Source organism: Janthinobacterium sp. LS2A (assembly GCF_036543145.1).
Classification (GTDB): domain Bacteria; phylum Pseudomonadota; class Gammaproteobacteria; order Burkholderiales; family Burkholderiaceae_D; genus Janthinobacterium; species Janthinobacterium aestuarii.
On the sequence record NZ_JAZHPB010000004.1, the window covers coordinates 455,185 to 511,893 of the forward strand.

A 56,709-nucleotide genomic window follows, 5' to 3' on the forward strand; every position below is an offset into this window, starting at 1 on the left:
CGGCCTGGAAGCGACCATCCGCCTGCCGGCCCAGTAAGCGACGTCAGCTTTACCCGGCCAGCAGTGCGCTGGGCACGCGCGGCGAGGACATCAGGTCGCGGAAGGCGGTCCAGTGTGCTGCGCGCGTCGCGCCCTGGCGCTCGACATAGGCTTTCGCCATGTCCTGGCCCAGGTTGTAATTGATGACGTACGCACCCATGGCATCATAGAACTGCAGGCGCTGCGCGGATTTCTCGGCCGGGTACAGGCGGACGTTGACCAGCCATTCCAGCGCTTCTTCGCGGCTCAGGCTGCCTTCAAGGTATTGGCGCGCGATGTCGTTGTCGGCATAGCCGAGTTTGGCCAGCAGCGCGTTGAGTTGCGCATAGCGGGGCGCCAGCGCCGGGTCGAGGCCGGCCAGCGGGTACAGCACCTGTTGTTCGAAAGCCAGCCGTTCTTCATCCGTAAAACTCAGTTCGATGCCGTAATTGGCTGTGCCTTCGGCGATCAACGATTGCGGCGAATACAGCGGATAGATGCAGTACTCCATCCAGCCCTTGCCTCGCACCAGGTCGCGCTCGAGCAGCACGTTGTAGACGTGGTGGCCCGGATACGCTTCGTGGCAGCCGAGATCGACGGCGCGATCGATGTACACGGGCAAGTCCGTATTGATCTGGATCACGCTCTGGTAGTTGCCCTTGTACCAGTTGTAGCCGCTCCACGGCTTGTCGGTGACAAATTCCAATATGAAATCTTCGCCCTCGGGCAGGGCGATGTAGCGCAAGGTGCGTTCGCGGCCCGAGCGGATGGCCGCATCCATGACGGCGTGCAGCTTGTCGGCGGGAATGATGAGCTGTGCGCGCAAGGCGTTGACCCTGTCGCTGACCGTGCCGTCGCCAGGCAGCAGCGCGTCGATCTGCGCCACCAGTGTTGCATAGTATGCGCGGCTGTGATGGGGCGAGACGGCGTCGTACAGGCGCGCGCTTTCCGTATCGAAATCAAGGCGCGATCCCTGCAGCATCTCCGCGCGTGCCATGACGGCTTGCAGCTGCTTGCGCAGGTTGAGGGCGCGCAGGCAGGGGGCGTCGGCCAGCAGGGCCAGCGCCTTGTCCGTCGCGGCCTTTATGTCGCTTAAACCCAGTTGCTGTTCCACCGCTTCCTGTTGCCACGCGGGTGGGCCGTAATAGGCGTCCACATACGAGGCATCATGCTGGCCCATGGCCAGAACCAGTTTGACGTAGCGTTCGGCCACGCCGGCGAGAGTAGGAGAGTTGCTGTCGTTGTTCGTCATGGTGGCCTGGTTTTTGCGGTTGGGCAGGTGCTTATTGTATAGCGCAACAGGCTGGAGCGAGGCACGGATACGGAGCACGGACGGGCGGCCTCATTTCCCTATAACAATTAGAAAAATGCATCTTGATATAGCTCAGTGAACCCGGCGTTCGTGGCCTGAGCGTGCGGTTTTGGTAGCAAGATGGCGTGGTCCTCTTTTTTTCGCATACACGTGATTTTCACCTTGATCTTTCTTCGTTTATGGACGAATATGATGTACGAGATCCGGCACTACCTGACGTCATCGGGCAGGGATTTATATACGGAATGGCTGAAGCGGCAGCGCGACAATACGGCCAGGGTGGCCATCGCACGACGCGTGCTGCGTATGATGCCCGGTAATTTTGGCGACCATAAATTTTGCCACGACGGCGTGTGGGAATTGCGCATCGATGTGGGCGCCGGTTATCGTATTTACTATGCCATCGACGAGGGCCAGATTATTTTATTGCTGTGTGGTGGCGACAAGCGCACGCAGTCGAAAGACATCGAATACGCCTGTGCCTGCTGGCACGACTGGAAGGAGAGAGGACATGAAAGAGGACGTGAAACAGGTCATGAACAAACCACCAAGAGACCGCTCGCATGATGAAGCGATGGCCGAACTGTACCGCGACGATCCCGCCTTCGCACTTGAACTGATCAACAATATCCTCGTCGATGGCGACCATGGCGAACTGCTGGCCGTGCTGCGCCAGCTGACGCGCGCCTTTGGCGGCGTGCCCGCCGTGGCGCAGGCGGCCAAGCTCAACCCTACCCAGCTGTACCGCACCCTGTCGCCCGATGGCAATCCCTCCCTGAGTACCTTGACGGCCATCCTCGATGCCATGGGCTTGCGCCTGGCCGTGGAACCCAGGCAGCCCGAACGTCCATTTTCCGCACCGGCTGCCTGAGTCCCTGCCTTGGGTTTAAAACTCCACTGGCCGTGCCTCGCGCATCGCTTGCGTCATGGCCAGGCCGATGCGCGTCGCTTCCGTCGCGTCGTGCAAGGTCAGCGACAAGGTGCGCCGGCCCAGTGCCGCATCCGTAAACTCCTGCGCCTCGATCAAGAAGGCGTCGGCGAAGCGGGCATAGAAGTCCGGCGTGCACTCATTGCGCACGCCATGCGCATCTGAAATTTCCACCCTGTTCAGACGTGGATTGCTGCCCACGGCCAGGCGGCCGCCCGTGCCGAACACTTCCGTCAGGGTTTCATGGCCATGCGCCATGGTGCGCGAGGCCATGAAGCTGGCCATGCTGCCATCGGAAAATTCGACCGTTGCCAGCCCGTTGTCGACGTCGCCGAACGCCTGCAAGCCCGTGTGGATGGCGTTGGTGCCGCTCGCATACACGCGCTTGGGTGCGGGGTTGCCCAGCAGCCAGCGCGCCAGGTCGATATCGTGCACGCTGCAATCGAGAAAGATGCCGCCGCTGGTGGGGGCGAAGCGCATGAAGGCGCCGCTGGGGTCGTTCTGGTCGCAGGTTTGCGAACGCACTAGATACGGCTTGCCGATGAGGCCCTGGGCGATCTTTTGCTGCGCGTCATGGTAGCTGGCGTCAAAACGGCGCACGAAACCGATCATGATCGTCAACTGCGGGTGGCGCGCCGCTTCCGCTTCCACCTTCAGGCAGTCGGCCAGGTCCAGCGACAGCGGTTTTTCGCAAAAAACGTGCTTGCCGGCACGCAGGGCGGCGATGATCTGGTCCGCATGCAGCGAGGTGGGCGTGACGAGGAAGACGGCGTCCAGGCCCGGGTGGGCCAGCAGGGCGTCGTAATCGGCATAGCCGGTAGTGATGCCGAGCTGGCTGGCGGCCCAGTCCAGTTCGGCTGGCACGGGGCTGCAGGCGGCCACGACTTCGGCATTCGGCACGCGCTGCGCCAGGTTGATGGCGTGGCGCTGGCCCAGCCGGCCCAGGCCGACGATGCCGACTTTTAATGTTGGGGATGACATGGTGTCTCCAGATTTTTTATTGTTGTTTATAAAGTTACGACGCCAGGGTCACGACACGACCCTCGCGCCACGACAGGGTGGCCGCCTCGGCCAGTTCCAGCGCCTTCAAGCCATCGTGGACGGTCGTGCGCAGCGGCGTGCCGTGGGTGAGGGCGTCAAAGAAGTGCGCCATTTCCTGCGCGTAGGCCACGCGATAACGTTCCAGGAAGAAATCTTCCGGCCTGTCGACGCTGACGTTCACCGAACCATAGGCCGTCACTTCCGTCGGCTTGTGGTTGCCCGCCTGCAGCATGCCGGCGCTGCCCAGCACCTCAAAACGCTGGTCATAGCCGTAGGCAGCGCGGCGCGAGGCATTGATCTGGCACAAGCGTCCCTTGGCCGTGCGGATGGTGACGACGGCCGTGTCCAGGTCGCCCGCTACACCGATGGCCGGATCGACGAGGCAACTGCCCGTGGCGTGCACGCTGACGGCTTCATCGTCGAGTATCCAGCGGAAGATGTCGAAATCGTGGATCAGCATATCCTTGAAGATGCCGCCCGAGACCTTGATGTAGCTGACCGGTGGCGGACCCGGGTCGCGGCTGGTGACGATGAGTAACTCCGGCGTGCCGATCTCGCCCGCTTCAATGCGTGTCTTGACGGCATTGAAAGTGGGATCGTAGCGGCGCTGGAAACCCAGCATGCACAGCACCTTGGCTTCCTTGACGGCGGCGGCGCAGGCGCGCGCCCGGTCGATGGTCAGGTCGACGGGTTTTTCGCAAAAGATGGCCTTGCCGGCGGCGGCCGAGCGCAGGATCAGGTCCGCGTGCGTGTCCGTGCTCGAGGCAATGACGACGGCCTTGATGGCCGGGTCGGCCAATGCCGCCTCAACCGTGGCGCTGCTGCCGCCATGCAGGCCGGCCAGCGCGGCGGCCGCTTCCTGGTTGACGTCAACCACGTACTTGAACTGCACGCCGGGTTGGGCAGCCAGGTTGGCCGCGTGGATTTTGCCGATGCGTCCGGCGCCGAACAACGCTACTTCAATCATCATGTTCTCCTGGGGTGTGGATTTCTTCGATGTCGAGCTCTAATTTGTAGGCCAGCGCGATGAACAGCGCCTGGCACAGGCAGATGGTGCTGGTCAGCGAGCGGAAGGCGAAGGCGCTGCCCTCGGTGACGGTGAGCAGCGCGTCGGCGGCCCGCGCGAGCGGGGCCAGCTTGCTGTCGGTAATCACAAGGACCTTGGCGCCTTTGTCTTGCGCCGCCTTGATGCACTGCTGGGTTTCCTTGCCGTAAGGCGAGAAACTGATGGCGATCGCCACATCGCGTTCGCGCACGCTGCGCATCTGTTCGCGGTGCATGCCGCCCAGTCCGCTAATCAGGTGCACGCGCTTGTCCGTGTGTTCGAGCGCATAGGCGATGTAGGAGGCGATCGGAAAGGACCGGCGCACGCCGATCACATAGATATTTTCCGCTTTCAGCAGCAGGTTGACGGCCGCTTCCAGCTGCGCGTCGTCGAGTCCGGCCGCCAGGTCGTCGAGACCGGCGCGGCTGGCGCCGACGAATTCGCGCGTCAGGTCGCCTGCGCTCAGGGCGGCGTCGCGCGTGGAGATCAGCTTGCGGATGCGCTGCTGGTAGTCGGGCGTGGCGCCGGCCTGGTCCGTATAAGCCTGGCGGAACACGTCTTGCATTTCGGAAAAGCCCGTGTAGCCAAAGCGCTGCGCGAAACGCACGATGGCGGACGGCTGCACGTCGCAGGCGGCGGCGATGTCGCTGATGCGTTCGAGCATCAGGCTGGCCCGGTGCTTTTCAATGTACTGGGCGATGACTTTCAACTGGCGCGACAGGTTGTCGTACTCGGCGGCAATGTGCTGCATCAGTTGTTCGATGGGGGCGGTGGCTGCCATGATTTTTTCCTTGGTGTACTTGCTGGGCCGCTGTCTCCGTGCGGCTGGTTCTGGCGAGAATTATAGGAGGGAATCTTGAAAATAGAAACGAATTTCTATTTAAATTTATTTTGAAAATTTTATTGCATTTGTCTTTTTTGTGGCCTAAGCTGTGCGCAGTGCATCGGTTCGTGTGCCGCAAGGCCAGGCCGGTGACACCCTTCATAAAAGCTCGCAACTATAAAAATTAATCCGTCTAGGAGACATTCATGCATAGCAATAAAAGCAAGGGTTTGATGAAGTGCCTGGCCATCGCCAGCCTGGGCCTGAGCCTGGGTTTGAGCACGGGCGCCAGCCATGCTGCCGGCGAGAAATTCGTCATGGTCAGCCACGCGCCGGACTCCGATTCCTGGTGGAACACCATCAAGAACGCCATCAAGCAAGCCGGTGAAGACTTCAACGTGTCCGTCGACTACCGCAATCCGCCCAATGGCGACCTGGCCGACATGGCGCGCCTGATCGAGCAGTCGGCCGCGCGCAACTATGATGGCTTGATCGCCGACATCGCCGACTTCAGCGTGCTGCAAAAACCGCTGGGTACGGTAGTGGCCAAGAAAATCATGCTCGTGACCATCAATTCGGGCACCATCGCGCAAAGCGAACAGTTGAAAGCCATCATGCACGTGGGCCAGCCCGAATATGACGCGGGCCTGGGCGCCGGCAAGCGCGCCAAGGAAGCGGGCATCAAGTCGTTCGTGTGCGTGAATCACTATGCGATGAATGCGTCGTCGTTCGAACGCTGCCGCGGTTTTGCCGATGCGCTCGGCGTCGACTTCAAATCGTCCACGCTCGACACCAATGGCGTCGACCCTGGCGTCATCGAAAGCAAGGTCAGCGCTTATCTGCGCAGCAATCCGAAGACCCAGGCCGTGCTGGCGCTGGGACCGGATTCGGCGCCGGCCGCCATGCGCGCCGTCGAGAAGCTGGGCTTGAAAGGCAAGATGTACTTCGCCAGCTTCGACTTGTCGGAAGAAATCGCCAAGGGCATCAAGGATGGCAGCATCCAGTTCGCCATCGACCAGCAGCCCTATCTGCAAGGCTACATTCCTGTCGCCGTGATGGCCATCATGAAACAGCAAAAGATCACTGACCTGGCCAAGGTCAAGGAGATCCTGATCGCCAATCCGAAATACCAGGCACGCCTGGCGGAATACGGCCTGACCCCGATCTACGGCCCACGCCATATCAGCTCCGGCCCCGGTTTCGTGACCAAGGAAAACATTTCCAAGGTCGAAAAATACGCGGGCCAATACCGCTAATCCACACAGTCGCCACCGGGTTTGCCCAGCGCCGCACCGCTACCTGCGGGCGGCGAATGGGAGGAGCACGCCTGGCGCCAGCGATGCTGGCAGGAAAGTAATTGAAATTGGTAACAAGTATCACTGAAAGGACATCGTATGACTGCGCTCAAAACCAGCCTGGCTAGCCCCGGCATGAATCCTCCTCCGCCTCCCGGCGCCGCCAGCAAGCCAGTTGCCGCCGCCGACGAGCGCGTGGGCACGACCAGCTGGGTCAAACGGTTTTTTGGCCGCCCCGAGTTCGCCTCGATTTCCGGCGCGGTGCTCGTGTTTGCCTTCTTCGTCATCACGGCCGGCGATTCCGGCATGTTCAACCTCGATGGCGTCGTCAACTGGATGCAAGTGGCGTCCTACCTGGGCATCATCGCCATCGGTGCCTGCCTGCTGATGATCGCCGGTGAATTCGACCTGTCGATCGGCTCCATGATCGGCTTTGCCGGCATGATGATCGCCATCCCGACCATCTATTTCCACTGGCCACTGTGGGCCGCCATTATTTTCGCCTTCGCCGGTTCCATGGCGCTGGGCTGGCTCAACGGCTACATCGTCATCAAGACGCGCCTGCCATCGTTCATCGTTACCCTGGCATTCCTGTTCATCCTGCGCGGCCTGACCTTGGCCCTGTCGATCATGTTCGCCAACCGCACCATCGTCAGCGGCGTGGGCGACCTGGCGGCGCAGGACTGGCTGGCCAGCCTGCTGTTCCACGGCAATGTGGCCACTGGCCTGTTCCAGTGGATGGGCGCGCATGGCTGGATCGCCGTGCTCGACGACGGCTCGCCGCTGGTGAAAGGCATTCCGAAAGTCATCGCCTGGTGGCTGGTGCTGGCTGCCGGTGCCGCGTTCGTGTTGTCGCGTACCCGCTTCGGCAACTGGATGTTCGCCGTGGGCGGCGACGCCAACGCGGCCAAGAATGTAGGCGTGCCGGTGCGTAAAGTGAAAATTTCACTGTTCGTCTTCACGGCCTTCTGCGCCTGCCTGTTTGCCACCTTGCAAGTATGCGACGTGGGGTCGGCCGCCGCCGACCGCGGCATGCAAAAGGAATTCGAAGCCATCATCGCGGCCGTCATCGGCGGCGCCTTGCTGACGGGCGGCTACGGTTCCGTCGTCGGCGCCTGCTTCGGCGCGCTGATCTTCGGTGTGGTGCAGATCGGCATCACTTATACCAACATCAATTCGGACTGGTTCCGCGTGTTCCTCGGCGTGATGCTGCTGATCGCGGTGCTGTTCAATAACTTTGTACGCTCACGCGTCACGGAAGCGAGATAAATCATGAGCGAGCATATTCTTGCCCTGGAAAATGTCAGCAAGCGCTTCGGCTCCGTGCTGGCCCTGCAAAACATCACCATGCGGCTGAAGGAAGGCGAAGTGCATTGTTTGCTGGGCGACAACGGCGCCGGCAAGTCGACGTTGATCAAGACCCTGGCCGGCGTGCACAAGCCCACCGATGGCCAATACCTGGTCGATGGCAAGCCCGTCGTCTTCAATTCGCCCAGCGAAGCGCTGGACATGGGCGTGGCCACCGTCTACCAGGATCTGGCGCTGGTGCCGCTGCTGTCCGTGGCGCGCAATTTCTTCATGGGGCGCGAGCCGATGAAAAAGCTGCTGGGACTGGTGCCCGTGATGGATATCGACTATGCGGCCGAGACGGCGCGCGACAAGCTGGCCGAGATGGGCATCATGGTGCGTGACCCGCACCAGGCCATCGGCACCATGTCCGGCGGCGAAAAGCAGTGCCTGGCCATTGCCCGTGCCATCCACTTCGGCGCCAGGGTGCTGATCCTCGACGAGCCGACGGCAGCCCTGGGCGTGAAGCAATCGTTCAATGTGTTGAAACTGATTTACAAGGCGCGCGAGCGGGGCATTTCCGTGATCTTTATCACGCACAATGTGCACCATGCGTATCCGGTCGGCGACTCGTTCACGTTGTTGAACCGGGGCAAGTCGCTGGGCACCTTCACCAAAGATACGGTGAGCAAGGAAGCCTTGCTGGACATGATGGCGGGCGGCGCGGAAATGCAAACGCTGATGAGTGAACTCGACGGTGTCACGATTTAAGGATAGCCATGAATAATTCCACACAATTTGCCCAGGGCCGGGCGCTGGACGTGATCTGCCTGGGCCGCCTGGCCGTGGACCTGTACGCGCAGCAGATCGGCAGCACTCTGGAAGACGCGACCAGTTTCGCCAAGTACCTGGGCGGCTCGTCGGCGAATATCGCCTTCGGCACGGCCCGGCTGGGCTTGAAGTCCGCCATGCTGTCGAAAGTGGGCGATGACCACATGGGCCGTTTCCTCACCGACACCCTGTCGAAAGAGGGCTGCGACGTCAGCCACGTGGGCATCGACCGCGACCGCCTCACGGCTTTAGTCATGCTGGGCATCAAGGACAAGAACACGTTTCCCCTGATTTTCTACCGCGAAAATTGCGCCGACATGGCCATCGACGCATCGTCGGTGGATGCGGCTTTCATTGCGTCGAGCAAAGCGCTGTTGATCACCGGCACGCATTTCTCCACGGCTGCCATGCACGCCGTCAGCACGCAGGCGCTCACATTGGCCCGCGCCAACAAGGTGCGTACCGTGCTCGACATCGATTACCGGCCCGTGCTGTGGGGTTTGTCGGGCAAGGCCGATGGCGAAACGCGTTTCGTTTCGAACGAAGGCGTGACCAAACATCTGCAAAGCATCCTGCCGCAATTCGACCTGATCGTCGGCACGGAAGAAGAATTCATGATCGCCGGCGGCGGCGCGGATATCATGGCCAGTTTGCGCGCCGTGCGGGCCGCCACCCTGGCCACCCTCGTTGTCAAGCGGGGCCCTCTGGGCAGCGCCGTCATCGACAATGTGGTGCCGCACAGCCTCGATGATGCATATAACTACCGTGGCGTGCGCGTGGAAGTGCTCAATGTACTGGGCGCGGGCGACGCGTTTCTGTCGGGCTTCCTGAAAGGCTGGCTGCGCGGCGAGGATTACGAAGCGTGCTGCCGCTACGCGAATGGCTGCGGCGCCCTCGTCGTGTCGCGCCACGGCTGCGCGCCGGCCATGCCGTCACCCGTCGAGCTCGACTATTTCCTCGCCAATGCGGCCAAGCTGACGCAGCCGGATCAGGACGCCACCTTGTCGCGCCTGCACCGCACGACGGTGGCGCGCAAGGAATGGAGCGAGCTGTGCGTGTTTGCCTTTGACCACCGTACGCAATTCTTTGAGCTGGCGCAACAGACTGGCGCGCCCGAGTCCGCCATTGCGGCCTTGAAGCAATTGATGGTGCAAGCCGTGGCGCAGACGGAAACGGCCTTGCAGCTGGCCGGCAAGACGGGCGTGCTGATCGATGGCCGCTATGGCGTCGATGCGCTCAACGATGCGACGGGACGTGGCTGGTGGATAGGCCGTCCCGTGGAATTGCCTGGCTCTAATCCGCTGCAATTCGACTGGGGCCGTTCCATCGGCTCGCACCTGCTCAGCTGGCCCAAGGAACACGTGATCAAATGCCTGGTGCAATTGCACCCGGACGATGCCGTGGAAAACCGGCTGGAACAGGAAGCGCAAATCAAGGCCCTGTACGATGCGGCGCAAGTGAGCGGTCACGAACTGTTGCTCGAAGTCATACCGTCGGAAGCGTTGCCGCACGGTGACGACACGGTCCTGCGCGCCGTCAAGCGTTTGTACAACCTGGGCATTTACCCGGAATGGTGGAAGCTGGAAAGCATGTCAGCCCAGCAATGGCAAGCCATCGATGTCCTCGTGCACGAGCGCGATCCGTACTGCCGTGGCGTCGTCCTGCTGGGTTTGAACGCGCCGATCGCCGCCCTGGCCGCCAGTTTTGAGCAAGCCAGTGCCAGCACGACGTGCCGCGGCTTCATGGTGGGCCGCACCATCTTCCAGGAACCGAGCCGCCGCTGGCTGGCGGGCGAACTCGACGATGCAGGCCTGATCGCCGCCGTGCGCGCCAACTTCGAGCAGCTCATTGCCCTGTGGCAGCGTACACGCAACCGTCTGGAGCGTGCAGCATGAGCACGATTCGTTTGACCATGGCCCAAGCCCTGGTGCGCTACCTGGCCGCCTTGCGGGTGGAGGGGGGCGAACCTCTGTTCGGCGGCGCTTTTGCCATCTTTGGCCACGGCAACGTGGCGGGACTGGGCGAGGCGCTGTACCAGTACCGCGACAGCTTCCCGACCTACCGCGCTCATAACGAACAGGCGATGGCGCACTCTGCCATCGCCTATGCGAAAGCCCACATGCGCCGGCGCATGATGGCCGTGACCAGTTCCATCGGCCCGGGCGCGACCAACTTGCTGACGGCCGCCGCGCTGGCCCACGTGAACCGCTTGCCCGTGCTCTTGCTGCCCGGCGACGTCTTCGTCTCGCGCGCGCCGGATCCGGTACTGCAGCAGCTGGAAGATGGCACGGATGGCAGCGTGTCGGTGAACGATGCGTTCAAGCCGCTGTCGCGCTATTTCGACCGCATCGTGTATCCGGAACAGCTACTGACGGCCTTGCCGCGCGCCATTGCCGCCTTGACGGACCCGGCCGCTTGCGGTCCCGTCACCTTGTCTTTGCCGCAAGACGTGCAGACGATGGCGTATGACTATCCCGTGGATTTCTTTGAACCGCGCATCGTGCGTTTCCGCTCTTTGCCGCCTGTCGAGCAGGAACTGGAGGAGGCGGCAGCGTTGTTGAAAAACGCGAAGCAGCCGCTGATTGTGGCCGGTGGCGGCGTGCTGTATGGCCAGGCCAGCGCCGCCTTGCAGGCGTTTGCCGAGCGCCATGGCATTCCCGTGGCGGAAACCCAGGCCGGTAAAAGTTCTTTGCCATGGAGCCATCCGCTGCAACTGGGCGCCATCGGCGTGACGGGCTCGCCTGCGGCCAACAGCCTGGCGGCGGACGCGGACGTGGTGCTGGCCATCGGCACGCGCCTGCAGGATTTCACGACGGGTTCGAACTCCCTGTTTGCGCAGGCGCAACTGGTCAGCCTGAACGTTAACAGTTTTGATGTGTTGAAACGCCGTGGCCTGGGCTTGCAGGCGGACGCGACACTCGGCTTGCAAGGCCTGTCGCGGCTGCTGGGCAGCTGGAATAGCGCGGGACAATGGATGGACCGGGCGCAGCAGGCAGGGAACGCATGGCGCGAGACGGTCAAAAGCATCACGGGCCGGCGCGACGTGGCCGGCTTGCCGTACGACGGCGAAGTCATCGGCGCCGTGCAACGTTCTTCAGCGGACTCGACCAGCAACGATATCGTCGTCTGCGCGGCGGGCACCTTGCCGGCCGAGCTGCATAAACTGTGGCGGACAAGCACGCCGGGCGGCTACCACATGGAGTACGGCTACTCGTGCATGGGTTACGAGATCGCAGGTGGCCTCGGCGTCAAGATGGCCAAGCCCGATGCAGAGGTCATCGTCATGGTGGGCGACGGCAGCTATCTGATGATGAATTCGGAAATCGCCACCTCCGTCATGCTCGATAAAAAACTCATCATTGTCGTGCTCGACAACCGCGGTTATGGTTGCATCAACCGCCTGCAGCAGGCGTGCGGCAACCCTTCGTTCAACAATATGTTGCCCGACAGCGCACCGCGGATCGACTTTGCCCTGCATGCGCAATCGCTGGGTGCGCTGTCCGAACACGTGGGGTCGATTGCCGAACTGGAGCAAGCCATGCTGCGCGCTCGCGCCGCGCCACGCACCTATCTGATTTGCATCGATACGGACGACACGCGCACGACAGAAGAGGGCGGTTGCTGGTGGGAAGTGGCCGTGCCCGAGGTCTCCACGCAGCCAGCCGTGCAAGCTGCGCGCGCCCGTTATGAACTTGACCGCCAAGGACAACAACAATGAACGCATCAACATGGAATGTGAAGATCGGCATCAACCCGATCTCGTGGATGAACGACGATTTACCGAGCCTGGGCGGTGAAACGCCTTTGGAAACGGCGTTGAAAGAGGGCGCCGAGATCGGCTACGTGGGTTTTGAATTGGGCAACAAGTTTCCCAAGGATGCCCCAGCGCTGAACGCGGTGCTGGGCAAATACAATCTCGCCTGTGTTTCCGGCTGGTATTCGGGACGGCTGGCGCACCGCTCGGTCGAAGACGAAATCGCTGCCGTAGCATCGCATTTACGGCTGCTGGCCGACAGCGGCGCCACCGTTATGGTCTACGGCGAAGTGGCCGACGCGATCCAGGGCGAAGCGCGCCCGCTGTATAAACGCCCGCGTTTCCAGTCGCAGCAGCAATGGCAGGACTACGCCAACAAATTGACGGCCTTTGCCGCCCATTTGCTCGCGCATGGCGTACGCCTCGCGTATCACCATCACATGGGTGCTTACGTGGAAACGCCGGCCGACGTGGACCAGTTGATGGCCTTGACGGGATCGGAAGTCGGCTTGCTGTTCGACACGGGCCACATCACGTTTGCCGGCGGCGATGCGCTGGCGGTGCTGAACAAACACATCGATCGCATCTGCCACGTGCATTGCAAGGACGTGCGCCCCAACGTCGTGAAACTGGCGCGCAATGGCCACTGGAGTTTCTTGCAGGCCGTCATCAATGGCGCCTTTAGCGTGCCGGGCGACGGCAGCATCGACTTTCCGGCCATCCTGACGCGTTTATATCTGCACGGCTACGAAGGCTGGCTCGTGGTGGAAGCGGAGCAGGATCCGGCCGTGGCCCCCAGCTACGAATACGCGAAGATGGGCCACGATTACCTGGCCAAGCTCGTCGAGGCCATCCCGCGCCTGGGCCGGGAGGCGGCATGAGCCCGCTATTAGTCAAAGCGAACAAGGCCGGCGGCAAGATCGTCGAGGTGACGCCCGAGTCGGCCGGCTGGACGCATGTCGGGTTCGCCGCGCACCGCCTTCAGGCGGGCGAGTCCTTGCAACTGGAGACGGGCAAGCGCGAGCTGTGCATCGTCGTGCTGACGGGTACGGTCACCGTACAGGCCGGTGAACAGCAGTGGCGCGAGATCGGTCACCGCCAAAGCGTCTTTGAGGACCGCTCGCCGTACGCCGTGTATGTCCCGCTGGATACAACGGTCAACATCACGGCAGTGAGCAATGCCGAGGTCGGACTTTGCAGCGCGCCCGCCACCACCCACCGTCCGGCGCGCCTGATCGACCCCGCCACCATGACGCGCTCCGTGCGCGGCAAGGGCGCGAATACCCGCTATGTGTGCGACATCCTGCCGCAAACGGCCGAGGCCGATGGCTTGCTGGTAGTGGAAGTGGTCACGCCGTCCGGCCACTCGTCGAGCTATCCGCCGCATAAACACGACAGCGACAATGTGCCGCTGGAAAGCTCACTGGAAGAAACGTATTACCACCGCCTCAATCCCGAGCAGGGCTTTGCCTACCAACGGGTCTACACGGACGACCGTTCCATCGATGAAGCCATGGCCGTGGAAAACCACGACGTGGTGATGGTGCCGCGCGGCTACCACCCCGTGACCGTGCCGTATGGCTACGACGGCTATTACCTGAACGTGATGGCCGGCCCGAAACGCGTGTGGCACTTTAAAAATGACCCGGCCCATGACTGGCTGATGACGAAATAACCAAGGACAAAAGATGACGACCCCGATGATTGGCCACTTTATTGGTGGCAACCCGATGGCTTCGCGCTCAGAGCGCACGAGCGATGTGTTCAATCCCGCCACGGGCGCCGTGACGGCCAGGGTGGCGCTGGCCACGCCGTCCGAACTGAACGCGGCCGTGGCGGCAGCCCATGCGGCGTTTCCCGCCTGGTCGCAAACCTCGCCGCTGCGCCGCGCCCGGGTCATGTTCAAGTTCAAGGAATTGCTGGAAGAGCACTCCGACCAACTGGCCGCCCTGATCACGGCGGAGCACGGCAAAGTGTTTACGGATGCCAAAGGGGAAGTGACGCGCGGCATCGAAGTGGTGGAGTTTGCCTGCGGCATCCCGCAAATGATGAAGGGAGAATACTCGGAACAGGTGGCCGGCGGCATCGATGCGTGGTCGATCCGCCAGGCGCTCGGTGTGTGCGTCGGCATCACGCCATTCAACTTTCCCGTGATGGTGCCCATGTGGATGTTCCCGATGGCGATTGCCTGCGGCAATACGTTCGTGCTGAAACCGTCGGAGCGCGATCCGTCGGCCAGCCTGCTGCTGGCGCAACTGTTGACGGACGCGGGCTTGCCCGATGGCGTCTTCAATGTGGTGCAGGGTGACAAGGAAGCCGTGGATGGGTTATTGCACCACCCGGACGTGCGCGCCGTCAGTTTCGTCGGTTCCACGCCGATTGCCGAATATATCTATGCGACCGGCTGTGCGCAGGGCAAGCGCGTGCAGGCCCTGGGTGGCGCGAAGAATCACATGGTCGTCATGCCCGACGCGGACATCCCGCAGACGGTCGACGCGCTGATGGGTGCGGCGTTTGGCTCGGCCGGCGAGCGCTGCATGGCCATTTCCGTCGTCGTGGCGGTGGGCAATGTCGCGGACCAGCTGGTCGAAGCCTTGGTGCCGCGTATTGCCGCCCTGAAAACCACGCAGGGCATGGATCTGTCGGCCGAGATGGGCCCCGTCGTCACGCAAGTACACAAGGACAAGATCGCCGGCTACATCGCCAACGGTGTGGAAGAGGGCGCCAAGCTGGTGGCCGACGGGCGCGGTTTCGTGCTGCCCGGCCACGAGCAAGGGTTCTTCCTCGGCGGCAGCCTGTTCGACCATGTCACGCCGGACATGACGATCTACAAGGAAGAAATCTTCGGGCCCGTGCTGTGCATCGTGCGCGTGCCGGACTTTACGACGGCGCTGGACCTGGTCAACGCGCATGAGTACGGCAATGGCACGGCCATCTACACGCGCGACGGCAACACGGCGCGCGAATACACGCACAGGGTGCAGGTGGGGATGGTCGGGGTGAACGTGCCGATTCCCGTGCCGATGGCCTTCCACAGCTTCGGCGGCTGGAAGCGTAGCCTGTTCGGCGACCACCACGCGCATGGCCCGGAATCCGTACGCTTCTACACGAAACAGAAGGCCGTGACCCAACGCTGGCCCGCATCGACGGCGGCCGGCGCCGAGTTTGCCATGCCGACCCTGAAGTAAAGTACCGTGTAAACCCGGCTGGTTCGCTTCTTGCTTACTGCAATGGTTGTGTTTAGCCATTGCAGATCGTTCCCATGACGTCCAGCCGTACCCAGCCTTTGCGCATCGTTGTCGTCAACACCATTGTCGAGCACGGCGTGCACGAGAACGCGGCCTTGGCTGCCCAGGTGCAGCGCGGCAATGCCTTGCGCATCGGCTTGCTGGAATCGGGCTTCGACATCGTCGCCTCGCTGCCAGCCGACCTCTACCTCCCCGAGCGAATCGCGCAACTGCAGCCTGACCTCATCATCATCGATGCCGAATCGGACGCGCGCGACGTGCTCGAGCACATCGTCATCGCCACGCGCGACGAGCGCCGCCCCATCGTCCTGTTTACCGAAGACGGCGCCACGGCCAGCATCGATGCGGCCATGGCGGCCGGCGTATCCGCGTATATCGTGGCCGGCTTGCATGCCGAGCGCATCTTGCCCGTGCTCAATGTGGCCCTGGCGCGCTTTCGCCAGGAAGAAAAACTGCGCGCCGAATTGCTCGACACGCGGCACAAGCTGCTCGAGCGCAAGGTGATCGAACGGGCCAAGGGCCTGTTGATGACGCATCATGGCTTGACGGAAGACCAGGCTTACCAGCGCTTGCGCAGCATGGCCATGAACAAGAAACTCAAACTGGCGGACATTGCCCAACGCATCCTCGACGTGGAGGACTTGCTGGGATGAAGCGCGCATTTCCTGACACATGCTGGTGCAGTGCACCATTCCGGTGCATTTTCACCTGCCTGGGACCGGGCATGCACAGGCACGGTCCTTGCTGCTGGATGGCTATGGCCTTGCCCATGTCGGCGCGGCAAAACAGTACTTATCAGCAAGGAATGGTATGACACAGCAAGCGGGCACGAGTGCCCACGCGATGCGCTCCATGCATCCGGAAAAACAGACGATACGCATCGGCTACCTGCCGCTGACCGATTGCGCCTCGCTGGTGATGGCGTCAAAACTGGGCCTCGACGAAAAATACGGCATCAAGATTGAACTGAGCCGTGAGATGTCGTGGGCCGGCGTGCGCGACAAATTGAACAACGGCGAACTCGACGCTGCCCACGTGCTGTACGGTCTCGTGTATGGCGTGCAGATGGGCATCGGCGGGCAACAGCACGACATGGCCGTGCTGATGAACCTCAACCACAGCGGCCAGGCCGTGACCCTATCGGCGGCGCTGGCGCGCGAAGGTGCCCACGATGGACCATCGCTGGCGCGGCACATGCGCGGCGCGGCGCGGCCATTTGCGTTTGCGCATACTTTCCCGACCGGCAACCACGCGATGCTGCTGCAATACTGGCTGGCCGCGCACGGTATCGATCCGCTGCGCGACGCGCGCGTGATGACGGTGCCGCCGTCGCAAATGGTGGCCGCCTTGCGCGCGGGCCAGATGGATGGCTTTTGCGCCGGCGAACCGTGGGGCTACAAGGCCATCGTCGATGGCGTGGGCGTGACGGCCACCACCAGCGGCGCAATCTGGCCCGACCATCCGGGCAAGGTGCTGGGCACCAGCGCCGCATTTGCGCAGCAGCATCCGAACAGCTGCCGCGCCCTGATTGCCGCCGTGCTCGAGGCGGGGCGCTGGATCGATGCCAGCGACACCAACCGGCTGGCCATGGCGGCCACCCTGGCCGAGCCCGCTTATCTGCATACGCCGCAGGAAACCCTGGCGCCGCGTATCCTTGGCCATTACCAGGATGGCCTGGGCAAGACCTGGGACGAGGCGCACGGCTTGAAGTTTTACGGCGATGGCGCCGTCAATTTCCCGTATTTGTCGGACGGCATGTGGTTCATGACCCAGCACCGGCGCTGGGGCTTGCTGCGTGACGAACCCGATTACCTGGCCGTGGCGCGCCAGGTCAACCGCATCGACCTGTACCGCCAAGCGGCGGAAATGACGGCTACACCCGTACCAAAATCCCCGATGCGCAGCTCGACCCTGTGCGACGGCGTCGTGTGGGACGGCAGCGCGCCGGAAGCGTACGCGGCATCGTTTGCCATCGGCCACTTTTTTTGATTGGAGAGTTCATCATGGCGCAATGTGGTAGCGTGACCTTGGTCGGTGCCGGTCCCGGCGACCCGGACCTGCTGACCCTCAAGGCCGTGAAGGCCATCGCACGGGCCGACGTGGTGCTGATCGACGATCTCGTCAACCCGGCCATCCTCGCGCATGCGGCACATGGCGTGCGCGTGGTCGAAGTGGGCAAGCGGGGCGGCTGCGCGTCCACGCCGCAAGCGTTCATCGAGCGCCTGATGCTGGCCGAAGCGCGCGCGGGGCTGCATGTGGTGCGCCTGAAGGGGGGCGACCCGTATCTGTTCGGACGGGGCGGCGAAGAGCGTGCCTACCTGCGCAGCCACGGCGTGGCCGTCGAAGTGATCCCGGGCATCAGCAGCGGCCTGGCCGCGCCATCGTCCATTGGCGTGCCCCTCACGCACCGCGGCTGGAGTCAGGGCGCCATCTTCGTCACGGGCCACGGCAAGGATGCCGCGTCAGAGCCGAACTGGGAGGCCCTGGCGCAAAGCGGCTTGACGCTCGTCATCTACATGGGCGTGGCCAGGGTGGCCGCCATCCAGGCCGGCTTGCTGGCCGGCGGCATGGCGCCCGGCACGCCCGTGGCCGTGGTGCAATCGGCCAGCCTGGCCGCCCAGCGCCAGTTGCTGAGCACTTTGCAACACTTGCCGGACGACCTGCTGGCCAGCGGCCTGGGCAGTCCCAGCATCATCGTCGTGGGCGACGTGGTGCGCTGCGCCGATGCCTGGGATGACCATGGCGTCGGCGCCTTGCTGGCCGGGGCACTGCGGGAAGCTTAAGCACCCGGTGTTTCCAGTGCAACCATCGTACGCGCTTTTTTTCTTCCACAAGCGCGTCGGGCATGAGCTTTGATAGTATCCTCGTACTTGCTGGGCGGCCGCAGCGCCGTCCATTCGAGGAAACCGGAATAAGCGATCGACAATGCACACTTTGAGCAAGGGCGGGGCGGGATCAGGTATCAGGATATGGGCGGGTGGCCTGCTGCTGGCCCTGGCGGTGGGCGGCGCCTTGTATGCGGGCGCGGCGCGCACGGTCAATGACGACGCCGAACAGCGTTTCGACAATCTCACGCATAGTGCTCAGCACAGCCTGATCACGCGCGTAAAAAGCTATTCCGACCTGCTGCGTGGCCTCGAAGCCCTGTTCCGCACCAGCGAGCACCTGACGCGGCGCCAGTTCCACGATTACGTGGCCGGCCTCGATATCGTGCGCCAGTTCCCGGCCATCGAATCGGTCAACTACGCGGCGGCCGTGCCATCGGCGCAGCGCGCCGCCTTCATCGAGTCCGTGCGCAAAGACACCAGCCTGGCGCCGCGCGGCTATCCTGCCTTCACCATCCGGCCTGCGGGGGAGCGGCCGGAATACACGGTGCTCACCTACCTGGAACCCGATTCCCTGCTGGCCGAACGCATGGGCGTCGATATCGGCGCCAATCCGCTGGTGGCGCAATCGCTGGCGCAAGCGCGCGACAGCGGCAAGGTCAGTGCGTCGGGGCAGGTGATCATGATCAAAGGGCCGCCCGCGCACGTGGGCCTGGGCATGCGCCTGCCCGTGTACCGCAATGGCATGCCGCAGGGCAGCGTGGCCGAGCGCCGCGCCGCCTACCAGGGTTCCGTCGGCATCGGCTTTGGCGTGGCGCGGCTGGTGCACAGCGCGCTCGAACGCAGCGCCCTGGAACCGCTGCACCTGACCCTGTACAGCGCGGCCGGTCCTTTGCCGGCCAGCGGGGCCCTGTCCATCACGCCGCAGGACCGCCTGCTGTTCAACGATGACGGCGACCTGGCGGCGCCGCCGCAACCGGGCGGCGATGCCGGTTATTTCGACCGGGTGCTGCCCGTCGCCTACCAGGGGGGGCTGTGGAAAGCCCATTTCCGCGTGCGCAAGGCGGAGCTGTACAGCCCCTTCGACCGCTACTTTCCATGGCTGGCGCTGGGCGTCGGCGTGGCCGGCACCCTGCTCATCTATGGCTACATCTTTACCTTGTACCGCTCGCGCCGCAACGCGGTGGCGCAGCGCACCCTGCTCGATACGGTGCTCGATAGCGTCGATGCCTACGTCTACATGAAGGATGCCGACCTGCGCTACCGCTACGTGAATGCGCGCACGGCCACCATCCTGGGCCGTCCGGTGGAGCAGCTGATCGGCCGCCAGGATGGCGAGTTGATGCTGGGCGATGCGGCCGCCGCCGCGCAGCTGACCGAGCGCCAGGTGTTCGACAGCGGCGCCAAGTTCGTCGGCGAGGAACGCTTCGTCGATGCGCAAGGGCAGGTGCATCACCTGTGGAGCGTGAAGGTGCCGCTGGGCTTGCCCGGTCCCGTCACGGGCCTGATCGGCCTGTCCACCGACGTGACGGAGCTGCACCGCCTGAAAGAGCAGGCCGACGCGGCCAGCCAGGCCAAGAGCGACTTCCTGTCGAACATGAGCCATGAAATCCGCACGCCGATGAACAGCATCATCGGCATGGCGCACCTGGCCCTCAAATCGGTGGCCGACGCGCGCCAGCGCGACTACCTGCAAAAAATCTATCATTCGGGCCAGCATTTGCTGGGGCTGATCAACGATATCCTCGATTTTTCCAAGATCGAGGCGGGCAAGCTGGAACTGGAAGTGCTGGACTTCCGTCTCGACACCCTGCTGGCGAACATCGCCAGCCAGCTGGGCGACGCGGCCGCCGTCAAGGGCCTGGCGCTGCAGTTCGATATCGCGCCGGAGTTGCCGCAGCGCTGGCGCGGCGACCCGCTGCGCCTGGAGCAGGTCTTGCTGAACCTGACCAGCAACGCCATCAAGTTTTCCGACAATGGCAGCATCTTCGTGCGCGTGCGCCAGTCCGAGGAGCGCGGCAGCTACGCCATGCTGCGCTTCGAAGTGCAGGACCGGGGCATCGGCATGAACCAGGAAGAGGTGGCGCAGCTGTTCCGCTCCTTCCACCAGGCCGACCCGTCGACCACGCGCAAGTATGGCGGCAGCGGCCTGGGACTGGTGATCAGCAAGCAGCTGGTGGAGCTCATGGGCGGCAAAGTGGGCGTGTACAGCCAGCCGGGCCTGGGCAGCACCTTCTGGTTCACGGCGCGGCTGGAGAAAAGCGCGCAGGCGTCCGACGAACGCATCGCCGAAGTCGAGCCGGAAGTATTGGGCGTGATACGCGGCGCATCCATCCTGCTGGTCGAAGATAACGTCTTCAGCCAGCAGGTGGGCTGCGAATTGCTGGAAGACGCCGGCGCCACGGTCTGCGTCGCCGGCAATGGCCGCGAAGCGCTGGAATTGCTGGCCCGCCAGCGCTACGACTGCGTGCTGATGGACGTGCAGATGCCGGAGATGGATGGCTTCGAGACGACGCGCCGCATCCGCGCCGATCCGAAACTCACTGGCCTGCTGGTGATCGCCATGACGGCCAACGCGGGCAGCGAAGATCGCGCCCGCTGCCTGGAGGCGGGCATGGATGAATTCGTGACCAAGCCGATCGCCCCGAATCTGCTGTTTCACCTGCTGGCGAAATGGTTCCGTCTGCGTGGCGGCATCGGCAACATCGGCCGCATGCGTGCAAGCGACAGGCTGGCGGCGGCGCCGGCAGCGCCGTCATCGGCCGCCGCGCCGGAATTGCGCGACACGGCCATCCTCGACCTGGCCACCCTGGCCCTCACGTTCAGCAATGATGCCGTGAAGATGCGCAAATACACCCAGCTGTTTCTCGACACGGCACGCGACGGCATCGCCGAAATGGAGCAGGCCATGGCGCTGGAAGACCTGGGACGCCTGGCCGACCTGGGCCACCGCAGCAAATCGTCGGCGCTGGCCGTGGGCGCCCATGCCTTCGCGGGCCTGTGCACGTCGATCGAAGGCTTGCGCGTGGGCGGCGACCTGCAGCAGGCGCGCGTCTTGCTGACAGCCCTGGGACCGGCGCTGGCGCAGGTGGCGGAACAAATTTCAGTGGAATTTGCCGCCAGCGACACCCCCTGACGCAAGCAGCGGCGATAATAGGCGTTTGACGTCTCCGGCCACCGGGCCGGAGGCGCGGCAACCCATCGGATCAGCATGCATACACCCGTCACGCCCGGCCTCCTCATCCTGCACGGCAACCAGCTGGAACAGCTGCGCGCCGCCGTCTTCCAGTGGCTGCGCCAGCATCCGCTGGCGCCGCTGGAAACGGACATCTTCCTGGTGCAGTCGAACGGCGTGGCCGAATGGCTGAAGATCGCCCTGGCCGAGGAGATGGGCGTATGCGCCGCCACGCGCATCGCGCTGCCGGCGCGCCTGCTGTGGGAAAGCTACCGGGGCATGCTGGGGCGCGACAGAGTGCCGCGCGTGTCGCCGTTCGACAAGTCCCCGCTAACGTGGCGTTTGATGCGCCTGTTGCCGTCGCTGCTGTCCGACCCCGTGTTCGCGCCGCTGCGCTACTTCCTTGCCGACGGCGATTGCGAACGCCGGCTGCAGCTAGCCGAGCGCCTGGCCGACCTGTTCGACCAGTACCAGGTCTACCGCGCCGACTGGCTGGCCGATTGGGCGGCCGGGCGCGACCAGTTGCGCACGGCGCGCGGCGACTCCATCGTTCTGAAGGAAGACCAGCGCTGGCAGGCGCAGTTGTGGCGCGCCGTGGCGGCCGATGTCGAGGATTTCGAGCGCGACACGGGCCGCGCCGACATCCACGACGCCTTCCTGGCGGCGATCGCCGCCGACGATACGCCGGTAGGCAAGCTGCCGCGCAGGGTCGTGCTGTTTGGCGTGTCGGCCTTGCCGTACCAGACCTTGCAGGCGCTGGCCGCGCTGGCGCGCCACACGCAGGTGGTGCTGGCCGTACCCAATCCGTGCCAGTTCTACTGGGGCGACATCATCGACGGGCGCGACTTGCTGCGCGCGGAAAACAAGCGCCAGCGCCAGCGCAATGGCACCGACCTGGCCGGGATTCCGCTGGAAGAACTGCATGCGCACAGCCACCCGCTGCTGGCCAGCTGGGGCAGGCAAGGGCGCGATTTCATCCGCATGCTCGACGAATTCGACGAACACGCGCAAGCCGAGGGGCGCGACGACAGCCTGCGCATCGACCTGTTTGGCGAGGAAACGGGCGAGACCCTGCTGCAGCAGGTGCAGGTGGCCATCCGCGAACTGCGTCCGCTGGCCGAGCACGAGCAAATACCGCCCGACGCCGGCGACCGCTCGATCGAATTTCACGTGGCGCACAGCGTGCAGCGCGAAGTGGAAGTGCTGCACGACCAGCTGCTGGCCATGTTCGCGCACAGCGCCGAAACGGGTTTGCGTCCGCGCGACGTGGTGGTGATGGTGCCCGACATCGATACCTTCACGGCCGCCATCCACGCCGTCTTCGGCCAGTACCGGCGCAACGACGAGCGTTTCATCCCGTTCGAGATCGGCGACGTGAAGGACCGCAGCGTCAACCCGCTGCTCGTCGCGCTCGAGTGGCTGCTGCAGTTGCCGCAGCAGCGCTGCCGCCAGAGCGAAGTGCGCGACCTGCTCGACGTGCCCGCGCTGGCCACCCGCTTTGGCCTGCAGCCGGACGATCTGGTCACCCTGGGCGCCTGGATCGAAGGGGCGGGCGTGCGCTGGGGCCTGGACCAGCATCACCGCAGCGGCCTGGGGCTGGGCGCGGCCGGCGAGCAGAATGCATGGATCTTCGGCGTGCGGCGCATGCTGCTCGGCTATGCCAGCGGCGGTGGCGCCAGCTTTGGCGGCATCGAGCCGTATGCGGAAGTGGGCGGCCTCGATGCGGCGCTTGCGGGCTCGCTGGCGCAGCTGGTCGAGGCGCTGCTGCACTGGCGCACCGTGCTGGCCGGCGTGCGCACACCAGCCGAGTGGGGCGTGCAGGCGCGCGCGCTGCTGGGCGCCTTCTTTGACGCCGACGACGAGGGCGACCGCCTGACCCTGGCGCAGCTGGAAGCCGCCTTGCAGGGCTGGCTGGAAACGTGCGAGCATGCGGGCTTTGTCGAGCCGGTGCCGTTGTCCGTGCTGCGCGTGGCGTGGCTGGGCGCGCTGGACGAGCCGACCCTGAACCATCAATTCGTCTCCGGCGGCGTGACGTTTTGCACCCTGATGCCGATGCGCGCCGTGCCGTTCCGCGTCGTGTGCCTGCTGGGCATGAACGATGGCGACTTCCCGCGCCGCGCGCAAAAGGCCGATTTCGACTTGCTGGCGCTGCCCGGCATGGCGCGCCCGGGCGACCGCTCGCGCCGCGACGATGACCGCTACCTGATGCTCGAAGCCTTGCAGGCCGCGCGCGACAAACTGTATGTGAGCTGGGTGGGGCGCAATGTGCGCGACAATTCCGAGCAGCCGCCGTCCGTGCTCGTGTCGCAGCTGCGCGATTACCTGGCCGCCGGCTGGTCGCTGGACCGGCACCTGGTCTCGCTGACCACCGAGCACGCGCTGCAGCCCTTCAGCCGCCGCTATTTCGAAGCCGATGGCTTGCTGACGTACGCGCGCGAATGGCGCGTCGCGCATGCCGATGCGGAGACCCAAGCCGAGGAACTGGCGCTGGGCCCTTACGAGCTCGATCCCGGTACGCGCTTGAAACTGGGCGAGCTGGCCAGCTTCTTGCGCCAGCCCGTCAAATACTTTTTCCGCCGCCGCTTGAGCGTGCATTTCGCCGATGCGGCCATGCTGGGCGAGGATGAAGAACCGTTCGGCCTGAATGCGCTCGAGCGCTATCTGCTGGAAGACACCATGCTCGATGACGGCGGCGCCGTGGAAGCCTTGGACGACGTGCGCCCCAGCCTGGAAGCGCGCGCGGAAAAGCTGGCGCGGGAAGGCGTGCTGCCGATCGGCCTGATCGGCCGGCAGGTGCAGGCGCAGCTGGTCGAGGCGCTCGTGCCCGTGCGCAGCGCGTGGTTGTCCTTGCGCGCCTCGTTCCCGTACGCGGCCGACAAGCGCGCCATCAACCTGCCGTTTGGCGAAGTGCAGATCGACGACTGGCTCGACAAATTGTGCAGCAACGGGCAGGACACGGCCTGGCTGATGCAGATTTCCTCGAAGGTGACGGACAAGAACGGTCTGGCGCGTGGCGACAAGCTGATGCTGATGTGGCTGCGCCAGCTGGCCGCCGCCGCCCTCGGCTTTCCCGTCACCGGCTACCTGGTGGCGCGCGACGCCATCGTCAGCATGGCGCCGCTCGATCCGGCCACGTCGCGCGACGCGCTGGCCACCTTGCTGGCGCTGTGGCGCGAAGGCATGAACCATCCGCTGCCGACGGCGTGCAAGACGGGGCTGGCGCTGGTGCGGCAGGGCGACCCGCGCGCCGTGTATGACGGCGGCTTCGACATGACTGGCGAGCGCGCGGAACTGTGTCTGGCGCGCCTGTGGCCCGAGTTTTCCGCGCTGGCTGCGGAGGAAGCGTGGGAAGACTGCACGCGCGAGCTGTATGGCCCGCTGGCCGACTGGCTGCAACAGCACATCACGATCGACCCGATCAGCGCGCCCGATGACGGCGCGGGAGAAGAACAATGACGAGCCATCTGCTCAACCCCCTGGCGTTTCCGCTGCACGGCTCGCGCCTGATCGAAGCGTCGGCCGGTACGGGTAAAACCTGGACCATCGCCGCGCTGTACGTGCGTCTCGTGCTGGGGCATGGCGACGGCGACAGCCGCTTTACGCGGCCGCTGCTGCCGGCTGACATTCTCGTGATGACATTTACCCGCGCCGCCACGCGCGAATTGTCGAACCGCGTGCGCGAGCGCCTGATCGAGGCGGCCGCTTATTTTCGCCACGAATCCGGCGGCAGCGACCCGTTTCTCGACGCCTTGCTCGAATCCTATCCGGACGAGAGCGAGCGGCAAAAGGCCGCGCACCGGCTGATGCTGGCCGCCGAGACGATGGATGAAGCGGCCATTTTCACCATCGACGCCTGGTGCCAGCGCATGCTGCGCGAGCATGCGTTCGACAGCGGCAGCCTGTTCGACGAGGAACTGGTCAGCGACGAGCAAGCCTTGTTCGAGGATGCGGCACACGATTACTGGCGCCAGCAAGTCTACCCTTTGCCGCCGCAGGCGCTCGACGTGCTGCTGGCCTGCTGGCCCGACGTCGGCGCCCTGAAGAAGGGCGCGCGCGAGCTGGCGCGCCGCGCGGACATCATGCGCATGGCCGACGAAGAGCCGTTGTCGGCATTGATCGCGCGCGAACAGCGGGCGCTGGCCGCGCAGCTGGCCACCCTGAAGGCGGGCTGGGTCGAGCGCGTGGACCAGATGGCGATGTGGATCAATGACCACCGCGCCGCCAATCCCAAGTGTTTTAATGGCGTCAAGATGAAGCCGGAGAACCTGGCGAAGTGGTTCGACGGCTTGCGTAAATGGGCGCAAGACCCGCTGTTGCTGCTGCCCGCCATCACGGCCAAGGCGTGGGAACGCTTGACGCCGTTCGGCATCGAGGATGCGTTTGCCAAGAGTTTCACGGCGCAGGTGCCCGAATGCTTCGAGCATACGGAGGCACTGGGGATCGCCCTGGCGGGTATCACGCCGCTGGCGCACAAGCTGCACCTGCATGCGGCGGCGGCCATCGCGCGGCGCATGGATCAGTTAAAACGCCAGTCGCGCCAGTTCGGCTTTGCCGACATGCTGCAGCGCCTGCACGACGCGCTGGCCGGCGAGAATGGCGCGGCCCTGCGCCAGCGCATCATCGACCAGTATCCGCTGGCCATGGTCGATGAATTCCAGGATACGGCGCCCGCGCAGTACCAGATTTTCAACCTGCTGTACCGGATTGCCGACAACGATCCGGCCCTGGGCCTGTTCCTGATCGGCGACCCGAAGCAGTCGATCTACGGTTTTCGCGGCGCCGACATCCAGAGCTACCTGGCGGCGCGGCGCGCGACCACGGGACGCCACTACCAGCTGGGCACCAATTACCGTTCGACGGCCCCGCTGGTGGCGGCCGTCAACCAGCTGTTCCTGCACGCGGAGCGCGACGAGGTGCCGGCCGGCGCTTTCCGCTACCGCAAAAACGGCGAGAATCCGCTGCCATTCGAGGCCGTCGACGCCAAGGGCCGCGCCGAACACCTGGTGAACGCCAGCGGTCCGCTGCCGGCCCTGCTGGCCGCCTGCGCCAGCGATGAAGCGCTGCGCGGCGACAGCTACCGCGAGTATTTCGCGCAGCACTGCGCCGAACACATCGTCGCCATGCTGGGCTACCCGCAGGCCGGTTTTACGGGCCCCGATGGTTTTGTGCGCCTGCAGCCGGCCGACGTGGCCATCCTTGTGCGCGACCGCAAGGAGGCGGCCGCCATCCGCCGCGCACTGGCGCGCCGCCGGGTCGCCAGCGTCTACCTGTCCGACAAGGATTCCGTCATCGACAGCGAGGAAGCGCAGGACGTGCTGCGCTGGCTGGCGGCGCTGGCCAACCCGCTCGACGGGGGACTGGCGCGCGCCGCGTTTGCCACGCGCACGATCGGCCTGTCGCTGGGCGAGCTGGCGCGCCTGTCGAGCGATGAGCTGGAATGGGAACGCCGGGTCGAGCAACTGAAGGCCCTGCACCTGATCTGGCAGCGCCAGGGCGTGCTGGCCATGCTGCGCCGTTTCATCCACGAATTGCAGCTGCCGGCCATGCTGCTGCAGCAGACGGGCGGCGAGCGGCGCTTGACGAATCTGCTGCACCTGGCCGAATTGCTGCAATCGGCCAGCCGCCAGCTCGATGGCGAGCAGGCGCTGATACGTTGGCTGGCCGAGCAGATCGCCGGCGAAGGCGAAAACGGCGACGAGCGCGTGCTGCGCCTGGAAAGCGATGCGGAACTGGTGAAGGTCATCACCGTGCACAAGTCGAAAGGACTCGAATACCCGCTGGTCTATTTACCGTTTTCCGTCACGGCGCGCAAGGTGGATAAACGCAACCGCAGCTTCTTCGAGTATGCGGGCGACGATGGCGAACGCCGTCTCGACCTGTCCTTGTCCGACGAGGCCATGGCGTTTGTGGAAGAGGCGCGCATCGAGGAAGACTTGCGCCTGCTGTACGTGGCGTTGACGCGGGCGCGCCACTTCCTGTGGCTGGGCGTGGCCGCCCAGGCGGCGCGCAAGGCGGGCGAGAACACCTTGCACGAATCGGCGCTCGGCTACCTGCTGACGGGCGGTGACAAGCTGCCGTTCGAGCAGCTGCTGCTGCGCTGGCAGCAGGTGGCGGGCGATTGCGACGCCATCTATGTCAGCACCTTGGGGCAGCCCGACGCTTGCACGGTGCTGGATCGGGTGGAGCGGCGGCCCGAGTTGCGGCCCGCGCCCGTGTTCTCGGGCGAATTCGAGCGCGACTGGTCGGTGGGCAGCTTCACGTCGCTGACGCGCCAGATCGGCGCCGTGACGGCCGCGCACGTGCCGCAGCGGGCGCTGGAAGAAACCTTGCTGGAAGATGGCACGGCTGTCGCCGTGGTCACGCCGACGCACATGGGCGACGCGCCCTGGCACCGTTTTCCGCGCGGCTCCGTGCCCGGCAATTTCCTGCACGAGCAGCTCGAGTGGATGGGCAGCGAAGGGTTTGACAGCGTCCACGATGACAACTTCGACACCCGCCTGGCCGCGCGCTGCGAGCGCTCGGGCTGGGGCCACCGCCAGGACGACGCCATCGCCTGGCTCAGGGAAATCGCCATCACGCCGCTGCCGCTGCTCGATGCCTCGCTGTCGCAGTTGGATAGCACCCTGTCCGAGATGGAGTTCTGGTTCCCCAGCGAGCATTTGTCCACGGCGGCGCTCGACCAGCTGTGCACGCGTTTGCTGCTCGACGGCGCACCGCGTCCCGTGCTGCCGCGGCGCCAGCTGCACGGCATGCTGAAAGGTTTTGCCGACCTGGTCATCGAACGGGATGGCCGCTACTGGGTGCTCGACTACAAGTCGAATGCGCTGGGCGCCAACGACGCGGCCTACCACACACAGGCGCTGGCGGCCGGCATGGCGCAGCACCGCTACGATATCCAGGGCGCCATCTACATGCTGGCCTTGCACCGGTTGCTGAAAAGCCGTTTGGGCGACGCCTACGACCCGGCCGAGCACCTGGGCGGCGCCATCTTCCTGTTTTTGCGCGGCATCGCGAATGCGGACACGCATGGCTGCTACTGGCTGGCGCCGCAGCTGGAACTGCTGGACGGCCTCGATCAACTGTTAGAAGAAACGGAACACCATGCAGCATGACGCGCAGTTGGATACCCTGCAGATGGATGCCTTGTTCAGCCATATCGACGGCGTTGCCGAGACGGGGCACCTGCGCCGCCTGAGCGCCGCGTTTGCCCGCTTCATCGGCACGCTGGACGACAACGCACCGAATGCGCCCGCCGTGGCCGTGGCGTGCGTCGTGCTGTCCGAGCTGGAAGGGCGGGGGCACAGCTGTCTGATGCTGTTTGAGCTGGCCAGCGAACCGTCGCAGCTGCTGGGCTGGAGCGAAGAGCTGTGGCATGGCGTGCTGGCCGTTTCCGGTCCGTTGCCGGACAGCGTCGAGGGCTGGCGCGCGCTGCTGGCCGGCGCGCCGCAGGTGTGGACGGTGGGCGCGGCTGACGTGCGCCAGCCGCTGGTGCTCGATGGCGACCGCCTGTATTTGCGCCGCTACTGGCGCGACGAAAGCCTGGTGGGCGAAAAAATCGCTGCGCGCGCGCAGGATTTGACGAATCCGCCGCTGGCGCAGGTGCGGCTATGGCTCGACATCCTGTTCGACCAGCCCACGCAGGACGGTGGGCCGGACTGGCAAAAAGTGGCATGCGCCATCGCGCTGCGCGGCAAGGTGGCGATCATCACGGGCGGTCCTGGAACGGGCAAGACGTACACGGTAGCCAGTTTGCTGACCTTGCTGTTTGCCGTTTCGCCGCAGCCGGAGCAGCTGCGCATCGCGCTGGCCGCGCCGACCGGCAAGGCGGCCGCGCGGCTGAAACAGTCGATCGACAAGGCTTTGGAGGGGCTGGCGGCCAAGGCGGGCGATGCGCTGCCCCTGCTGGAACTGGCGCGGCGCATGGGCGCGGCGCGCACCCTGCATAGTTTGCTGGGCGCGCGGCCCGATACGCGCGCCTTTGCCCACCACGCGGGCAATCCGCTCGACGTCGACGTGCTGATCGTCGATGAAGCGTCGATGGTGCACCTGGAGATGATGGCGTCCGTGCTCGACGCCTTGCCTCCCACGGCGATATTGATCCTGCTCGGCGACAAGGACCAGCTGGCGTCCGTGGAAGCGGGCGCCGTGCTCGGTGACTTGTGCCACGACGCGCAGGCGGGCGGCTACACGCCGGCTACCATCGCGTATGCGCAGGCGGCCAGCGGCGTGGCCATTCCGCCCGACTTCGCGGGGGCGGCCGGCGCGCTGGCGCAGCAGACGGTGATGCTGCGCCACAGCCACCGTTTCAGCGGTCCGATCGGCGAGCTGGCCTTCGCCGTGAATGGCGGCAGGCCCGATCTTGCCAAAGCGTGTTTTGCCGGCGACAGCGGCGGCCAGCTGGCGTGGAGCGTGAGCGCGCAGCCGGACGAGGTGCTGCGCCTGGCCTTGCGTGGCCGCGCGGACGCGCCGGGTGGCTACCAGCCCTACCTGGCACTGGTGAATGCGGGCGAAGCGGCGTACGCGCAGCATGACGACTGGGTGCGCGCCGTGCTGCATGCGTTTGAGTCGTTCCGCATCCTGTGCGCCGTGCGCGAGGGCGAGTGGGGCGTGGCCGGCTTGAACACGGCCATCGAACTGCGGCTGGAAAAGGAAGGCTTGATACGCCGCAGCGAATGGTATGTGGGCCGTCCCGTGATGGTCACGCGTAACGATTACGGTACGGGCGTGTTCAATGGCGACATCGGATTGACCCTGCGCGATCCGACGCGGCCCGGTTCATTGCGCGTGTACTTCCTGGAAGGCGAGAACGTGCGCAGCGTGCTGGCCACGCGCTTGCGCCACGTGGAGACGGCGTTCGCCATGACCGTGCATAAATCGCAGGGTTCGGAATTCCGCCACACGGTGCTGGTGCTGCCCCAGGAAGGCGGCGCCATGCTGGCGCGCGAACTGGTCTACACGGGCATCACGCGCGCGCGCGACTTCTTTACCCTCGTCTCGCCCACGCAGGCCGTGCTGTTCGACGCGATTCTGCGCCGCACGCAGCGGGCCAGCGGCTTGAGAGGGCTGATCGGCTGATAGGGTTTGACAGGTTTCCACGCGGAAATATATGTGTTGTATTCCGAATATTGATGATAATTGTTCCGATTTTTGTGTGAAAATGCTTTCATAGAGAAAGTAGTGCAGAGCACTGTTTCTCGTCACTCAAATCGAAACGAGGAGTCCATCATGTTGTCTTCCCTTCGCACGCGGCTGGTGCTCATCTGCGTGGCCATCGTCGTATTGTCCATGCTCGCCTTGTCGGTCGCCAATTACGTCACCACACGCAGCAGCATGCTGGCGTCATCGGACCAGCAGATGCAGCAGCTGCTGCAAAGCCAGTCGGCCGTGCTGGCGCAATGGGTCGATGGCAAGAAAAAGGTCATGGCGTCCGTCGTCATGTCGGCCGAGACGCCCGATCCGCTGCGCGCCTTCGAGATCGCGGAAAAGGCTGGCGATTTTGCGGAAGTGTTCATCGGCTACGCGGACAAGCGTTCCGTGTTTACCCATCCGGGCCGCCCGGCCGATTTCGACCCCACGGCGCGCGCCTGGTATACGGACACGGTCAAGGCGGGCGTGCCGATGCTCACGCCGCCGTACGTGGACGCGGCCAGCCACAAGCTCGTGGTGTCGTTCACGGCGCCCGTCGGGCCGAAGGAGGCATTGGTGGGCGTGGCGGGCGCGGACGTGCTGCTCGATACCGTGATTGCCAACGTGGTGGCGATCAAGCCGACGCCGCACAGCTTTGCCTTCCTCGTCGACCAGAGCGGCACCATCATCGCCCACGCGAACAAGGACCTTAGCCTGCAGCCGGTGGCGAAACTCGATGCGTCGCTGTCGGCCGCACAGGTCAACCGGCTGGAAAGCGCGCGCACGAGCGAGGCCGTGCGATTGAACGAGCGCGACGGCAAGCTGTACGTCACGCGCGTGGCCGGCACCGACTGGCTGCTGGCCGTGGTGCTCGACCAGCAGGAAGCCATGCAAGCCTTGCAGACGATGCTGACGACGGCCACCGTCACGGCCGCGCTGCTGACCGGGCTGGCCGCGCTGCTGCTGTCGCTGCTGGTGTTCAAGATGCTCAAGCGCCTGGAACTGGTGCGTGACGCGCTCGACGATATCGCCTCGGGCGAGGGCGACCTGACTCTCCGCCTCGACGCTTCCGGCGTGGACGAACTGGCGCAGATCGCCGGCGCCTTCAACCGCTTCATCGACAAGATCGCCGCCGTGCTCGTGAAAATCCGCACGGCCAGCGAGTCGGTCAAGGTATCGTCGTCGGAAATCGCCGCCGGCAACCAGGACCTGTCGTCGCGCACGGAGCAGCAAGCGAGTTCGCTGGAAGAGACGGCCGCCTCGATGGAGGAGCTGACCAGCACCGTCAAGCAAAATGCCGACAATGCGCGCCAGGCCAACCAGATGGCGCAATCGGCGTCCGGCGTGGCCAGCAAGGGCGGCCAAGTGGTGGCGCAGGTGGTCGATACCATGGCCTCGATCAACGATTCGTCGAAGAAGATCGTCGACATCATCAGCGTCATCGACGGCATCGCCTTCCAGACGAATATCCTCGCGCTCAATGCGGCCGTGGAAGCGGCACGCGCGGGCGAGCAGGGACGGGGCTTTGCCGTGGTGGCGACGGAAGTGCGTAATCTGGCTCAAAGATCGGCTGGCGCAGCGAAGGAAATCAAGCTGCTGATCGACGATTCGGTGAGCAAGGTCGATTCGGGCGCGCGCCTCGTCGACGAGGCGGGCGCGACGATGCAGGAAATCGTCGACAGCGTGCGCCGCGTCACCGACATCATGGGCGAGATCACGGCTGCCAGCGTCGAGCAAAGCTCGGGCATCGAACAGGTGAACCAGGCGATTGCGCAGATGGACCAGGTGACGCAGCAGAACGCGGCCCTGGTGGAAGAGGCGGCGGCCGCAGCGGAAAGCCTGCAAGACCAGGCCAGTACCCTGGCGCAGGTGGTGGGCGTGTTCAAGCTCGATGAAGGGCAGGCGCCGGCGCCTGTCAAACCGGTGGCGCGGGCAGCCATCGCACCGCGCATCGCCAGCCGGCCAGCACCGGCGCCCGCCGCCAAGCCGGAACGCAGCGAGGAGTGGGAGACTTTCTAAGTAGCGTTCAAGCGCGCCGGGGCACCAGGGTTGGCGCCATCTGTTTCGCCACCTCGAAAAAAGCGTTGGTGGCCGGCGTGTTCTGGCGCCGGTCGCGCACGGCCAGGCCCACCTTGCGGCTGACGGGGGGATTCAAGGGCAGGGCGACCAGCTCCGGATACTGCTCGCGCAGCCGTTGGGGCAGGGCCAGTTCTGCCACGATGGACAGGCCGTCGCCGCGGCTGACCATGTCGAGGATGGTGATCACCTGGCTGATGCGGTACGGTACCTGCGGCTGCAGCCCCGCGTTGGCGAACAGCGGCTCGATCAGGCAGGCGCAGCCCGCCTCGGACATGATGAACGGCCCTTCGCACAATTGGGCCAGGGTGATGGACGTTTCGCTGGACAGTGCATGGCTGCGCGGCACCAGCGCCATCATCTGGTCTTCCACCAGCGGCGCCGTATCGAAACGTTCGTCGGGCAGCACGACGAAGCCCACGTCGACCCGCCGCTCGCGTATCCACTGCACCACTTCATGGTCGGCGCCTTCGTCGATGCGCAGGTCGATGCCCGGATAGCGCAGGCGGAATTGCGCCGTGATGGCCGGCAGCAGATTCAAGGACGACGTCGGGCCGAAGGAACCGATACGCAGGCTGCCCTGGCGCTGGCCCAGCACGTCGGCCGCTTCCTGGCGCATGGCTTCGGATAGCCCGAGGATTTCACGCGCACGCACCAGCAGCTGGCGGCCCACGTCGGTCAGCTCGGCCGAGGCCTGGTGGCGCACGATCAGATCCACGCCCATTTCCTTTTCCAGCGCCTTCAACGCATGCGAGACGGCCGACTGGCTGATGCCCAGCTGTGCGGCGGCGGCGGAAAAGCCGTGCAGTTCGGCCACCAAAGTAAAAATTTCCAGTTGCGTGAAGGTCATGGTGTGGTTTCTTTGATGTATGAGTATTCGCTCATTATTTCATGAGTTGATATTAGTATTAATATATATCTGCAGCATCCGCTGCACAAGCGACATCATAGGACTTTCCATGCGCACTACCGCCATACCTTCCGCCGCCTTGCCTTCCGTGCAATCGCCGCTCGTCTACCTGAAACTGATTTTCGTCGCCCTGTTCTGGGGCGGTACCTTTATCGCGGGGCGCGTGCTGGCGCAGCAGATGCCGCCCATGACGGCCGCCAGCGGACGCTTCGGCGTGGCCGTGCTGTTGCTCGTCGTGCTGGCCTGGAAGCTGGAAGGGGGCTTGCCGCGCCTGGACCGCAAGCAGCTGATGACGACGGCGGCCCTGGGCCTGACGGGCATCTTCTTGTACAACCTGTGCTTCCTGGCCGCGCTGTCGCGCATGCCGGCGGGGCGCACGGCTTTATTTGTCGCGCTGAACCCCATCGTCACGGCGCTGGCCTCGGCCATGCTGTTCCGCGAACGGCTCGGATCGTTCAAGTGGCTGGGCATCATGCTGGCGTTCTGCGGCACGGCCATCGTCATCACGCGCGGCGACCTTGCCGGCGTGCTGCACGGCACGGGCGGCGGCATCGGCATGGGCGAAGTGTTCATGTTTTGCGGCATTTCCAGCTGGGCCGCCTATACCCTGATCGGCCGGGTCGCGCTGAAGGGCTTGTCGCCGATCGCCGCCACCACGTATGCATCGATGTGGGGCCTGGCCTTTTTGCTGGTGGGGGCGGCCGTGGAATTTCCGAGCGTGCCATGGCACAGCTTCGGCTGGCAAGTGTGGGCCGCCATTGGCTACCTGGGCGTGTTCGGCACGGTGATCGGCTTTGTCTGGTATTACGAGGGCGTCAAAGCGCTGGGGCCGTCGCGCACGGCCGTGTTCAACAACCTCGTGCCCGTGTTCGGCATCGTGCTGGCGGCGGCGCTGCTGGGCGAGCCGGTGCTCGCCTCGATGCTGGTGGGCGGGGCGGTGACGATTGCCGGCGTCATCATGACCAACCGGCAAGCGAAATAGTTCTGGGGTCAGACCCGTCGGGTCTGACCCCAGCATTCAGCCGTGCTTAACGGGCGCGGCGGCGCTTCGATGGCTTCGCCGGCGCTTTTTTATGCCGGCTGACCGAGGCGCGCATCACCTTCGGCTCTTCGATGCCGTTCTCGGCCGCCAGCATGCGGCGGATGTTGACGGCGTCCATGGCGCGCACGGAATTGGCGCGCGCGTTGAGCAGGATCATCGTGGCGAACTTGCCGGCCGACTTGATGCGCATGATCAGGCAGCGGCCCGCTTCATTCGTGTAGCCCGTCTTCGACAGGCCGATGTCCCAGCCCTTGGCGCCCACCAGGCGGTTCGTGTTGTGGTATTCCACGTCGCGGCCCTTGATCTGGATGATGTCCTTCGAATCCGTCGTGATGCGGCTGATTTCCGGGTAGCGCGAGGCGGCCACGGCCATCTTGACGAGGTCGGCCGCCGTCGACTGGTTGTTCGGCGACAAGCCCGTCGGTTCTTCGATCACGGTCTGGCGCATGCCCAGGGCCTTGATCTTGGCGTTGACGGCCACGGCAAACGCCGTCGGGCCGCCGGGGAAGGTACGCGCCAGCGAGGCGGCGGCGCGGTTGTCGGATGACATCAGCGCCAGTTGCAGCACGTCGTGGCGGCTCAGGGTGGCGCCCACGGGCACGCGGGAGGTGCTGTGCTTCAGGGTATCGACGTCCTCGCGGTCGATGCTGATCTCTTCCTCCATGTTCGCCTTGGAGTCGAGCACGACCATGGCTGTCATGAGTTTGGTCAGCGAGGCGATGGGCACCACCACGTTGGAATTTTTTTCAAGCAAGACTTTGCCTGTGCCGTCTTCGACCACCAGTATCGACTGGGAACCGAAGGGCACGGCGATGGCCGCTGTCGAAAGCGTCATCAGCACCGCGGCGAACATTTTTTTGAGCATGGGATTGTATGTGGAAAAGCAGTTTTGGGGCGCCATCGTGGGCGCTGCGCGCAAATCCGGAACGGGGCCGCGCGGGGACGCGGCGTGTATCTCGGAGGCAATATTTGCCAAGCTTAGACAATACCATTAAAGATCAAGCGATGTCTACGGTACAGGCCCGTAACAGGCGGCGTTGCGGCCAATTTGGCAAATAAAAACGGCTATTCTTGCCGTAGTGAAAATTGTTACGCAATTATTGATTTCACCTTGGAAACTTCGTATTATTTGAGCAATATTAGCAACGAGGGGTTCGGCAGGCGCCGCGCGCTTCGTCGTTGATGCCTGCCGCTTCGTGCTTCGTCGCCCCGCGCTATGCCCTGCAACAGGGGCGCCGTAGACTGCGTTCATGCCTGAATCACAGACCACGGAGAACGCATCGTGTTAAAAAAATATACGGACTGGTACCGCAGTGTCGATGAGGAATCGCTGCTGGTGCTGAAACACCCCGAGATGGCGGCGCAGGTCCAGGGACGGATGCGCCGCTACATCGCCATGAAGCTGGTCAAGCTGACGCCGATCGAGCGCCAGCAGTTGCACGATTTCCTGCTCAAGTACCGCGGCGCCGGTTTTTACATCGCCGCGTTCAAGCTGATGCTGTTGTTCAGCGCCATCGGCGTCGCACTGCACTTGCTGCTGCCAGCCAAGTTCGAATTGCTCAAGGCCCTGGTCTTCAGCAACGGCCTGGGGTTTGCGCTGGCGTGGGGCCTGGTGGGCGTCTGGTTCAATTACCGCAGTTCCGTGCGCAACAAGCTCAAGAAACTCTTGCTGATCGTGTCGACCTGCGTGGCCGGCGTGGCCGTTGGCGTGCTGATGGCCGGCTTGAGCGATACCGGTTCCATGGACATGGCCTTCGAGCGTTTGCTGCGCGTGGGCGGCACGGCCTTGCTCGTGGCTTGCCTGTTTTACATGGTGCCGCTGGCGATCGTGACCACCTGGCGCAACCGCCAGTACGAAGCGCTGACCCTGCAACTGCAGCAGGATGCCGAGCGCGATCGTCTGGCGCGCGAACTGAGCGAATCGCAGCTGCGCCTGCTGCGCGCGCAGATCGAGCCGCATTTCCTGTTCAATACCCTGGGCGCCGTGCAACAGCTGGCCGAGCAGGGCGCGCAAGGCGCCGGCAAGGCCGCGGCATTGACGGCCGACCTGATCGCCTTCCTGCGCGCCAGCCTGGCGGAGATGCGCAGCGAGCAAGTGCCCTTGCAAAGCGAGTTCGACATGGTGGCTGCGTATTTGCGCGTGATGCAGGCACGCATGGGCTCGCGCTTGCGCTATGCGCTGGACTTGCCGGCCGAGTTTGCGCACGCGACGATACCCAGCATGATCTTGCTGACCCTGGCGGAAAACGCCATCAAACACGGTATTGAACCGTCGTTGCGCGGCGGCGAGATCCGCCTGTCGGCGCTGCGGGTGGACGGCATGCTGCGCCTGCGCGTGCAGGATACGGGCATGGGTTTGCCTGCCAGCGGCGCCGACAGCGCACAGGGCGGAGGACTGGGCCTGGAAAACGTGCGCAGCCGGCTATTGCTGTCCGATCCGTCCGCCAGCCTGAGCCTGCACGACGGCGAGGAGGGCGGCGTGACCGCTGAAATATTGCTACCCATCAAAATTGCATCCAGCCTGAAAGACCCTGCCGCATGAATCCCACCATCCTGATTGCCGAAGACGAACCGCTGATGCGCGAGCGCCTGCAAATGCTGCTGGCGCAAGCCTGGCCCGAAGCGCACGTCGTGCTGGTGGCGGAAAACGGCAACGATGCCTGGGACGGTTTCCTCGAGCATGAGCCAGACGTGGTCTTTCTCGACATCCGCATGCCAGGCCTGTCGGGCCTGGAAGTGGCCGAACGCATCGGCAAGCGCGCCCACGTGGTGTTCGTCACGGCCTACGACCAGTACGCCGTCGATGCGTTCGACGCAGGCGCCGTCGACTACCTGTTGAAACCCGTGCAGGCCGAGCGCTTGCAGCGGGCGCTGGCCCGGCTGCGCGACAAGCTCGGCGCCCAGCCGGCCGACATGGCCAATCTATTGCAGTCGCTGCGCGCCGCCTTGCCGGCGCCGCCGCGCGACAAGTTGAAATGGATCAAGGCCAGCGTGGGCAAGCAGATTCGCCTGATCGACATCGACGACGTGCTGTTCTTCCAGGCCGACACCAAGTACACGCGCGTGGTGCTGGCCGGTTCGGAAGCGCTGGTGCGCACGCCACTCAAGGATTTGCTGGGCGGCCTCGATCCGGAACAGTTCTGGCAAATCCACCGCGGCACCATGGTCAACGTGAAAGCCATCGAAGCGGCTGAACGCATCGACGCCGAGCGCATGCAGGTGCTGGTGCGCGGCAGCACGGAAAAGCTGCCCGTCAGCCGCACGTTTACGTATCTGTTCCGTGATTAGCTGGCAAGGCAATCGCCGGGTGCTTACTGGATCTTGGCGATCGACACTTCCGTCGATTTGACCAGCGCGATGACTTCGCTGCCCACCTTCAAGTCCAGGTCCTTGATCGAGCGCGAGGTGATCACCGACGTGACGATGCCGTGCGGCGTTTCCACGTCCACTTCCGAAACCACGGGTCCAAAGATGATTTCCTTGATCTTGCCGCGAAACTGGTTGCGTACATTCACTTCCGAGATAGCCATGATATTTCCTTTGTGCCCGTAATACGCCATGCGGCGCGACAAGGCCAGAGTACGGCCCGCGCACGCTTTTGACCACGAATCGATGCGCATATCGATATGCGCAAAGCGTGCGCCAGCACTGACGCTAGCACTTTATTCGCCTATACTTGGCTGCAACATCCTGGAGGTTTGCCATGCGTCCATTGCCCTTGCTGCTGCTCTTGCCCTCATTTGCCGTGCTGGCGCAACCGGTCGCGGCGCTGCAGCCGATGGCTTTCCTGGCCGGGCATTGCTGGAAGGGCGAGTTTGCCGGTGGCAAGCAAACGGATGAGCACTGTTTCCAGTGGCTGTACGGCGGGCAGATGCTGCGCGACGTGCACACGGTGCGCAGTCCCGACAAGCCCGACTACGTGGGCGAAACCACGTATTACCACGATCCCGCCGCAAACAAGGTCGCCTTCCTGTATCTGGAAAACAGCGGCGGCCATAGCCGCGGCACGATGCAGCCGGTAGACGACGGGCTCGACTTTCCCGCCACCGACTATGTGGGCGCCAAGGGCAAGACCTTGACCTACCGCGTGCGCTGGACACCATCGGGCGATGCCTATGAGGCCGCCAGCGAGATGCTGCTGGACGGGCGCTGGGTGCCGCAGTTCAAGCTGCTGCTGAAGAAGCAGTAAGGCTGGTTTCCCCTTATTCCAGTTCCGGCTTGGCCTGCGTGGCATCCCTGTGGCTGTATGGATAAGCAGTACCCGGGAGCAAATCCACCGCCAGTACCGACTTGCATTGGTCCATGACTTCCTTGTAGTGCTGCCACATTTCCACATACTTCTTCGGATGATTGATAAAGGTGATGCACATATCGGTCAAGTGCCCCTTGTTCAAGATCATCTTGACGATGTCGGTACTGGCCCTGGCAAGGTGTTCTGCCGTTCCTGCATTGATGGTACTGGCACCGGGCTGGCTTTGCGCCAGCTTGTCGGCCAGTTCCTCTTCGAGCGCGACACGCTCGGCCTGTGCTTGCGCCAGCCCCGCGTTCGTCTCCACCTGCCCGGCCTTGCCGTCCGTGGCGCTGGCGGAACTTGCACCTTCCTGGGCGGTCTTAAGCATGACGACTTCCTTGTCCGTGGTGGCCAGGGCCGTTGGTTTGACTTGAACGGCGGCATCGGCATTGGCTTGCAGGGCTTGTTCTTTTTTGATGGCAAGATCCAGTTTCGCTTGCGTTGCCAGGGCATCCTGGGATGCCTTGAGGCGCCGTTGTGCCTCTGCGATTATGTCGGTATGGTCTGCCAGCACCGGCTGGCGCGCCACCACGGCGCCAGTCAGTTGCTCGATGGCCAGGATACCCAGGGTCAGGTCTTGCGAACGCTCCATGAGCAGCATGACGTCAGCATCGTTGAGCCATTTGTTTTGCGCGTATTCGCAGATATTGAACAGTTGCTGACGCATCAGGGTGATGCTTTGGGAGTGCAGGCCCACGCTGGCTGCATTGGCGCGCAGGGCATTCGAGACGGCGGCGCTGTCGGGGCCGGCGCTGAGGGTGCCGCCGAAGGAGGAGGCATACGATTGCAGGGCATCGGGTGTCGGCTCGGCACAGGCTTTGCCATCTTGCGTGACATGAATGACGCGCTGGGCCGCATCGAGGTGGACGGCCATGCCAGCGCCTGGCAAGTCGGTCGTGCGGTGGATGGTGTGCAGGTTGGCACAGGCCGATAGCGCCAGCAGGAGGGAAGCGCTCGCGGCCATGCGCAAGGGCTTGTTGCCTGCATGGATCAACTGGAGAGTGTGGCGACCGGTATCGATTGAAGGCATGATGCTGCTCCTTGATGAGAACGAGGTTGGGGAGAACACTGGCGATGGCATGCGCATGGCGGCAGCCGTCGATGCCATGGTGCGTGCCGGCCCGTTGCCGCGCATCCTTCAAGTGAAGGATGCGGTACTGGTTTGCCGGGTTTTTTACAGGTAGGGCAATGATGGACAAGGACGGCGCGGATCCCGTTATCGCCGCTTTTTACCGGGCGGCATTGGAGCCGCCGCAGTGGAGCGTGGCCATGCGCGCGTTCGCCCGGCTGGCGGGCGGCGATGTGGCCTGCTGTTTCCTGAAAGCGGAAACGGGCGCGGTACCGTCGCGCGGCTATGTGACCGGGCTGGACCAAAGCGCCTGGGAAGACGGCTACCGGCGCTACTATCACGCGCTTGATCCCGGCTATGCAGTGCTCACGCGCGGGCCGCCCGGGCGCATGCATCTGATGCAGGATTATTTCAGCGAGCAGGCCGTGGCGCGCAGCGAGTATTTCCAGGATTTCTATTTGCGCGCGGGCGTGCGCTATTCGTGCAGCGGCGTCGTGCGCGACAACGGCGCGCTCACCATCCTGTCCGCGCACCGCGCCGCGGGCCAGGGTCCGTATGACGGGAACACGCGCGGCCAGCTGCAGCGCGTGCTTGACCATCTGCCGAATGTTTTTTGCCTGCGCGATACGGCGCAGCAAGCCCAGGCGCATGGCGCGCTGGCCTGGGAGGCGCTCGACGCCTTGCCGCGCGCCATCTTGCTGGCCGATGCCTGCCTGCGGCTGGTTTTCATGAACCTGGCGGCGCAGCGCTTGCTGGCCGCGACGTCGCCGCTCGCCTCCGTGATCACCTTGCATGGCGGTAAGGTGGCTGTGCGCGTGAGCCAGCTGCAACAGCAACTGGCGCAGCGCGTACGGCAGGCTTGCGTCGGACTGGCGTGCCACCGTCCCGCTCCCTTGTATGCGAGTGACGCAGACGGCCGGCCGGCGCTGGAAATCGGCATCCTGCCGCTGCCCGTGCGTATCGGCCCGGCAGACGGGGAGGGCGCCAGCCTGGCCATGCTGTCCTTGCGGCCACTGTTCAGGAGCGGGCGGCGGCATTGGCCCGGCGCGGCCGAGCGGCCATGCGGCTTGACGGGCGCGGAGTGGTCGCTGGCGCTGGCCTTGGCCGACGGCATGGAGCCAGCCGAGTACGCGCAGCGCCAGGGCGTGTGCATCAGTACCGTACGCAGCCAGATCCAGGCCATCCTGGCCAAGACAGGCACGCACCGCAGCAGCGAGATCGCCAGCCTGTTCAGCGCGTTAGAGTGGCATGCTGGCGCGCAGCCATAAAAAAACCGGGACATGTCCCGGTTTTGTGCTGGTTCGGCGAAGATTACTTCTGATAAATCTTGTCGAACTCGCCGCCATCGTCAAAGTGTTTCTTTTGCGCTTGTTTCCAGCCGCCAAACACGTCATCGATGGTGAACAGCGTGATCGGCTTGAAGCTGGCCGCGTATTTCTTGGCGACTGCTGCCGAACGGGGGCGCAGATAGTGCTTGGCGACCAGTTCCTGGCCGGGTTCCGAGTACAGGTATTGCAGGTAGGCCGTGGCTTCCTTGCGGATGCCGCGGCGGTCGACGACCTTGTCGACGACGGCCACCGGGGACTCTGCCAGGATGGAGATGCTTGGATACACCACTTCGAAGTTGTCGCCGAATTCGGCGCGCACCAGTTGTACTTCATTTTCAAACGTCACCAGCACGTCGCCGATTTCACGCTGCGTGAAGGTGGTCGTGGCGCCGCGGCCGCCGCCGTCCAGCACGGGTACGTTCTTGAACAGCTTGGTAACGAGGTCGCGCGCCTGCGCTTCGCTGCCGCCTTTTTTCACGGCATAGCCCCATGCCGCCAGGTAGGTGTAGCGGCCATTGCCCGAGGTTTTCGGGTTCGGCACGATGACCTTGATGCCGGGCTTGGCCAGGTCGTCCCAATCCTTGATGCGTTTCGGGTTGCCTTTGCGCACCAGGTACACCATGGTCGAATAAAACGGCGCCGCATTGTTCGGGAATTTCTTGGCCCAGTCGGCCACCACGAGGCCGCGGTCGACGAGGATATCGATGTCATTGGCCTGGTTCATGGTCACGACGGACGCTTCCAGGCCATCGGCGACGGAGCGCGCCTGCTTGCTCGAGCCGCCGTGCGATTGCTTAATGGTGATGGTTTCACCCGTTTTGGCTTTCCAGTCAGCAATAAACGCGGGATTCACATCCTTGAACAGTTCGCGCATCACGTCGTACGAGGCGTTCAGCAAGACCACGGGTTCGGCGGCGCTGGCCGCCATGGGCAGGCTCATGGCGGCAGCGGACGCGGCCAGGGCACTGGCCAGGAACCAGCGGCGCGAGCGTTGGGTGAGCGTCGCTGCGGTGGTCAATACGGCGTTGGAATGGGTCATGTTGAACTCTTGTTGTGAGAATAGATAGACATAGTCTAAAATTCCGGCCGGAAAAGAAACGAATTTTTCGTAATATGCTTAGATTTGATTCCCGTTTACGCTAAAAAACAGATATCGATTTTTGGAAACATTCGTGGGCAAGGCGCGCACCAGCACTTAGTCTGCAGGCATGGCGCCATAGGCAAAACCGGTCTGTGGCGTGCGGCAAAAAACCCGATTGCGCCGCTTGGTGTATAGTCGAATCGCACGATACAGGGGTAAACCGCCTGCATCGGCAACTGGAATATTTTGTGAGCGTACATGAGTCTTGAAATTCGTATTGCAACATCGACCGACGCTTTCGAGGCGTGCAACGTATTACGACGCTCCATCGTCGAATGCTGCAGCCTCGATCATCGGGACGATCCGGCCATCCTGGAAGCCTGGCTGGGCAATAAAACACCGCAGATGGTGGCGTGCTGGTTCGCGTCGCCCACCAATTTTTCGCTGGTCGCAGTCGAGGCGGGCGCCGTGGTCGGCGTCGGCTTGCTGACGCGCGCCGGCAAGCTGGCCCTGTGCTACCTGCTGCCCGAGGCGCAAGGCCGCGGCGCGGGCAAGGCGCTGGTGGAGCAGCTGGAAGCGCAGGCGCGCGAGTGGGGCATCAAGGCCCTGCAGCTGCACAGCACTGCCAGCAGCCAGGCCTTTTTCGTCAAGCGGGGCTATGTCGAGGCGGGCAATGTGCGTTCGCCATATGGCGTGGAAACGATTTTTTGCTGGAAACAGATTGATCCCGCAGGCATTGCCAGTGGGGATCCCAAGCGCAAGCGCTTTTGCAACTGCAATTCGGCCTGACGGCTAGCTTGTCCTTCAGCCCGCCCATCCGGCGGCGGGCCTTTCCTTCCTTTGAATAGTTCCCCTCAATAACTGATCTGGATATACACGCCTGGTTGCGCGCGATCGTTTGCCGGTAGCAAGGTGCCGCCGGCAAACAGTTTCAGTTCGCCGGGCGCGAAGGCCAGCCAGTCCTCGTTTTGCGTCAGCGGATGCGTGGCGATGACGGCGATGCGGTCGTCCAGATGGTTGTGCTGGCGAAAGTCGATGCTGCGCTCGCAGTCGATCAGTTGCGCTACGGAAAACGGGTATTCGCGTATCACATAGTGCAAATGCGTGGAACAGTGGGCAAACAGCAGCTCGCCGTCCGACAGGATGAAATTGAAGCAGCCGTGCGCGGCGATGTCCGTGGCGACCTCGGCGATGGCGGTGCGCAAGTCGGCGCGCGCGGGTTCGCCAGCGGGAAAGCGCGTGCGCAGGCTGGCCAGCAGGTGGCAAAACGCCTGCTCGCTGTCCGTGTCGCCGCTGGCGCGGTAGTGCGCATTGGCGGGCGCGCGCCACGTTTTCAAGTCGCCATTGTGGGCGAACGACCAGGTCTTGCCCCACAGTTCGCGGGCGAACGGGTGGGTGTTTTCCGGCGCGATGCGGCCCTGCGTAGCCTTGCGGATGTGCGCGACGATGTTTTTCGCCTTCATGGGATGCTGCTGTACCTGGGCCGCCAGCGGCGAATCGATGGCGGCCAGGTGATCCGTCAGCAAAGTGCAGCCGCTACTGGAATGATAAGCGATACCCCAGCCGTCGCGGTGCTCGTCCGTGCGTCCGCCCCGCTCGGCAAAGCCGGCAAAGGAAAATCCCAGCGCGGCCGGTTTGCTGCTGTTCATTGCGAGTAACTGGCACATGGCGGCCCTTCCTGATGGTATCGGTACATGCCCACAGTAAAGGCCGGGGCAGGTCACAGGAACGAATGTTTCCGACTATCGTTATGCGCTGGCCGTCGCAATCCTTATGTGCTGGGCGCATATCAAATGGCGAAACCATTCGTTCTCCTTTGCTTGGCGCTGCCTTACTCTGCACACTTTGGCGCCGTCCTCCCCCACGAGGGCAGCTGGCGCAGCCCGATGAAGGAGCACGTATGCCATTTCCCGTCCTGAAAAATTACCTGGCCCGCCTGTCGCACCAAACCCAGGCCGGCACCAGCGTCTGGCTCGACGGGGAGGGCAGGGCGCTGGGGCGCTTTTTCAATTGCACCATGACGAGCGCCTTCCAGCCGCTGCGCGAACTGGACAGCGGCAAGCTGGTGGCGTTCGAAGGGCTGGCGCGCAGCGTGTCGAAGGCGGACGAGGGCTTGTCGCTGTGGCGCTTGCTCGACCACGCGGCCAGCGACGATGAATCCGTGGAGCTGGACCGGTTGTGCCGCATGCTGCACGCGATCAATTTCTTCCGCCAGGGCGAAGCGGAGCAGTCGGACCTGTACCTGAACGTGCATGACCGCCTGCTGAGCGCCGTCAGCAGCAATCACGGCCACGCTTTCCAGCGCATCCTCGACGCGCTGGGCTTGCCCATCGAGCGCATCGTGCTGCAATTGCCGACGGTCACGACTAACCAGGGTTGGCTGCTCAATTACGTGGCCGATAATTACCGGCGCAACGGTTTCCGCCTGGCCATCAATGTGGCCAGCGTGCAGGAGGCGACCGGCATGCTGGAGCGCTTGCACCCGCATGCGTTCAAGCTCGACGCGGGCAATCTCAGCGACGAGCAGGCCGTCGCCAGCTTCGTCACTCTGTGCCATGCGGCGAAGATCCGCGTCATTTTCAAGCGCCTCGACACGCCGCCGGCGCTGGCCGCGCTGCAGCGGGTCGCCGCCATCACGGGCTTGCCCATCGTGGCCCAGGGATATTTATTGGACAAGCCGTTGACGGCGCTGGCGCAGGCAAGCCGCCACGTGGCGGCCAGCGCGGCCGCCGCATAGGGCACCCAATACCAAAATGAGGGTGACACGATAGGCATTGAGGGTTTTTCTTCGCAGCACAATACGCTATAGTATTCCCATCGTTAAATTGGACTGACTATGGCATCGCGCAGAAATTTTCTACATCACGGTATGGGCCTGGCCGCGCTGGGCCTGGTAGCCACTCCTCTCATCGGCTGCGCCTCGCGCACGGCCGCTCCGGCCTCGGCTTCGGCCAGCGCCAAGCCGCGCGCACCGCGCACGGCCGTGCCGCCCCAGCCGACGCAACTGGCCAGCGTCGACCGCTCGATCACGTCGCAGTCGCGCCAGGCCATCACCGAGATGGAACCGCCGCCCGACATCTTCGACGCGCAGGCGCTGGACCTGGAATTCTGGCTCAAGCCCCGCACCCTGGAAGTGGTGCGCCCGGCCAGCAATGAAAAGGCCAAGCTGCTGTACTGGAAAGATGGCGAAGTCATCGATTCGGCTTACCAGGAACTGTGCCACTTGCTGCGCGACGTGAACGGCAAGAAGACGGCGCCGATCGACCCGAAACTGCTGGAAACCCTGTGGGGCACGCAAGCGTTCGTGGCCCGCTACGGCATCGAGCAGCCGCTGGAGATCCTGTCGGGCTACCGCACGGCCGAGTCGAACAGCCGCCTGCGCGAAGCGGGCGTGCCGGCCGCGCGCCAGTCGCTGCACATCTCGGGCCGCGCCGCCGACATCCGCGTGGCGAATCTGAACGCGGAAGTGCTCGGTTCGCTCGTGCGCAGCTTCAAGCAGGGCGGCGTGGGCTTTTATTACCGCAATGGCCCGCGCGGCGGCTGGATCCATGCGGATACGGGCCTCCAGCGCGTCTGGAAAGGTTAAACGAAAGATTAAACACCTGACAAAACCGTCGCGAGCGGTAGTGATTTGTGGCCGAGACGCGCAGCCGTACGAAGGTACGGCGAGCATCGCAGGCCGCAAGGCGCACCGCGCAGTAGGTTTGGTCAGGCGTTTTTAGTCGTAGTGGTAGGGCGGCTCCGGCACGCTGTCGGCGTGGATCAGTTCCAGTTCGCGCAGCTTGGCGGGGCGCTCCCACCAGATGCGCCAGCCGCGCCGCTGGTTTTCCAGTACTTCCGGGTGCGTCTGCAGATAGCCGTCGATAAAGCGGGTAAAGTCCGAGACATAGCCGCTGCGGCGGTACGGTAGTCGATGGCGCATGCGCGTCCTCCCATGGTTTTTCCTTTTGACCGCCCTTGCGCGCAAAAGTGCCGCACTTTCCACCGCACTTTCCATATTCCCCATGAAACTGTCCAGCCACAACATCGAACTGTTCCTGGCCGTCGTCGATGGCGGTTCGTTCTCGGCCGCCGCGCGTACCTTGCGGCGTGCGCCATCGGCTGTCAGCATGGCGATGGCCAATATCGAGGCGGAACTGGGTATCGCCCTGTTCGACCGGGGCGCGCGCGAAGCCGTGCCCACGCCGGCCGCCATGGCGCTGCTTCCCCACGCGCGCCTGATCGCCGAGCAGTTGAAGCAGTTGCACCTGCACGTGCAGGAATTGTCGCAGGGATTGGAAAGCCGCATTTCGCTGGGCATCGCAGCCGAGCTCGACCATACGCCCTTCCTGGCCGCCGTGCGCGCGCTGTCGCAGCGCCATCCGCTGCTCGACATCGAAGTGCTGACGGCGCCGCAGGACGATGTGCTCGACATGCTGCACCGGGGCCGCATCAGCGCCTGCATGGCTTTTGCTGGCGGGCGTATCAATCACGAAGAACAGTTCCAGCTGGTGGGCAGCGATGCCTTGCTGGCGATTATCTCCACCCAGCATCCGCCCGACGCGGCGGGCCGGCCCCTGTATATCGAAGAATTGGTGAACTTGCGCCAGATCATCGTGGCCAGCCGCGAACTCGACCTGGCCGATGCGCGCCCTGTGGTGGGACTGTCCTATTGGCGCACGGACAGTTTGCCGGTGGCGCTGGCGATGGTGGAAGCGGGACTGGGCTGGGGCAACTTTGCCGCCTCGGCCATCCAGGATTCGCTGGCGGCAGGGCGGGTGCGCTGCGTGGCATTCAAGAACACGGGCAATGGCCTCGTCGTGCCCATCCACCTCGTGTGGATGAAGGACCGGCCGCTGGGCATGGCGGCGCGGTCCTTTCTTCAGTTGCTCAGCGAAGCGGCCTGAATGTCGGCCGGCTCTTCCTTCGGCTGCTGCGCCGACAGGGGCACGCCGAACAAGCCGTCGAAGAAATAGTTGAAGATGAAGCTGTAGCACGGGATGATCAGCATCAGCGCGAAATCGAGCACGAACGCTTGCCACAGGCTGATGTCGAGCCACCAGGCGATCAGCGGGATCAGGTAGATGACCAGGGTGATCTGGAAGCCGATCGCATGCAGGATGCGGCGCCAGACGGTCCGCGTGCGCGATACCTGGCGGATTTCCCAGTATTCGAACGCCGTGTTGTAGAGCAGGTTCCAGATCACGGCGATGGTGGTGATCATGATCGCCAGCGGCCCCGTGCTGGTGGGCGATTCGCCCGAAAGCATGGTCAGCCAGGCCGTGGAAATGGCCATGCCGATGATTTCAAAGGCGGTGACGTAGACGATTTTGCGTTTGATGCCTTGCATGTAAAGCCTGTAAAGAAGAGATGGCGGCTATTTTAAGTCAGGTGTGCTGATGTTTGAAGTCGATAGCTGTCAGTTTTTCTGATTGATTCGGTGTGGGAATACCATGCGCGCCGTGAACGGTGGATAATGGCGGCTGGCGGGCAACCGGTCCCGCCGCATCACCGCAGAAAAGGTCAACGAGCATGCAAGGCGCAGCAGACAGCAATATCCCCGACGTTCCCGACACCCCCGCTAGCCCGGAAGAACGTCCCCGTTTCCGTCCCCGTCCATGGGAGCACCTGGAAACGCCATACGACGTGGAAGTGTGGATCGAGGAACATAACCGCAGCATGCAGGACAATATCCGCGCCACGGAAACGGGCGTGGGTATCTGCTTTACCCTGGCCGAAGGGGGCGATATCTATATGCAGACGAGCGCCGACGGCGCCGTCGTGCTCGACGTGACGCCGGACGCGGCCTGGGTATCTCCGCTGATCAGCGCGGCCACGGGCTGCGAGGCGCCGGACTCGTCCTTGTGGGTCTTGCCCGACGATAAGCTGATCCAGCTGATCGTGGGGCTGTCGAGCCTGGTGGCCAGCACCTTGCTGGTGGTCGGCCATGATTTTGGCTTGCGCCGGCACCGTATGGGCATGGGCCGCTGAGCGGCCCTGTTGCAGAAACGGCATCCATGGCTCGACACTGCGCGTGGCGCGTGCTAGTCTCGCTACTGCACCCACCTGTTTTCCAGGGCGGCCGTGCCAAGGACAGCCATGGATACACCACCGCAAGCGGTACCTGCTCTGGATTCCTCCCCGCTCGGCCACGACGGCGCGCCGCGGCATGTCGCGCCCCTGCTTGACGATGGCGTCTTCAGTCCGGAACGGATGAAGGCCGAACGCGAACAAGCGTATTTCAACGATTTATACCTGCTGGCGCCCGTCGCCTATTTCGTGCTGGGCCTCGATGGCGTGATCCTGCAAGTCAACTTGGTGGCGGCCGAGCTGTTCGGCCTGGCGCGCGGGCGTCCCGGCCACGTGCTGTTCCGTTCTTTTGTGCACGAGGCGTTCCGCCGCGATTACGAACAGTTCGTGGAGCGCGTGCTCAATAGCAGCGAGCCCGAGCGCATCCAGCTGCAGGTGCAGCTGCCCCCGCCGCGTCCCGGCGTGCGCGAGGCGGGCTTGCCCGTCAGCCTGCTGGGCAGCGCCGACCCGAACGGCCAGGCGCTGCGGCTGGTGCTCGAGCAGGCCGAGGGCAAGCTGGCCGCGCTCGAACGCAGCGAAGAGCGCTTCCGGCGCATCGTGCACAGCGCCGAGGAGGGCATCTGGGAAATCGATGCGCAGGCGCTGACCAGCTTTGTCAATCCGAAGATGGCGCACATGCTCGATTGCCAGATCGAGGATATGCTGGGCCAGCCGCTGGCGGCCTTCATGGATGAGGAGGGGCGCGCCATCCTAGAGCGCAACATCGCGCGGCGCCAGGACGGCATCGTCGAGCGCCACGAATTCAAGTTCCTGCGGCGCGACGGCAGCACCTTGTGGGCCACCCTGGCCACCAATCCCATCTTCGACTCCAGCGGCACCTACCTGGGGGCGCTGGCGCTGGTCAGCGACATCACGGCGCAGCGCGCCGCGTCCGAGCGCATCTGGCGGCAAGCCAATTTCGACCAGCTGACGGGCTTGCCGAACCGCCACATGTTTCTCGACCGCTTGCAGCACGAGGCGGCCCACGCCAAACGCGAGGGCGCTTGCCTGGCCCTGCTGTTCATCGACCTCGACCATTTCAAGCAGGTGAATGACCGCCTCGGCCACGAGAAGGGCGACATGCTGCTGCGCCAGGCGGCGCGGCGCATCAGCGAACGCGTGCGCGCCACCGATACGGTCGCGCGCCTGGGCGGCGACGAGTTCACCGTCATCCTCGCCGGCGTGGGACAGCTGGGCGGCATCGAGCGCGTGCTGCAGGAATTGACGGCTGCGCTGGCCCTGCCGTTCGTGCTCGAAGGCGACACGGCGCAAGTGTCGGCCAGCGTGGGCGTGGCCCTGTATCCGGCCGACGCCGAGTCGCCGGACGCCTTGCTGCGGCACGCCGACCAGGCCATGTATGCGGCCAAGAGTGCGGGGCGCAACGGCTACAGCTATTTCACACCGGCATTGCAGCAGGCGGCCGAATTGCGCCGCAGCACGGTGCGCGAGATGCGCCTGGCGCTGGCGCAGGACCAGTTCGAAGTCCATTACCAGCCCATCATTCGCCTGTGCGATGGCAGCATCGAGCGGGCCGAGGCGCTGCTGCGCTGGCGCCATCCGCTGCGCGGCTTGCTGGCACCGGCCGATTTCATCGGCTTTGCCGAGGCGAACGGCCTGATCATCGATATCGGCGAGTGGGTGTTTCGCCAGGTCGTGCGCCAGGCGCGGCAGTGGCAGGACGAGCATGGCACCGCGTTCCAGATCAGCATCAACAAGTCGGCCGTGGAATTTCGCTGCGACGCCGCGCTGTACCAGGACTGGGGCGGGCATCTGGCGCGCCACGGCCTGGCGCCGGGCGCCATCGTCATCGAAACAACGGAAGCGGTGCTGCTCGACGAAGCGCGCCAGGTGGTTGACCGGCTGCGCCAGTTCCGCGCCATGGGCCTGGCGCTGGCGCTCGACGATTTCGGCAGCGGCCAGGTGTCGCTCGCGTGCATCCAGAAGGCCGATATCGATTTTCTCAAGATCGACCGTTCGCTGGTCGGCGAACTGGGAAGCGATGGCGCGGGGCAGGGACTGTGCGAGGCGATCATTGCCCTGGCGCAGCGCCTGGGCTTGAAAGTCGTGGCCGAGGGCGTGGAGACGGCGTCGCAGCGCGATCTGCTGCGTGCCGCCGGCTGCGACTATGCGCAGGGGTATTTCTTTTCCCGCGCGCTGCCGGTGGGGCAGATGGACCGCCTGCTGGCGTCTCAGCCGGCGGCCTGAAGCGTCTCCTGCGCCTGGCCGGCGCCTTCCATCAGGTCTTCCACGGCGGCCAGGGTCTCGGCATCGCTGACCGAGGCCAGGGTCAGGCCTGGGGCCAGGATGACGCGGTAATGGCTGCTGGCCGGGTAAAACCAGCGGTAGTTGTCGGTGCGGATGTAGTAGCCGACGATTTTCTTGTCATACGCCGAGGCGATGTGGATCACCGACGTGTCGGGCGACAGCACCAGGTCGCAGCGGCGTATCAGGGCCGCCAGCTCCAGGATGTGGCCGGTGGGCGGCGCGCTCATCACGTTGGCATGGTCGGCGCCGCGCACGATCTCGGCGGCGCGCGCCTCGGTGCCCGGCGCGGCGATCACCAGCAGCGCATGGCGCGGATAGCGTGCCGCCAGGGCGGCGCAGCAGCGCTGTGCATCGGCCACGCTGACCGTGCGTTGCGCATTGCTGCCCTGGAAGTTGAGGCAGAACAAGCCATCATGGGCGCGCAGCAGGCTGTCGCAGGCAGCGTCGACCCGTGCCGCGTGCGCGTCCACGCCGAACAGTTCATAGCGCATATCGATGTCGCGCAGGCCAAACTCCTCGAACGTGGCGAAAAAACTGTGCAGGATGTGGCGGCTGCGGTCGCAGGGCACCGTATGGTCGAACATGCCCAGCTTCGCCGTCGAAGTGCCGTACTTGGGAATGGCAAAGCCCGTCAGGTAGCGGGCGCCCAGCCATTTGATACGCAGCAGCAAGGGAATCGAAAAGCGGTTGTAGGGGTTGAAGATGACGTCGTAGCGGCGCCGGCGCAGGTCGGCGATGGTGGTGCGCAAGTCGCGCAGCAGCGGCTGCTTGTCCCAGATGAGGATCTCGTTCACATGCGGGTTGCCGGCGATGACATCGCGGTTGGCGCTGCTGGCGGCCACATCGATCTGCCAGTGCGGATAGTTTTTCTTCAGCTCGCGCAGCAGGGCCGACGTGACGATCATGTCGCCGATCTTGTCGTTGCGCAAAATCAGCACCTTGCGCACCTTGGCGATGTCGAGGGGTTGCTTGCCGGATTTTCCCAGCAGGGCGTAGCTGATCAGCCGGGCGGCGGTTTTTATCAAGGGAACTCCGGAGGTGGATGACGAAATGCGCCGGCGTAGTGGTGAATCGGCAAGCGACAGCAGCATCTTACGGATTTCCACCGTCCTGAGCTAGGGGGCATGCCCCTTTTATTGCCGCGTGCGCCAGGGCGGCGCACGCACGGGAAGCGGTTATTCCAGGCCCAGCAGGGCGACAACGCGCTCGCGGCTGATGCCGACCAATGCCGAGCTGATCGCCAGCAGCGATTCATAGCCAGGTTCGCTGGCCTTTTGCGTGAAGTTTTCCGCCAGGGTATCCATGCTGACGTTCACTTGCACCGGTTGCGCGCGGGCAACCCGTCCCGTCGCTTGCGCCAGGGCCAGGCTGACGGAGCTGCGCGCCGCCTGCAACTGCGCCAGCGCCTGCACCACTTGCTGCAAGGTGGCGCGCAGGGCTTCCACGTCGCCCGTATTCCATTCTTCCGGGGCGATGGCGGCCGGTTCCGCATCCGTGCGCACGCGGCTCATCTGGCCGGTCGGGTAGCGGATGCCGCTGCCGCGCACGGACAGGCTGTCGCGCACGTTGGCCCAGGCCGCTTCCGATGTGCTGAACACCAGTTCGCCATTCTCGCCCAGCTTGACGCCGATGCCTGATGGCATCAAGGCACGGTCGAAGCGCGAGACGATTTCATTCGCGCTCAGGCCAGGTTCGATATTGACCGAACGCAAGGCCTGGTTCGCGCCGCCGACAGAAAACGCCAGCACTTCCTGCGGGCCTTCCTGCAGGCTGGCCATGGTCAGGCCGCGGATGCTGAAGTTCTGCTGCGCCGCCTGCGGGCTCGTATAGCCGAGTTGTGCGTCGAGCGTGCCGCCCGAGGCGCTGGCGCGCTGGCGCCAGGTATTGCTGAACTGGCGTACTCTGGCCTCGACTTGCCCTTCGCGGCCCTGTCGCGCGGCCAGCTTGGCTGCCAGCTCGCTTTTCAGCGCTTGCAGCTGGCTGCTGCTGCGTTCCAGGTAGTCGAGTGTTTGTTGCGCGTTGGAAATCTCCCCCTGCAACTGGTGATCCCAGTTGCTCAGGCCCCGCTGCAGGCTCGCCGTCGACCTCTTCGCCGCTGGCGCCTCGCTGCGCGCACTGGCGCTGCCGTTGATGGCGGCGGATGCGTCATCGACGACGCGGGCTGTGCCAGCGCCTTTGGCATTGACGCCGGAAGAGGAGGAGGTCTGAACGATTTGCATGATGGTCAGAGAAGATCAAACAGGGAAAGGGTGCCCACCTTGGCGTATGCCTTGTATGTTGCCTGCAGGGCCGTCTGGTAGCCGGTCAGTTCGATGGCCGCCGCGCCCATGTCGGTCTTTTTCAGGTCCAGCAGGGCCGAATTGTTCGACAGCGAGACATTCGACAGGTTGCCCGACAGCGTGGTGAGGATGTTTTGCGCGCCGCCGAAAATGGCGATCTTGCCGGAGAGCAAATCCATGCCATCGTCGGTGCCGCCGAGGCCATCGTTGACGATGGCGCGCACGGCCGGGTCGTTCGGGTTGACGCCCGGCGTGCCGAGGGTGGTGACCACCTTGTCGATCTTGTTGAGCCACACTTCCAGGTTCTTCACGTCGACGTTGGCAGCCTGCGTCACGCCATTGCCGACCACGACGGTCTGCGTGTCGGTATTGCCGACGTAGCTGTAGCGCGAACCGACGGCTGCCGCCGGGTCGTATTTGATCGCAGGCTGGTCGGTGGCCGTGCCGGAAAACATGTAGCGGCCTTCCTGGTCCTTCAGGTTGGCCGTGTACAGCACGCTGTCGCGCATGGCTGTCAGCGATTGCGTCATCGCGTTCAAGTCGCCGGGCGTATTGCTGCCGTCGGCGGCCCACACCAGCAGGTCGCGCGCCTGGCCCATGTCGGTAACCATGCTCGACAGGTAGTTTTCGTTTTTCAGCAGGCGCACTTTTACCGTGGCGATATTGTCCTGGTACTGGGTGACCATGGCTTGCTCGCGCGTCAGGCGCGAAATGCGCACGTTGCCGATCGGATCGTCCGATGGCAGCTGGATGCGCAGGCCCGACGACATCTGCTGGGTCAGGAAGTTGATGCGTTCCTGGTTTTGCTGAAGCGAAATATTGATCAGCGATTGGTACTGGCTACTGGCGACACGCATGATCTTCTCCTTAACCCATCATTTGCAAAGTGGCGTCAAACAGGCTATTCGCCACGGAAATGACTTTCATGTTTGCCTGATACATATTCTGGAACTCGACCAGGCTCATCGCTTCTTCGTCCTTGTTCACGCCGCTGGTGGACTTCCAGTCGTCGATCGCTTGCGAGCGCACCGTGTTGGCCGTCTTCAGCAGGGCCTGGTTCTGCTGGCTGTAGATACCGAGCTTGCCGACCAGCTGCGTGTCCGCGTCGCTCATCAGGACGGAACCGACCCAGCTGACAGTGATCGGTTGATTCTTGATCTCGATCAATTTTTGCAAGTTGCCGCTATCGCCGGCCTGGCCCGTCAGCGACAGGGCCAGATCCTTGGCGTTGAAGCCGGGAGTAATGCTCAGCTTGCCATTCGCATACACCAGCAGGGGGCCGCCCGGCGCGCCGGCCATGGTTTTTCCCAGCGCCAGTTGCGCGTTGACCTTGTTGGTCAACTGGGTCGCCATGTCTTGCAGCGACTGCTGCAGCGGTTTCAGGGTATTTTGCTCGAACTCGCCCAGGCCGCCCATCTGGCCGCCGATGGTGACCGGGTCGAGCTTGTACGAGGACTTGGCGAAATCGAGGCTCAGGGTTTGCTCGCCCGTGTTCGTCATGTTGCTGCTCAGGGTACCTGCCATGCTGCCGATGACCAGCGGCTGGCCCGATTTCAGCGAGACATTGCGCGACCCGTCCGCCTGGTCGAGCACCTCGATGCCCATTTGCGCGGCCAGGCCATCGATCAGCTGGTCGCGCGCATCCATCAGCGACGACACATTCGTGCCCGCGGCCGTGGAGGTGCTGATACGCTGGTTCAGCGCGGCGATATTGGCCAGCGCGGTATTGGCCTGCGGCACGATCGCTGCCCGTTGCTGCTGCAACGACAGCAGCTGGTTGCCCATGACGGTGCTGATGCTGTTGAAGCGCTGCGCCATGGCGTCGGCGGAGGTGACGATCTGCTGGCGCAGCGGCGTCGACGTCGGGTCGACGGCCGAGGCATTGAGGGCGGCGAAAAAGCCGTCGATGCCGTTGCTGATGCTCGACGCATCGTCGCCCATCACGCGCTCGAGCTGGGTCAGATAAGGCTGGGTCTGCGAACGGGCGCCCTGGTCGGACGCGGCGCGCCACATTTGCTGGCTTTTATAAGCATCGGCAAAGCGCAGCAGGGCCGACACTTCCACGCCATTGCCTGCCGAGCGCACACCCACGCCTGCGCCAAGCGAGGACAACAGTACGCCCTGGCGCGTGTAGCCCGCCGTTTGCAGGTTGGCGATGTTCTGGCTGGCCGCATTGAGTGCGGCCTGGGCGGCGATGCTGCCTGACAATGCATTGCTGATGATGCTCATTGGGCAAGTTTCTTTCGTGAAGAGTGTGGCGCGTGCGGGTGGGCAGGCATTGAATCGATATTACCTTGTACAGGCGACGCTTCAGACGGATTTATTAAGCGGCGCTGCAATATTGTCGGTCTTGACGGCGCTTTTGGCTGCCACGGGGGCGCCGGCCGCCGGCAGCAGCTGGCGCAGGATGGCGTCGGCGATGCCGAAGGCGCGCTGGCCGGCCATTTTGTCGGCCACCAGATTGTCGGCCATTTCCAGCATGTCGCTGTTGACGGGATCCTTGAAGACGCTGTCTTCGCCCGCCATCTCGCGCGTGCCCGAACGCATCTGGCGCAGCATGTGCGAGATGAAGAAGGCTTCGAACTTGACGGCCGCCTCGGTGGCCTTGGCCGCATAGCGGGGATCGGCCGGCGTGGCGGCGGCAGGGGACTTGTCGTCGAGCGCCGAAGGCAGGGCGCTGCTGCTGTCGTTGATATTAAGCATCAGATAACCACCAGTTCGCCTTCGATGGCCCCGGCTTGGTCCAGGGCTTGCAGAATTGCCATGATGTCGTCGGGCGAAGCGCCCAGGCTGTTGACGACGTCGATGATGGCCTGCAGCTTGGCGCCGGCCGGCCATTTGAACATATTGCCGTTGCCCTGGTCGACGGACACCTTCGATTGCGGCGTGACGGTGGTCTGGCCGCGGCCGAACGGCGCCGGCTGGCTCACTGCCGAGCTTTCGGAAATGACCACTTTCAGCGAGCCGTGCGTGACGGCGGCCGCCTTTACGCGCAAGCCTTCGGCGATGACCACGGTGCCGGTGCGCGAATTGAACACCACTTTTGGCGTATCGATGCCGACATCGACGGAGAGCGCTTCCAGCTTGGCCATGAAGGCCACGCGCTGGGTCGGGTTTTCCGGTGCCAGCACTTCCACGCTGGTGGCGTCGCGCGTGGTGGCGACGGCGCCAAAGCGGCGGTTGACGGCTTCGACGATATTGATGGCCGTCTCGAAATGCGGGTGGCGCAAGTTCAGGGTGACGGTCGGCTTGGTCGAAAAATCGCTGAGGATTTCGCGCTCGATGTTGGCGCCGTTCGGAATGCGGCCCGAGGTGGGCGTGTTGACGGTGACGGACGAGCCGCTCTTGCCCGTGGCGTTCAAGCCGCCGACGACGACGTTGCCTTGCGCCAGCGCATACGTTTCATTATCGGCCGCGCGCAATTGCGTCAGCAACAAGGTGCCGCCGCGCAAGCTTTTCGCATCGCCCAGGGACGAGACGGTGACGTCGATGGCCTGGCCACGGCGGTATCCTGGGGGAAACACGGCGCTGACCATGACGGTGGCGACGTTCTTGCTTTTCGATTCGGCGCCGTCCGGCATCTTCACGCCGAACTGCTTGAGCATGTTGACC

At 64.0% G+C, this 56,709-nt stretch carries 49 protein-coding genes (2 of these 49 cut by a window edge); 31 read left to right on the forward strand and 18 right to left on the reverse strand.

Annotation, left to right across the window (positions count from 1 at the left end; all coding sequences use genetic code 11):
* Positions 1–37 carry the final stretch of an ATP-binding protein gene (locus V3C40_RS14875; RefSeq protein ID WP_331777842.1) on the forward strand. It extends 1,427 nt beyond the left edge of the window, so only the last 37 of its 1,464 coding nucleotides appear in the window; its start codon lies beyond the left edge, outside the window; the stop codon is at positions 35–37.
* A gap of 12 nt (positions 38–49) precedes the next feature.
* Here V3C40_RS14875 and V3C40_RS14880 read toward each other — a convergent pair whose 3' ends face one another.
* Complete coding sequence (locus V3C40_RS14880) at positions 50–1,270, reverse strand: hypothetical protein (protein WP_331777843.1); 1,221 nt, start codon at positions 1,268–1,270, stop codon at positions 50–52.
* Between the two features lie 249 nt (positions 1,271–1,519).
* Between V3C40_RS14880 and V3C40_RS14885 the strand changes: the two genes are divergently transcribed.
* Together V3C40_RS14885 and V3C40_RS14890 are read left to right on the forward strand one after the other, a co-directional pair.
* Entirely contained in the window at positions 1,520–1,897 is a 378-nt protein-coding gene (locus tag V3C40_RS14885; protein WP_442907266.1) for a type II toxin-antitoxin system RelE/ParE family toxin, read from the forward strand.
* Positions 1,866–2,201, forward strand: a complete 336-nt coding sequence (locus V3C40_RS14890) for a helix-turn-helix domain-containing transcriptional regulator (protein WP_331777844.1) — start codon at positions 1,866–1,868, stop codon at positions 2,199–2,201. The genes V3C40_RS14885 and V3C40_RS14890 overlap by 32 nt, the downstream gene beginning before the upstream one ends.
* Positions 2,202–2,216: 15 nt before the next feature.
* On the opposite strand, the gene V3C40_RS14895 is transcribed toward V3C40_RS14890, so the two are convergent.
* The 3 genes from V3C40_RS14895 to V3C40_RS14905 are packed head-to-tail and all read right to left on the reverse strand — an operon-like array spanning position 2,217 to position 5,125.
* Positions 2,217–3,239 (reverse strand): Gfo/Idh/MocA family oxidoreductase, encoded by a 1,023-nt coding sequence (locus V3C40_RS14895; RefSeq protein ID WP_070303056.1) that lies wholly within the window; start codon positions 3,237–3,239, stop codon positions 2,217–2,219.
* Positions 3,240–3,273: 34 nt separating this feature from the next.
* Entirely contained in the window at positions 3,274–4,266 is a 993-nt protein-coding gene (gene iolG, locus V3C40_RS14900) for an inositol 2-dehydrogenase (protein WP_331777889.1), read from the reverse strand.
* Complete coding sequence (locus V3C40_RS14905) at positions 4,259–5,125, reverse strand: MurR/RpiR family transcriptional regulator (RefSeq protein ID WP_034757651.1); 867 nt, start codon at positions 5,123–5,125, stop codon at positions 4,259–4,261. Before V3C40_RS14905 ends, iolG begins: the two co-directional genes overlap by 8 nt.
* A gap of 248 nt (positions 5,126–5,373) precedes the next feature.
* Here V3C40_RS14905 and V3C40_RS14910 point away from each other — a divergent pair, with 248 nt between their 5' ends.
* The 16 genes from V3C40_RS14910 to V3C40_RS14985 all read left to right on the forward strand — a co-directional run bounded on the left by V3C40_RS14910 (position 5,374) and on the right by V3C40_RS14985 (position 32,727).
* A complete protein-coding gene (locus V3C40_RS14910; protein ID WP_034757655.1) occupies positions 5,374–6,423 on the forward strand; it encodes a sugar ABC transporter substrate-binding protein in 1,050 nt (349 codons plus the stop codon).
* Between the two features lie 174 nt (positions 6,424–6,597).
* Positions 6,598–7,731, forward strand: coding sequence for an ABC transporter permease (locus V3C40_RS14915; protein ID WP_051991939.1), 1,134 nt, complete (start codon positions 6,598–6,600; stop codon positions 7,729–7,731).
* A 3-nt stretch (positions 7,732–7,734) separates the two neighbouring features.
* Positions 7,735–8,520 (forward strand): ATP-binding cassette domain-containing protein, encoded by a 786-nt coding sequence (locus V3C40_RS14920; protein ID WP_070303058.1) that lies wholly within the window; start codon positions 7,735–7,737, stop codon positions 8,518–8,520.
* An 8-nt stretch (positions 8,521–8,528) separates the two neighbouring features.
* Complete coding sequence (locus V3C40_RS14925) at positions 8,529–10,475, forward strand: bifunctional 5-dehydro-2-deoxygluconokinase/5-dehydro-2-deoxyphosphogluconate aldolase (protein WP_331777845.1); 1,947 nt, start codon at positions 8,529–8,531, stop codon at positions 10,473–10,475.
* Complete coding sequence (iolD, locus tag V3C40_RS14930; protein WP_442907267.1) at positions 10,436–12,298, forward strand: 3D-(3,5/4)-trihydroxycyclohexane-1,2-dione acylhydrolase (decyclizing); 1,863 nt, start codon at positions 10,436–10,438, stop codon at positions 12,296–12,298. Before V3C40_RS14925 ends, iolD begins: the two co-directional genes overlap by 40 nt.
* Positions 12,295–13,215: a myo-inosose-2 dehydratase gene (gene iolE, locus V3C40_RS14935; RefSeq protein WP_331777847.1), complete on the forward strand. Its 921-nt coding sequence runs from the start codon at positions 12,295–12,297 to the stop codon at positions 13,213–13,215. Before iolD ends, iolE begins: the two co-directional genes overlap by 4 nt.
* Positions 13,212–14,009, forward strand: coding sequence for a 5-deoxy-glucuronate isomerase (iolB, locus tag V3C40_RS14940; RefSeq protein WP_331777848.1), 798 nt, complete (start codon positions 13,212–13,214; stop codon positions 14,007–14,009). Before iolE ends, iolB begins: the two co-directional genes overlap by 4 nt.
* 13 nt (positions 14,010–14,022) lie before the next feature.
* The gene (locus tag V3C40_RS14945) at positions 14,023–15,522 is read left to right on the forward strand and encodes a CoA-acylating methylmalonate-semialdehyde dehydrogenase (protein WP_331777849.1); all 1,500 of its coding nucleotides are present in this window, start codon (positions 14,023–14,025) and stop codon (positions 15,520–15,522) included.
* Between the two features lie 74 nt (positions 15,523–15,596).
* Entirely contained in the window at positions 15,597–16,235 is a 639-nt protein-coding gene (locus V3C40_RS14950; protein ID WP_070303064.1) for an ANTAR domain-containing response regulator, read from the forward strand.
* 157 nt (positions 16,236–16,392) lie between these two features.
* Positions 16,393–17,571: a CmpA/NrtA family ABC transporter substrate-binding protein gene (locus V3C40_RS14955; RefSeq protein WP_331777850.1), complete on the forward strand. Its 1,179-nt coding sequence runs from the start codon at positions 16,393–16,395 to the stop codon at positions 17,569–17,571.
* A 14-nt stretch (positions 17,572–17,585) separates the two neighbouring features.
* Positions 17,586–18,365, forward strand: a complete 780-nt coding sequence (cobA, locus tag V3C40_RS14960; RefSeq protein WP_331777851.1) for a uroporphyrinogen-III C-methyltransferase — start codon at positions 17,586–17,588, stop codon at positions 18,363–18,365.
* 142 nt (positions 18,366–18,507) lie between these two features.
* Positions 18,508–21,543, forward strand: coding sequence for a CHASE domain-containing protein (locus tag V3C40_RS14965; RefSeq protein ID WP_331777852.1), 3,036 nt, complete (start codon positions 18,508–18,510; stop codon positions 21,541–21,543).
* A 75-nt stretch (positions 21,544–21,618) separates the two neighbouring features.
* Positions 21,619–25,038: an exodeoxyribonuclease V subunit gamma gene (recC, locus tag V3C40_RS14970; protein ID WP_331777853.1), complete on the forward strand. Its 3,420-nt coding sequence runs from the start codon at positions 21,619–21,621 to the stop codon at positions 25,036–25,038.
* Entirely contained in the window at positions 25,035–28,694 is a 3,660-nt protein-coding gene (gene recB, locus V3C40_RS14975; RefSeq protein ID WP_331777854.1) for an exodeoxyribonuclease V subunit beta, read from the forward strand. Before recC ends, recB begins: the two co-directional genes overlap by 4 nt.
* Positions 28,684–30,657 carry an exodeoxyribonuclease V subunit alpha gene (gene recD, locus V3C40_RS14980; protein ID WP_331777855.1) on the forward strand — a complete coding sequence of 658 codons (1,974 nt, stop codon included), beginning with the start codon at positions 28,684–28,686 and terminating at the stop codon, positions 30,655–30,657. Before recB ends, recD begins: the two co-directional genes overlap by 11 nt.
* A 150-nt stretch (positions 30,658–30,807) precedes the next feature.
* Complete coding sequence (locus tag V3C40_RS14985; protein WP_331777856.1) at positions 30,808–32,727, forward strand: methyl-accepting chemotaxis protein; 1,920 nt, start codon at positions 30,808–30,810, stop codon at positions 32,725–32,727.
* 7 nt (positions 32,728–32,734) lie between these two features.
* On the opposite strand, the gene V3C40_RS14990 is transcribed toward V3C40_RS14985, so the two are convergent.
* Positions 32,735–33,634 carry a LysR family transcriptional regulator gene (locus tag V3C40_RS14990; protein WP_331777857.1) on the reverse strand — a complete coding sequence of 300 codons (900 nt, stop codon included), beginning with the start codon at positions 33,632–33,634 and terminating at the stop codon, positions 32,735–32,737.
* Between the two features lie 109 nt (positions 33,635–33,743).
* On the opposite strand from V3C40_RS14990, the gene V3C40_RS14995 reads away from it, so the two are divergent.
* The gene (locus tag V3C40_RS14995) at positions 33,744–34,676 is read left to right on the forward strand and encodes a DMT family transporter (RefSeq protein WP_331777858.1); all 933 of its coding nucleotides are present in this window, start codon (positions 33,744–33,746) and stop codon (positions 34,674–34,676) included.
* Positions 34,677–34,722: 46 nt separating this feature from the next.
* Here V3C40_RS14995 and V3C40_RS15000 read toward each other — a convergent pair whose 3' ends face one another.
* Positions 34,723–35,601, reverse strand: coding sequence for a serine hydrolase (locus tag V3C40_RS15000; RefSeq protein WP_072454576.1), 879 nt, complete (start codon positions 35,599–35,601; stop codon positions 34,723–34,725).
* A 417-nt stretch (positions 35,602–36,018) separates the two neighbouring features.
* Here V3C40_RS15000 and V3C40_RS15005 point away from each other — a divergent pair, with 417 nt between their 5' ends.
* Together V3C40_RS15005 and V3C40_RS15010 are read left to right on the forward strand one after the other, a co-directional pair.
* Positions 36,019–37,278 carry a sensor histidine kinase gene (locus V3C40_RS15005; protein WP_331777859.1) on the forward strand — a complete coding sequence of 420 codons (1,260 nt, stop codon included), beginning with the start codon at positions 36,019–36,021 and terminating at the stop codon, positions 37,276–37,278.
* Complete coding sequence (locus tag V3C40_RS15010; RefSeq protein ID WP_034757697.1) at positions 37,275–38,024, forward strand: LytR/AlgR family response regulator transcription factor; 750 nt, start codon at positions 37,275–37,277, stop codon at positions 38,022–38,024. Before V3C40_RS15005 ends, V3C40_RS15010 begins: the two co-directional genes overlap by 4 nt.
* A 23-nt stretch (positions 38,025–38,047) precedes the next feature.
* Here V3C40_RS15010 and V3C40_RS15015 read toward each other — a convergent pair whose 3' ends face one another.
* Complete coding sequence (locus V3C40_RS15015) at positions 38,048–38,266, reverse strand: TOBE domain-containing protein (protein ID WP_034757699.1); 219 nt, start codon at positions 38,264–38,266, stop codon at positions 38,048–38,050.
* A 173-nt stretch (positions 38,267–38,439) separates the two neighbouring features.
* Between V3C40_RS15015 and V3C40_RS15020 the strand changes: the two genes are divergently transcribed.
* Positions 38,440–38,925: a hypothetical protein gene (locus V3C40_RS15020; RefSeq protein WP_219328378.1), complete on the forward strand. Its 486-nt coding sequence runs from the start codon at positions 38,440–38,442 to the stop codon at positions 38,923–38,925.
* 13 nt (positions 38,926–38,938) lie between these two features.
* Here the strand turns inward: V3C40_RS15020 and V3C40_RS15025 are convergent, their stop codons facing one another.
* Positions 38,939–40,057 (reverse strand): hypothetical protein, encoded by a 1,119-nt coding sequence (locus V3C40_RS15025; protein ID WP_331777860.1) that lies wholly within the window; start codon positions 40,055–40,057, stop codon positions 38,939–38,941.
* Here V3C40_RS15025 and V3C40_RS15030 point away from each other — a divergent pair.
* Together V3C40_RS15030 and V3C40_RS15035 are read left to right on the forward strand one after the other, a co-directional pair.
* Entirely contained in the window at positions 40,056–40,211 is a 156-nt protein-coding gene (locus tag V3C40_RS15030; protein WP_331777861.1) for a hypothetical protein, read from the forward strand. The genes V3C40_RS15025 and V3C40_RS15030 overlap by 2 nt on opposite strands.
* A 4-nt stretch (positions 40,212–40,215) precedes the next feature.
* A complete protein-coding gene (locus tag V3C40_RS15035) occupies positions 40,216–41,364 on the forward strand; it encodes a helix-turn-helix transcriptional regulator (RefSeq protein ID WP_331777862.1) in 1,149 nt (382 codons plus the stop codon).
* A gap of 43 nt (positions 41,365–41,407) precedes the next feature.
* Here V3C40_RS15035 and V3C40_RS15040 read toward each other — a convergent pair whose 3' ends face one another.
* Positions 41,408–42,364 (reverse strand): sulfate ABC transporter substrate-binding protein, encoded by a 957-nt coding sequence (locus V3C40_RS15040; protein ID WP_072454844.1) that lies wholly within the window; start codon positions 42,362–42,364, stop codon positions 41,408–41,410.
* Between the two features lie 399 nt (positions 42,365–42,763).
* Between V3C40_RS15040 and V3C40_RS15045 the strand changes: the two genes are divergently transcribed.
* Positions 42,764–43,294 (forward strand): GNAT family N-acetyltransferase, encoded by a 531-nt coding sequence (locus V3C40_RS15045; protein ID WP_034757728.1) that lies wholly within the window; start codon positions 42,764–42,766, stop codon positions 43,292–43,294.
* Positions 43,295–43,359: 65 nt separating this feature from the next.
* On the opposite strand, the gene V3C40_RS15050 is transcribed toward V3C40_RS15045, so the two are convergent.
* Positions 43,360–44,172, reverse strand: coding sequence for a class II glutamine amidotransferase (locus tag V3C40_RS15050; RefSeq protein ID WP_083292694.1), 813 nt, complete (start codon positions 44,170–44,172; stop codon positions 43,360–43,362).
* Positions 44,173–44,405: 233 nt separating this feature from the next.
* Between V3C40_RS15050 and V3C40_RS15055 the strand changes: the two genes are divergently transcribed.
* Complete coding sequence (locus V3C40_RS15055; protein ID WP_070303075.1) at positions 44,406–45,242, forward strand: EAL domain-containing protein; 837 nt, start codon at positions 44,406–44,408, stop codon at positions 45,240–45,242.
* A 99-nt stretch (positions 45,243–45,341) separates the two neighbouring features.
* Positions 45,342–46,091 (forward strand): YcbK family protein, encoded by a 750-nt coding sequence (locus tag V3C40_RS15060; protein ID WP_374106846.1) that lies wholly within the window; start codon positions 45,342–45,344, stop codon positions 46,089–46,091.
* A 132-nt stretch (positions 46,092–46,223) separates the two neighbouring features.
* Here the strand turns inward: V3C40_RS15060 and V3C40_RS15065 are convergent, their stop codons facing one another.
* Positions 46,224–46,427, reverse strand: a complete 204-nt coding sequence (locus tag V3C40_RS15065) for a DUF3460 family protein (RefSeq protein ID WP_070303076.1) — start codon at positions 46,425–46,427, stop codon at positions 46,224–46,226.
* An 82-nt stretch (positions 46,428–46,509) separates the two neighbouring features.
* On the opposite strand from V3C40_RS15065, the gene V3C40_RS15070 reads away from it, so the two are divergent.
* A complete protein-coding gene (locus V3C40_RS15070) occupies positions 46,510–47,391 on the forward strand; it encodes a LysR family transcriptional regulator (RefSeq protein WP_070303077.1) in 882 nt (293 codons plus the stop codon).
* Here the strand turns inward: V3C40_RS15070 and V3C40_RS15075 are convergent.
* Positions 47,367–47,834, reverse strand: coding sequence for a PACE efflux transporter (locus tag V3C40_RS15075; protein ID WP_331777864.1), 468 nt, complete (start codon positions 47,832–47,834; stop codon positions 47,367–47,369). The two genes, V3C40_RS15070 and V3C40_RS15075, sit on opposite strands and share 25 nt — an antisense overlap.
* 182 nt (positions 47,835–48,016) lie before the next feature.
* Here V3C40_RS15075 and V3C40_RS15080 point away from each other — a divergent pair, with 182 nt between their 5' ends.
* Positions 48,017–48,475, forward strand: coding sequence for a hypothetical protein (locus tag V3C40_RS15080; protein WP_034757746.1), 459 nt, complete (start codon positions 48,017–48,019; stop codon positions 48,473–48,475).
* Between the two features lie 108 nt (positions 48,476–48,583).
* Complete coding sequence (locus V3C40_RS15085; protein ID WP_331777865.1) at positions 48,584–50,758, forward strand: putative bifunctional diguanylate cyclase/phosphodiesterase; 2,175 nt, start codon at positions 48,584–48,586, stop codon at positions 50,756–50,758.
* Here V3C40_RS15085 and V3C40_RS15090 read toward each other — a convergent pair.
* The 6 genes from V3C40_RS15090 to V3C40_RS15115 form a co-directional block, all read right to left on the reverse strand.
* Positions 50,743–51,843 carry a glycosyltransferase family 9 protein gene (locus V3C40_RS15090; RefSeq protein ID WP_331777866.1) on the reverse strand — a complete coding sequence of 367 codons (1,101 nt, stop codon included), beginning with the start codon at positions 51,841–51,843 and terminating at the stop codon, positions 50,743–50,745. The two genes, V3C40_RS15085 and V3C40_RS15090, sit on opposite strands and share 16 nt — an antisense overlap.
* A gap of 150 nt (positions 51,844–51,993) precedes the next feature.
* Positions 51,994–53,037, reverse strand: a complete 1,044-nt coding sequence (locus V3C40_RS15095; protein WP_070303082.1) for a hypothetical protein — start codon at positions 53,035–53,037, stop codon at positions 51,994–51,996.
* Positions 53,038–53,042: 5 nt separating this feature from the next.
* Positions 53,043–53,954: a flagellar hook-associated protein FlgL gene (gene flgL, locus V3C40_RS15100; protein WP_331777867.1), complete on the reverse strand. Its 912-nt coding sequence runs from the start codon at positions 53,952–53,954 to the stop codon at positions 53,043–53,045.
* A 10-nt stretch (positions 53,955–53,964) separates the two neighbouring features.
* Complete coding sequence (gene flgK / locus V3C40_RS15105) at positions 53,965–55,326, reverse strand: flagellar hook-associated protein FlgK (protein ID WP_072454566.1); 1,362 nt, start codon at positions 55,324–55,326, stop codon at positions 53,965–53,967.
* Between the two features lie 81 nt (positions 55,327–55,407).
* Positions 55,408–55,800, reverse strand: coding sequence for a rod-binding protein (locus V3C40_RS15110; RefSeq protein WP_034757766.1), 393 nt, complete (start codon positions 55,798–55,800; stop codon positions 55,408–55,410).
* Positions 55,800–56,709, reverse strand: the 3' portion of a protein-coding gene (locus tag V3C40_RS15115) for a flagellar basal body P-ring protein FlgI (RefSeq protein WP_331777868.1). It continues 203 nt past the right edge of the window; 910 of the gene's 1,113 nt are visible here — the last part of the coding sequence; its start codon lies beyond the right edge, outside the window; the stop codon is at positions 55,800–55,802. The genes V3C40_RS15110 and V3C40_RS15115 overlap by 1 nt, the downstream gene beginning before the upstream one ends.

What these genes read in the sequence shown, in the direction of transcription:
- V3C40_RS14880 (WP_331777843.1), bottom strand. Translation starts at nt 1,270, where the DNA reads ATGACGAACAACGACAGCAACTCTCCTACTCTCGCCGGCGTGGCCGAA.
- V3C40_RS14885 (WP_442907266.1), top strand. Translation starts at nt 1,520, where the DNA reads ATGATGTACGAGATCCGGCACTACCTGACGTCATCGGGCAGGGATTTA.
- V3C40_RS14890 (WP_331777844.1), top strand. Translation starts at nt 1,866, where the DNA reads ATGAACAAACCACCAAGAGACCGCTCGCATGATGAAGCGATGGCCGAA.
- V3C40_RS14895 (WP_070303056.1), bottom strand. Translation starts at nt 3,239, where the DNA reads ATGTCATCCCCAACATTAAAAGTCGGCATCGTCGGCCTGGGCCGGCTG.
- iolG (WP_331777889.1), bottom strand. Translation starts at nt 4,266, where the DNA reads ATGATTGAAGTAGCGTTGTTCGGCGCCGGACGCATCGGCAAAATCCAC.
- V3C40_RS14905 (WP_034757651.1), bottom strand. Translation starts at nt 5,125, where the DNA reads ATGGCAGCCACCGCCCCCATCGAACAACTGATGCAGCACATTGCCGCC.
- V3C40_RS14910 (WP_034757655.1), top strand. Translation starts at nt 5,374, where the DNA reads ATGCATAGCAATAAAAGCAAGGGTTTGATGAAGTGCCTGGCCATCGCC.
- V3C40_RS14915 (WP_051991939.1), top strand. Translation starts at nt 6,598, where the DNA reads ATGAATCCTCCTCCGCCTCCCGGCGCCGCCAGCAAGCCAGTTGCCGCC.
- V3C40_RS14920 (WP_070303058.1), top strand. Translation starts at nt 7,735, where the DNA reads ATGAGCGAGCATATTCTTGCCCTGGAAAATGTCAGCAAGCGCTTCGGC.
- V3C40_RS14925 (WP_331777845.1), top strand. Translation starts at nt 8,529, where the DNA reads ATGAATAATTCCACACAATTTGCCCAGGGCCGGGCGCTGGACGTGATC.
- iolE (WP_331777847.1), top strand. Translation starts at nt 12,295, where the DNA reads ATGAACGCATCAACATGGAATGTGAAGATCGGCATCAACCCGATCTCG.
- iolB (WP_331777848.1), top strand. Translation starts at nt 13,212, where the DNA reads ATGAGCCCGCTATTAGTCAAAGCGAACAAGGCCGGCGGCAAGATCGTC.
- V3C40_RS14945 (WP_331777849.1), top strand. Translation starts at nt 14,023, where the DNA reads ATGACGACCCCGATGATTGGCCACTTTATTGGTGGCAACCCGATGGCT.
- V3C40_RS14950 (WP_070303064.1), top strand. Translation starts at nt 15,597, where the DNA reads ATGACGTCCAGCCGTACCCAGCCTTTGCGCATCGTTGTCGTCAACACC.
- V3C40_RS14955 (WP_331777850.1), top strand. Translation starts at nt 16,393, where the DNA reads ATGACACAGCAAGCGGGCACGAGTGCCCACGCGATGCGCTCCATGCAT.
- cobA (WP_331777851.1), top strand. Translation starts at nt 17,586, where the DNA reads ATGGCGCAATGTGGTAGCGTGACCTTGGTCGGTGCCGGTCCCGGCGAC.
- V3C40_RS14965 (WP_331777852.1), top strand. Translation starts at nt 18,508, where the DNA reads ATGCACACTTTGAGCAAGGGCGGGGCGGGATCAGGTATCAGGATATGG.
- recC (WP_331777853.1), top strand. Translation starts at nt 21,619, where the DNA reads ATGCATACACCCGTCACGCCCGGCCTCCTCATCCTGCACGGCAACCAG.
- recB (WP_331777854.1), top strand. Translation starts at nt 25,035, where the DNA reads ATGACGAGCCATCTGCTCAACCCCCTGGCGTTTCCGCTGCACGGCTCG.
- recD (WP_331777855.1), top strand. Translation starts at nt 28,684, where the DNA reads ATGCAGCATGACGCGCAGTTGGATACCCTGCAGATGGATGCCTTGTTC.
- V3C40_RS14985 (WP_331777856.1), top strand. Translation starts at nt 30,808, where the DNA reads ATGTTGTCTTCCCTTCGCACGCGGCTGGTGCTCATCTGCGTGGCCATC.
- V3C40_RS14990 (WP_331777857.1), bottom strand. Translation starts at nt 33,634, where the DNA reads ATGACCTTCACGCAACTGGAAATTTTTACTTTGGTGGCCGAACTGCAC.
- V3C40_RS14995 (WP_331777858.1), top strand. Translation starts at nt 33,744, where the DNA reads ATGCGCACTACCGCCATACCTTCCGCCGCCTTGCCTTCCGTGCAATCG.
- V3C40_RS15000 (WP_072454576.1), bottom strand. Translation starts at nt 35,601, where the DNA reads ATGCTCAAAAAAATGTTCGCCGCGGTGCTGATGACGCTTTCGACAGCG.
- V3C40_RS15010 (WP_034757697.1), top strand. Translation starts at nt 37,275, where the DNA reads ATGAATCCCACCATCCTGATTGCCGAAGACGAACCGCTGATGCGCGAG.
- V3C40_RS15015 (WP_034757699.1), bottom strand. Translation starts at nt 38,266, where the DNA reads ATGGCTATCTCGGAAGTGAATGTACGCAACCAGTTTCGCGGCAAGATC.
- V3C40_RS15020 (WP_219328378.1), top strand. Translation starts at nt 38,440, where the DNA reads ATGCGTCCATTGCCCTTGCTGCTGCTCTTGCCCTCATTTGCCGTGCTG.
- V3C40_RS15030 (WP_331777861.1), top strand. Translation starts at nt 40,056, where the DNA reads ATGATGCTGCTCCTTGATGAGAACGAGGTTGGGGAGAACACTGGCGAT.
- V3C40_RS15025 (WP_331777860.1), bottom strand. Translation starts at nt 40,057, where the DNA reads ATGCCTTCAATCGATACCGGTCGCCACACTCTCCAGTTGATCCATGCA.
- V3C40_RS15035 (WP_331777862.1), top strand. Translation starts at nt 40,216, where the DNA reads ATGATGGACAAGGACGGCGCGGATCCCGTTATCGCCGCTTTTTACCGG.
- V3C40_RS15040 (WP_072454844.1), bottom strand. Translation starts at nt 42,364, where the DNA reads ATGAGCCTGCCCATGGCGGCCAGCGCCGCCGAACCCGTGGTCTTGCTG.
- V3C40_RS15045 (WP_034757728.1), top strand. Translation starts at nt 42,764, where the DNA reads ATGAGTCTTGAAATTCGTATTGCAACATCGACCGACGCTTTCGAGGCG.
- V3C40_RS15050 (WP_083292694.1), bottom strand. Translation starts at nt 44,172, where the DNA reads ATGTGCCAGTTACTCGCAATGAACAGCAGCAAACCGGCCGCGCTGGGA.
- V3C40_RS15055 (WP_070303075.1), top strand. Translation starts at nt 44,406, where the DNA reads ATGCCATTTCCCGTCCTGAAAAATTACCTGGCCCGCCTGTCGCACCAA.
- V3C40_RS15060 (WP_374106846.1), top strand. Translation starts at nt 45,342, where the DNA reads ATGGCATCGCGCAGAAATTTTCTACATCACGGTATGGGCCTGGCCGCG.
- V3C40_RS15065 (WP_070303076.1), bottom strand. Translation starts at nt 46,427, where the DNA reads ATGCGCCATCGACTACCGTACCGCCGCAGCGGCTATGTCTCGGACTTT.
- V3C40_RS15070 (WP_070303077.1), top strand. Translation starts at nt 46,510, where the DNA reads ATGAAACTGTCCAGCCACAACATCGAACTGTTCCTGGCCGTCGTCGAT.
- V3C40_RS15075 (WP_331777864.1), bottom strand. Translation starts at nt 47,834, where the DNA reads ATGCAAGGCATCAAACGCAAAATCGTCTACGTCACCGCCTTTGAAATC.
- V3C40_RS15080 (WP_034757746.1), top strand. Translation starts at nt 48,017, where the DNA reads ATGCAAGGCGCAGCAGACAGCAATATCCCCGACGTTCCCGACACCCCC.
- V3C40_RS15085 (WP_331777865.1), top strand. Translation starts at nt 48,584, where the DNA reads ATGGATACACCACCGCAAGCGGTACCTGCTCTGGATTCCTCCCCGCTC.
- V3C40_RS15095 (WP_070303082.1), bottom strand. Translation starts at nt 53,037, where the DNA reads ATGCAAATCGTTCAGACCTCCTCCTCTTCCGGCGTCAATGCCAAAGGC.
- flgL (WP_331777867.1), bottom strand. Translation starts at nt 53,954, where the DNA reads ATGCGTGTCGCCAGTAGCCAGTACCAATCGCTGATCAATATTTCGCTT.
- flgK (WP_072454566.1), bottom strand. Translation starts at nt 55,326, where the DNA reads ATGAGCATCATCAGCAATGCATTGTCAGGCAGCATCGCCGCCCAGGCC.
- V3C40_RS15110 (WP_034757766.1), bottom strand. Translation starts at nt 55,800, where the DNA reads ATGCTTAATATCAACGACAGCAGCAGCGCCCTGCCTTCGGCGCTCGAC.